The following is a 55,153-nucleotide window of genomic DNA, read 5'->3' as shown; positions in this document are numbered from 1 at the left end:
ATCCCGGTCTTCCTGAAAATCGCCCCCGATCTGAGCGCCGAGGAACTGGCCGAGATCGCCGAGGTCGCGCTGGAAAGCGGGATCGACGGGATCATCGCGACCAATACGACGCTTTCGCGCGAGGGGCTGACCTCGCCCAACCCCTCCGATCAGGGCGGCATGTCCGGCGCACCGTTGTTTGAAAGATCGACCCGCGTTCTGGCCCAGCTCTCGCGGCATACTGCGGGCGCCCTGCCGCTGATCGGTGTTGGCGGCGTGGGCTCTGCCGAGCAGGCCTACGAGAAAATCCGCGCGGGCGCCTCGGCGGTGCAGCTCTACACCGCGATGGTGTTCTCCGGCCTCTCGCTCGCTGCAGATATCGCACGCGGCCTCGACGCCCTTCTGGAACGCGACGGCTTCGCCAGCGTTTCCGAGGCGATCGGCACCGGGAGAGACAAATGGCTGTAACGATCTGGCACAATCCGCGCTGCTCGAAATCGCGCGAGACGCTGAAACTTCTCGAAGCGCGCGGGATCGCGCCTGCGGTGCGCGACTACCAGAAAGAGCCGCCGACCATGGTCGAACTGCAGGACGCGCTGATGAAGCTCGGCCAGCCCGCCTCCGCCCTGATCCGCTGGAAGGATACCAACCTCTCCAAGGAGGCCGGCGAAAACGAAATCCTCTCGGCGCTCACCGCCAACCCGAAGCTGATCGAGCGCCCCTTGGTGCTGACCGAGACTGCGGCCCGCATCGGCCGCCCGCCGGAAACGGTTCTCGAGATTCTCTGACATCAGGGGCGCGGCCGCACTTCGCCTTGGCCCAAATATCCGGGGGCTCTCCGGAGGAGGTGGGGGCAGAGCCCCCTGTCTAATCGATAGTTGCCTCGTAGAGCTGAAAATATTGCCGATGCTCGGCGTAGCGCCACCTGCGGAAAGCAAAGCGCCGAGATCGGTGAGGATCTCGGCGGCAAGGGCATCTGGTGCGTCTGGGTCGGGTCTCAACTCGACCCGCCTTATTAGTTCTCGGAGGTGCTCGTTGGCCTGGTGAACGAGCTCGGGATCGGCGAGCAAAGTCTCGAGTTCCTGAACGGCACGTGCAAAGAGCGCGGCACTGTCGCTCGGAAGCTGCGGTAGGACCGCGCGGGTTTCCTGATGCTGAGCCAGTTCAGCTTCAAGATCGGCGATCTCGCGTTCGAGGTCTTCCGCGCGCGCTTTGTAAGCGCTGTAGGGTGCGCCTTGCTCGATCGCATCAAAGATCCGTTGGCGGCTCGTACGCGCTTTCTTAAGACGTCGCTCAAGCCGCGTTACGGTGTCTACGCCCTGATCGTTCGCCAGCGCCGTGTACTCCGCCTTCAGCGCGGCGTCGAAGCTCGCGGCCAATTCCGGCGTCAGAAAGGTGCCACGGAGCTTCGCGAAGACACGCGCCTCGATCCGGTCACGGTGGATGGTCGTCTTGTTGCTGCACGCGCCTTTGCGGGCTTCGCGGCAGCCGAAATGGGTTCGTCCGACTTTCACATAAGTCGCGCCGCAGCAGCCGCAGACCAGCAGACCGCTCAGAAGATGCTTGCTGCGCCGGGCCCCGACGGGATTACCCTTGCTTTTGGTCTTCGCGGCTTGGGTCGCAAGCTGCGTCTCCACGCGATCCCAGAGATCTTGATCGACGATCCGTAGCGCCGGAATCTCGATCTCCGCGGCGGCGCTTGGGGTTTCGTAGACTTCCTTGCTGCCGGTTTCCGGATGGTAGCGGCGTGACGTCTTCGCGACGCTTGCAACGCCGATGTAGAGACGATTGCGGAGCATGCCTTCAAACCGTGCAGGATTCCCGCGGATCGTGCTGATATCCCATGTGCCACCGCGCGGGGCCGGAATGCCATCTCCGTTCAGCCGCTTGACGATCGCCTGCGTCGAATGCCCGTCAGCGAACTCGCGAAAGATGCGGCGCACGATGTCCGCCTCCTCGGGATTGATCTCGCGGTTGAGGCCTTCGTCGCCGTCACGCTTGCGGTAGCCGTATGCGCTCGTGTGAAGCCGTTTCCGGGTGAGCCCTTGAACCATGCCACGGCGCGTGTGTTCGCCGATCATCTGCGCATAAAGCTGCGCGCCGAGCGCATTGATCAGCACTTTGAAGAAGTCCTGTTGACCCTCGGCAACCGAATAGAGCTCGGCCTGCTGAAACTGGAACAGCTCGTAGTGATTGAGAGCGTCCGCGATCTTGCGAGTTAGACGATCCACGGCTTCGATGACGATCGCATCAACCCGCCGCGCGTTGACCGCAGCGCACAGCGCCTGGAGACCCTCGCGGCGGGTGTTGCGTCCAGATTTCTCATAGTCGGTGAAACGATGTGTCACCACCCATCCGCGCTCGGCTGCAAAACGCTCCGCCATCGCGACCTGATCGTCGATCGACGTTTGCTTCTGGAGACCGGAGCTGTAGCGAGCATAGATTGCGACGCGTTTCGTCATTGTGCTTCTTCCTTCTTAGGCGCGGCGGGGCTGTTGGCGGGGATCGCATTCGCGAGATCCCGGACAACAGCGCGCGCGAGCAACCGTGCGATCGCGCTGCAGGCTGGTGGCACGATCGTCGCTTCATCGAGTATATTGTTCGCGGCGGTGATGGGGGTGGATGGCATGGCAAGCTCCTTAGTAGAGTGGTCCTACTAAGGAAGCTGGGTTCATCGGTCAGAGCGCGGAAACGCGATCACGAAAAAACTGAAATTCGCGATGCGAAAAGGTCAGCATGAAGCTCGAGTTCATTGCGAACGAAACCGACCTTCGCGCTCGCCTCACGGGCGGACACGCGCTCAATAGGGCGGAAAGCGGTCGCTGGCTGCGATCGCGAAGCACCATGTTTTACTTTCGCTGAACGGACGTTGCCCTTTTCCCAACGCTTCCCCTCCAGCTACTTTTCGACGTAGGGTTGTGGCGAGCTAGCAAGAGTAATTTTTGATGTACGATCCCACATTTGGCAACGCGGCACTTTCAAGGCACCTGAACAAAAGTGATTTTCTAAAGCAGCCTGCACTGAAGAGCGAGGCCCACAAGGAAGCTTTGGTTAATCAGGCAGTCACCACAGCACGAAATGGTTTTTCCTCTCTGCCATTGACGCCCAATAACTTGGCTGGCCGGACCATCTATCAGGTGAATGATTTGGCGAGCGATCTGGTGCTGCGAAAGGCTGCTCAGAACATTCGCAGAATCACAGCATCAAAACAGGGAAGTCGGATCGAGATAGCGCGTCGCCTAAAGTTGCTCTGCGAAGAAGGATTGCCGTTTACTGTTGCAAAGATGGATATCAAGAATTTTTATCCATCCGTTGATCAGGATTTTCTGTCAAGCCAACTCAGCAAAAGGCTCATGACTGCTCCAAGCACGAGGACTGTTGTAAGGTCGCTGATTGAGCAATGTAAACTCAACTCGGTGAACGGCTTGCCTCCAGGCTTGGCAATAAGCGCGGAACTCAGTGAATTCTATTTGCAAGATTTTGACCAAAGAATGCGGGAACAACTAAACGCACACTACTTTGCCCGGTATGTTGATGACATAGTTTTAATCCTACCAGAATTGAAAAATCCGAACTTGCTTAAGGTGCAAATCGAGGAAGCTTTGCCTCTGGGGCTGAAATTGAATTTCTCCAAATCGAAAGTCTACGTCTTCGGAAACACGAAGAAAAAGCCGACATCCGTTGAGCACAGCTTTGATTACCTAGGCTTTAAGTTTAACGTCTTCGAAACCGGGAAAGACCGCCCCTTCGTTCGCAGAGTTGAGTTGGATATCGCTTCGTCAAAGGTCAAAAAGAATAAGACGAGAATCGTGAAATCCCTTCTCCAGTATTTGGCTGACGGAAGCTTTGAAGACCTCATAGGTCGCGTCCGTATTTTGACCTGTGGCTATCAGTTCTTTGACGAAAGACAGCAAAAGAAGCGAAGCGCGGGTCTGCAGCACACGTACAGTCTCATCAACAGTAACGCACCTGCACTCGTTGAGCTTGATAAGTTTTTCTCGGGAATGGTTCTGTGCCGCTCAGGGACGATTGGAGGGAGGCTCGCGTTGGCTCTGACAAACCGTCAAAGAAAAGAGCTTCTCAAGTATTCATTCGTCAGCGGGTTCGCCAATCGCGTTCACTTCCGTTTCAGTGCTGATCGGTTGGCCGACCTAATGGAGTGCTGGAAGTATGTCTAGAAGGAGAAAGTCACGGGTCAACTTAAACCGAGCCGACAAGTGGCGTGTGGTACTCACAGACACGTCACCTTTCGAGGTGCCGATAATCGTAAGCAACGATGGTTTCTACAAGAACCTGCATGGGGTAGCCAAGAAATCGGCGCACTTCCAAGAATTGGTAAACGCCCTTTTGTTGATGGACGACGGCAAGAGCTACACCGTTCCGCTACGGTACAATATCGTCAAAGATTCTCGAAGCGTCAGAACCTTGAGCCTCCTGCATCCGAGGGGCCAGGTCATATTGACTGATTTCTATCAAAAATACGATGAGTTGATCTGCGAGTACTCCGGGCGCGGACCGTTCTCCATTCGTGCGCCGAAGAAAGTTGGGAGTTCCTTTTTTGTACCATCCACAGTGCAAGATAAGAACCAGTACAAGAACGCTACCGTTGATACAGCGGAATTGGACAAACTGGTGCGTAACCCGGCAAGCTATTTCGCATATGCAGGATTTGAGCGCCTCTACAAATTCTTCGCTTCGAGCGACCACATCCGCTTAGAAAAGAAATTTCGTTACCTGTTGTCTTTGGACATTAGTAAGTGTTTTGACAGCATTTACACGCACTCCATGGCTTGGGCCACAAAGAGCAAGGAGGAGGCGAAAGAAAATACGTTTGCGCATAGTTTTGGAAATCGATTCGATAAGGTAATGCAGAGGCTCAACCACAACGAAACGAGTGGAATCTGCATTGGCCCGGAGGCCAGTCGCATCTTTGCGGAAATCATTCTCGCCAAGGTAGATCAAAACGCACGCCGAAACCTTGAAGATAAAAGCCCTCCCATACGTGATGGCGTCGACTATGAGTGCAGGCGGTACGTGGACAACTACTATGTCTTTTCCAATGACCCAGCGATTGCGGAGCAGGTGGAGCACGAGCTATCAATCGCGTTGCGAGAGTACAATCTGCATCTGAATACTGGGAAAAGAGAGTTCGACAAGCGGCCATTCTACTCAAAAAAATCTCTGGTGATCGACGAGATAAATAAATCCCTTGGCGCTCATTGGGAAAAGCTCTTTGAAACTGTTACCCTGCCTGCGAGCGGCAAGAGGGCGTTACTCCCGAAGTATATTTACAAGTATCGATCATTGTTTGGAAAGTTCACCAGAGAGGTTAAGGCAGCATGCTTTTCCTCTGAGCTTGGTTACGACGCGGTAGCAAACTATGTAATTGGCGCGGTTCGTCGGAAAGCAATCGATATAGCTGACGGGTACGGTGATCTTGTTGCGTTGGAAGACAGTCCTGTTGTTGGTCGGGACTATCGGCAAATGTTCTTTTTCCTGCTCGATGTTGGGTTTTACTTCTTTACGCTTCACCCTACCGTCGCGTCATCGCTTCGCCTGTCTCACGCCATCGTGCGCGCTGCGCAGCATTTGCAGGAACATGACCCTGAAGGTTTTGACATTCTCAAAGAAGCCTCCCTTCGTTGGGCGTCACAATTGGCGAGGGCACCTAGCTTCGAAGGCTTGTTCTCGAAAAATTCTGTGATCCCAATCGAGATACTCAACATTCTGGTTAGTCTTCAACAATTTGGGGGCGATGGGCAACTGGAGCACGAGCTGATCTCACTCGCTAAGCTGGACAGGAAGAACCAAGGTTACTTCGAGTTGGTCGTAAAGCTATTCATCTATGGTGATCGACCAGAGTTCGCTGACCAGAGGAACGAAATTTGGGATCTCATCTGTAAGCGAGTTTCGTCCGAGAAGCACCTGAATAGGGATTCTGAAGCAGTGCATCTGTTGCTGGATTCCCTTGCTTGTCCCTATCTAGATAGGGCCAAGAGAGCTAAGTTGCTTCGGGCTTCATGGAACAGGATTGGCGCGAACCCCGGAAACATCACTGTTGCCGAGGCTGAAGCGCTAATCGACGAAATCCAACAGCAGCATTGGTTTGTGCGCTGGGATGGTATCGACCTATTGAACATGATCGAAAAGAAAGAATTGAGCAGCGTCTACGCCTAGGATACCGTGTAGTTGGGTGCCAGCCACGTTTTGCCGTAACTCGTTTTGCGGTACAGACGGGCGATCAAACTGCAGTGTTCAAACACCTATTGATCACATGGATCGTACAATCCGAGTAAGAGGTCGTCTTGAGCAGAAATGCACACACTTACTGTGGCTGGCATCCAAAACGTCAATCCTGTCAATGCCTGGCAAGTGGGCTGCAACCGCAGCATCCCGTCTCACAGATAAACGGCCGCTCTGGGCCGCTAGGGCCTAATTCTATGAGCCACACGCGCTGAGCATCGTGCAAACCAACAGTCTTGAACACACCGCGTCGCTCGAATGGAAGGAAAGTCGGGCGCGCCGGTTCCGGTTGAGTTTGGAGCATATGCGGAAAGGATTTGTTGGCGCGCCCAGGCGGATTACCACCGCCATCTCTTCGACGCCGTTCGGCGTCATATCTTCATCATGCGGCTCGCTGGATGCTGCTCGCGTGCTCGACGCCGAAAGCAACAGCCGTACGGAAGGAACCGTTGATAGCGTCCCGAAGTCGACGCATCGCATTGTCGAGCTTGCGCACAATCGTCTCGTCCGGCTCGATCCGTGCGAGGTGCCGCAGAAGATCGGCGCCCGCTTCGCGAAATTCGTCACCGAGCACCTCGCCCTTGATCACAAGTCGTTCGCAAAGATCGCGATCGCACTCTGCGCCGCGAAGAGCGTCAACCGGCAGCGCAACGAGAGCGTCGATCGCCTCGCGCGCCATGGTGTTCACATCGCCAATCCGGTTCGGTCGTTGAAACATCGGACATCCTCTCATTGCTGAACTGCGGGCGCTGCGGCCCTCATCGAGGGGCCGCAGCGGTGACGGTTCAGCCGATCCCATCAGGATCATTTCCGACCATCAGGGAATCAGGCATCGCAGCGCATCTCGCCAAGCGCATCGAGCGCCTTCTGCGCCCAATATGCTTGTCCTTCGAGCTGCGTGCGGATCCCTCTCAGATCGGTCGCGACGGCACGCATCGCGAGATGCGGCGGGGCCTCTTCGACGGAGAAACGCGGTCCGAGGCGCATGTATCCGTCTTCGAGATAGACCCACTCGAGATCGTCATCGAGCGCGATAAGTGCCCTCGTGATCAGCGTTCGGGTCCGGCCGTTGGCTTCCGTCAGGCGACCAAAGAGTGAGATGTCTTCGAAGCCAGTGAAAAGCATCCAGTCTTCGAGAAGCGGCGCGTTCTCGAGATCTTTTTGGGACGGCTTCGCGGTCGCTCCGTGAACGACGTTTGCGAGCACATTGCGCTCTTTGCGGCGTTCTTCGGCGGTGAGCTCGGAGGGGTGTTTATCGTGGGTCATGGGTAATCTTTCGAAGAAATTGGGGGTCAGGAGACGAAGCAGGGCTGCAAGATCCGCCCGCCTCAATGAGAAGGCGGACGGACGCTGCAGCCCCGATCGGGGGCGCGCTTTAAGGTCGGATGAGAGGTTTCGGGCGGTAGATCGCGACACGCGGCCTCAGTCGCGACCGGACTTCGCGCGGTGCGGTTGCGAGCAGCGTTTCGACAGCCTCGAATTGTTCGCGCTGCGCAGGGCCGAGACGCCCGATACGAGCATTGCGCTCGAACAAGTCGGACCCGGTTGCAATGAAGAGCCGATGCGATGCGCGAAACATCGTCGGACGATAGAGCCCGCAAGCAGCCGCTTGCTCGTCATCTGCAATGACGATGTCATCTTCGCGCAGCAGCCGGCCTTCCGGGCTGACACCCGGCGCGACGATGTTCATCGGTGCATCACCGATCAGTCCGCGCGAGAGGAGCAAGCAAGGACGCGTGCCGGGCGGGATATCGAACTCGCCGTCGCGCCTGCGGTCGGAGCCGTAGGGGAAGCGCATGAGGAAGATATCGCCGGGCTTGAGTTGGCCGCCCGGAAGCAGCCGAAGGTATCGATCGTGGAGCATGAGTGCCTCGTGTCGTTGAGAAGGAAAACGACGCGCGAAACCTCACCAACGAACCCCGATACGCGGCCTCGGAGCTTGGCTTGATTGCGTGCGTCAAAGACGCTGCACGCAAGCAAGACATGCGCCGAGGCCTGCCCTCCCGCGCCCCATTGATCGCTCGCCTGCGGGCAGATCGCGCGGGTACTGGGGAGAGCGTCGAGAGGGGTGACATCCCTCTCGACCCGCCGGGGGCGCCGGAAGAGTTCGGAGAGGGTGGCGAGCGCCTCTTCGATCCGTCGGAAGGACGCCGAGAGGGTCCGGGGAGATTGGCGAAAGTCTCCCCCGGTCCGCCGGACGGGCGCCTTAGGGTGCAGGGAAAGTGGCGAACGATCCCTGCCCTGGGGGTTTGGGGGATGTGGAACTTCCCCCATGCGGCGCGCAGCGGCGCCGGGTCTGGGGCTGTGCCCCAGCGAACGCACGGGACGCGCTATTGGCCGAAGGACGATTGCGCGGGCCGTCTAGTGAGTAGATGGCCCTACGCACCCGTTGAGCGATGGCTTCCGGAATTAGGGAGTGTCTAGGCCAGCTGCGTTTGGAGAGCGGGTGTAAAGACCAGTCGTTGGGAAGGAAGGTCGACGGAGACTGTCATCTGCATGAGACTCCGGCAATCGAAGGGTCACAGCCCAAAGTTGCCACCGGCGAGGGGCGCAGCGTGATTCCCCGCGCCGCTTGGGCGATCGAAACGTGAGTTTCGATCACTAACTTCACGGCCTCAATCTTGAACTCGCGGCTATGCTTCCATCCGATCATATTGTGTCACCAGTTCCTTGGTTACGGACTGATATCCGTGTCCAAGAAACAGGCAGCAGGCCTCATGTGCGATCTTCTGGATGGAGACGATTTCTCATTTTCCCCACTCTTCATGCATCTTGGCGTTGATTAAACCTCACCCTATCGGCTTGGCCGAGTTGAATTCAAACCAAACCCAAAGGGGATAGATATGTCGACGAAAAGTGACATGGACAACCACTCCAACCAACTGAACCCGAACAATGATGCCTACTGGGAGAGCCGGGGCTACGAAGATGGTCGGCCGGACGATTGGGAGGCTCACTCTTGCGACCCGCGAGAATGCTACCTGTTCTGATCTGAAGCCCGCGCAGGCATCGACCTCGGTTCCAAGATAGCTTGCAGCGCCACAAAATAATTATGATATAGCTGGCAGACGTCGAAACTCGAGGCGCCTGCCAGTTCCTCAAGTTTCCGACTAGATCGAGCTATAAATTGGGCGACCATAGCAAACATTCTCCAAGCCCGCCTATCGTCAGGATCCATATCGATACCGACATCCAGCGCATTCATGGTTTGAGCGTGGGAAGGAATTTCAGCTCCTGACAAGAATTTCTTCGCCTCCCGGACTCTAGTGCCCGAAGTGCCGAACGCTTTATGGATGAATTCAATTCTAGTTTCGCATTTGGCTTCTTGGCGAGCATACTCCAAAATGTTAGCCACTGACATTCTCGGATTCGCTTGTCCATCGGCATGGACAAAAAGCAGTTCGATTGCATTCTTAACAAGGACTTTTTGCCCTTTTTCATCTAAGTCTTGATTCCGGGCGCCTTCGGCAACCCAAACCAGTGCAAGCCCCAATACGCCCATCACACCGAGAGCCAGACAAACTTCCTCGGGGATCGAATTTTGTCCATGCAACCGTCGGGCCAAATACTCGAACCATGGACGCCAAATTTGATCATCTGCCGCCTCACATCGCTCCGCAAGGCAACCTAGCCCGCCCTTTTCGATCTCTCTCAGCGTGGCCTGAGAGGCCGCAAGTAAGCTGTACAGACGCTGCTTCGTTTGGGGAGATCGTGCCTCCGGTATCGACAGATATAATTGATACCAGAGCTCCAAACTCACCACTTGCCGCGACACTTGTATTGACGGAGCGTTTGACGCAATTGCCTCAAGTGATTGCCTCAGCACGTCCTCGCGAAGCGCCTCGTCATCTCGAAGCAGATTTCCAATTATCGCACTGGAAAGTTTGGCCATCCGGTTTGCCGATATGGGCTTCCCGTCACAGAGATCCCTCAAAGCCTTGTGGAGAGCCCCGTTCCCCCCCTTCACGCGCACTTCGCTAGGCAGAAGCACCTCTCCAAGAGAAGTAACCCCACAAAGTTTCGTAAATAAATTGATATCTGGGAGTAACATGCTGCCCGAAGCGCGCTCGTAAAGTGAAGAACGGAAACGGCGCTTCAATGCCAAGCAGCAGTTTCCGCATCATTTCTGATGATACTATGTAAAGACAACGCCCTCAGGTAGCAATCCGCCACGAGATCCGCTTTTCCGCCCGCTTGCCGTGGACCGACTACATCAATCGCACAAGGCGCGTTTCCCTAAGCGCACTGTCCGCAACCTGCGTATTGCTGTCGCTCGTCGAGACAGTAGCGAAGGGCCGCTCTCTGCCCTCAAATGCCAGGTTGCTCACGCCGTGGTGCAACTTAACGAGACTTAACATTCGTCGTATTTTTGGCTCTTGTGCGGATCGTGAATGGGAGTGAGATTGATCACAAGATGATCAATGACCATACAACGGTAAGTTTTGAACAGATGAAAGGGGCTATCGGCTCGCTGATCTTCTTATGGTCGCAGATCGAAAGAGAATTGGCAGTGTCCTTGGATGCATTGCAGATTAAAGGTTCAGGTTCATCAAAGCCCGCGCACGGGATCGCTCGGAAGCTCGACCTCTGGTCTGGCCAAATCCAGCCTCTCGACGGACAGCGTGAGCTGGCTTCAAGACTGACGGATGTTCTTGCTGCTCATCTCAGGGAAGCTCTATCCGTCAGGAACCTCGTCTGTCACGGTCTCATTGGGATCACCGCGAAGATCCATCCAGAAGGCAATGAGGCTTACCTCACTGTGGAGCTGGGTGACATCAGCAAAAGCCTGACCTGGACGGAGTTGCAGATAATGTTCGGGTGGATGTCGAGGGCGCACTGGTTAATTCGAGATTTGACGACTGCCTCACTTGAGCCAGACCACTTGCGTGCCGAAAACTTGCTTCGTGGATGGCAAGGATTTCCAGACCTCAACTGACGGCCCATTCCGGACCTTGGGACTTGGTTACCACGCCACGGCGCAGCTGCACCGAAGCGGTCATTCGTGCGCCGCGCAGCATTTTCCGACAGCCAAGGTCCGCTGAGCGGACCTTTCTGCCATTGGCCTTGCTGCCCGGGCCGAGTGCGAGCGGCCCAATACAGACTTCCGACTCAGAGTCTCCAAGTTGCGGTGCGACGTGTTGAACTTGTCGTCGCAGTTTTGCCGGACGCGTCCGCCAACTGGCCCCGAATCAGGATCGGTTGCGTTCGCGGTCGCTCCTCGGGAATTTTCTACCTAGATCCTCGATGAATGGATATACTGAGACCGATGTTGTGGGTGCCGCGATACCGCGCCCAAGATGTGCGAGTTTGACAACCCTGCGCTGCAGTGCATGCGTGGGTGCCGACGGCTGATTCATAGTATGCTTGGCGGAGGTTTCGATGGTGGAGGTTCTTTATGAAGATCGAGATGGAAATTGATGATGAATTCTTTGACGGCATCAATGCCGATCTAAAGGAGCAGATATTTGATGATGAAGCGAAGCGCCAACTTCTAATCAAACTTGCCGTCAGAGAAGTATCTGGCTGGATAAGTGGAAGGAATGTCTACCTGTCCCTGACCGAGCAGTACACCGAATGGCTCATGGAGCTGCTTCAAATTTTCTATCCAGACGACCCTCCGAGCGCGGAGCGGATTTTCAACAGTTTTTCGGTTCCTTATGGACGCGCTGCATACATTTCGCGAGTTCTTTTGGAGACACAGCAGACAACCTGGCGCGAAAAGGGACGCGATAACCTCGCAAGAGGCCTGCGAAACAAGCAGGCGGAAGCGCAAGATCACATCGATAATGGCGACCCGACCCAGTATGTTCCGGTGTCTCTCGACAAGATTTCCTATCGCGAACTGAGCGTGATTATCGACGAGTTGCTGGCCGAGGACGATACGCTTCCTACACCGGTCAACAAGAGCACGTCTCCGGGCCGAAAGACTGTGGATATTCCCTCCCAGCTATTCGCACTAATCATCGATAAGATTGAGGGCTGACAATGGATCAAGCGACGCTCACCTCTCTCGTCGGCTCACTCTTGAGCTTGTTCGGTATACTGATCAGCCTTTTCTCCGTCCATCTCGGTAATTGGTTGGCCAAGCTCCAGGCTATTCGCGCCAAATGGCAGACAAATCGGGGATCAAGCGCTGAGGCCAAGGCCGCCAAACGGGAATGCCGGTATGATTTCGCAGAGATCTATAATTGGCAGCCCTTCGTTATGACGGTCATACTTCTTGGCTTCGCCGCTGCGGTTCTCTGGTTTTTTTACGACGTACAGAGTTCCGAGGCGATCACTTTTCCAAGTATATTCGATTATGTGTTCTACGGTTTCTTTGCCGTCCTGATCGCGCTTTCGCTGTTTTTGCTCTGCAGCGGTTATAACGTTGGAGAGTATCTCAGGAAGGAAATCGAAAAAGAATTCCCGGCACCAGCGAAGAGTTCCTAGTGCCTGATTTGAACAGAGCGGCGCTGTCAGTTCCCGCTTTCCTAAAGAGAGCTCTCCGGGCGGGACACCACATTCAGCCCTATGATGCCCGGGCCTATCAGATCACGGCCGCCCGAAAGTGCGCGTCGGCCCTGCTCGACGGCCGTCATTCGGTCCTCACCTTGCCGACGGGCACAGGAAAAACCCTGATCTGCGGGATGGCAGCAGCGGTCTACCTGAGAGAGAACCCGGGCGAGAGGGTTGTCGTCACCGCGCCCCGTCGCGCTCTCATCAGCCAGCTAGCCACGCGATCACGATGGCTGAACCCGACATCGCCCACACGGGCCATCGGGACCGATCCAAGAGAGAATGATCAGCATGTGCGGGCGGCATTTGCCCACGCCGAGGTCATATTCTCAATGCCGGAGTTTCTTACGCGCCGTATCCGCCAGGATGTGATCCGTGAGGATAGAGTTGCGGACATCGGGCTTCTGATCGTCGATGAGTTTGATGCCTTCCTGACGCAGAGATATCTCGCCTCGGGCGTGCGGGTAAGCTTCCACGAGGCTTTCCAAAGCCTTCTCGATGCCGTGCCGGAGAGCTGCCGGATACTCATGGTCAGCGCGACCACACCTGAGAAGCCGAAACCCGCGATAAGGTCCGAAAAAAGTAATGACTATGAAAAACAGATGGACAACAGCATCCAGGCTGCCTTCCGGGGCTTTCTGGATACAGAATTCGATCCGAAATACGTGGAGATACAGGAACGATACTATCGGGATTTCATACCGCATGCTGAAATCCATGCCGTTCCCGTAACGGATCGGGAAGTCATTAAATTTGATGCAGCCGTCCGGAGTGAATTCGGCCTTCTCGTGAACTGGATCTCCGGCGCGCTGCAGACGCATATCGATCCAAACTATGTGCTCCCGAGGCTCGATAAGATTCTATCCGGCGAAATGAGCATTGCGCCCTTTGGTCCCCGACTCCGCAAGGGATCGAAGTCGGTCGTGGCTGGCCTTCTGTCACGCCTCCAGATGATTAATCACATCCCGGATTTCCTTTTCGAGGACATGTTCAGGGACTTCGCATACTACTCGGACGAGACGAGTAAGTATGACAACAGTCTCACGAAAAGGCTTCCAGTTTCAGCACTTCGGATCGAAGAGCCCGGACGTAGCCGGGACGGTCGCGTCGAGATGTGGCCCAGCCTTCGCGGAAAACGCGACGTCCTACTCAAGATCGTTCGCCATCATAAGGGCCAGAAGGGGGTTCTGTTCTTTCGCAACATAAGGGTCTTGAATGCAGTGAAGGACGAGCTGATCGCACTCGGATACCGCGTTGCAATTGTACACGGCAAAAACCGGCCTGATCTCAATGATCGTCGGCTCAACTTGTTTCGCCGTGAAGAAAACATTCTGCTACTGATCACCCGTGATACAGGAAAGCGCGGCCTGGACCTTCCGGAAGCTGACTATGCCATCTTCTACAGCCCGAAGGCCCGAGAAGACGTTACGTGGCAGGAAGTCAGCCGAATCCGAAGCACCGTCACGTCAAAGAAAGCATCTTACTTTCTCTTTTATGAGAGTACTTCTGAACAGGATAAGATGGCGGCAATGTTGGAAGCCTTGGAGCGCACCACACATTCGAAGAACATAGGGCTGTTGAACCCTTCTGCAATCGATCGGGAACCGTTCACTACCTAAGGATAAGGCTTCCGCATCCAGATCGAGGCTGCGCCCCAGGTCCATATCCTAGTCTGGCTGTTTGGCCTGCGTCTCCCTTATCCTGTCAAGCGTGGCCTCGATCGTAGGCGCAGTTTCACGCCAATACATCGAAGTGGTAGACCGACCATAACGCGGCCCGCCGCAACGCGTGCCTTGGAGAAACTGCAGCCTGATCCTAAACTGACCAGACCATGAACAGAGCTGACCTATATGCGAGGACATATCGGGGGCAGGGTCAGCAGGCACGGCGAAAGTCGCCTTTCCGCCCTTTATGGCCGAGCCTCCTCTGGTCGCTTTGGCATCCCCGACACCCGTCTCGCAGGCACCTCCACGGATGGATACCGGGGAAAATTCACAGCGATTTTTGCGCCAGATGACATGAACCCACCTCGATCTCACAAACACGGAGATCGACCATGTCATCAGCAACGAAAACCCACTACCCAATCGTCATGCGCATGCAAGGGATGCACCCTCGCAATCTTGCTGGCTACGAGAAGCACCGGATGCGCAGTGGGGGCGATCACGGCCATTGTGACAGCAGCCTCATGGCGCAAAACCGGCGCCTCATTGGTTCGAAAACCTGGGCAGAAGATGCTTGGGACGAGATTCAAGACATGCGCCACGCCAACCATCTTCTCGAACTGGAGCAGCTGCGCCGCCGGCGTCGGAAGACGGAACTTAAGAATGCACTTTTCCGTGGGCCGCGCGATCCCTGGCGGGCAACCCGAAACGGTCCGCTGCGCGAAATCATTATGACGGTAAACAAAGAATGGTTCGACAAAGACCTCACCAAGTTTTTTGGGGAGAGCGGACCGACGCGAGAAATGCAATTCGAGACTCGGGCTAAGGAGTGGCTCTTGACCAACTTCGGCGACGACTGCGTTCACGCACGCGCTGATCTCGACGAAACAGCATATCATATCCACGCCGTGATCGTTCCTCGTGCCGTAACCAAGGATGGTCGGCGAATGCTGCAGCCGGCGGTCCATCCGCTGATCCGCAATTATGAAAAAGCTCAAGATAGCGTTGGTGAATGGTTCGCAGGGATCGGGCTCCAGCGCGGCGAGCGTCGCAAGCAAGCCCTGAGGGAGGCTCTCAAGCACAACAGGAAAGTCCGCGATGCGCGCGCGAAAGGGGTGACCGATCCTGGAACCGAGATCGCGTTGCCGAAGCATCGCGAACACGTCAGCCCACGGAAATGGCGCGAGAGCCAGGAGATTGAACTCGCCACTCGCGACAAGGCGGTGAAGCAGTCCGAGAAAACCCTCGCTGCTGAAAAATCGGCGCTCGCAGATCAAGAGCGTACCGTCACGCAGCGGCAGCGAGAGGCTCAGTCCGTGCTCGATGTCGCGGCTGCGGTGGCTAAAGGCCGCGTGGATATTGTCTCCGACATGGACGAGACCGTGCGACAGGACGCTCTCGTCGATACGACATCGCCGGTGCGGGCGCTTTTTGGACGCGCTTTGGAAGTTCTCCGCCAACAGGCACGCAAAGAAGCGCGCGCGGAGCTCACTGATGAGTTCACGCAGATCGAGGCGGCGGACGCTGCGCTTCGCGAGATCGCGAAAACGCTGCCAGACAAAGCCCGGCATCGTCTCGCACAAGCGCGCAGATCGCTGTCATTGCCACTGAATGCGCTTCGGCGTCGTTTGACGCGCGCCCATTCGGACAACACCGATCGGGGCCCGGATGAGAAAACGTGAAAAAGTTCGCGAATTCGATTTCCGCGCGCAGCGCGATGAACCCACCTCATCATCAGCAACCAAGAAGCCTCGCGACAGGCGCGCGGCAGACGCTGCAAAGACCGCCAGAAAAGGATTAGACTACATGGCACAGAAAAACCGGCATCCCGTCATCGACTGGAACCGCATGACCGACCGCCAGCGCCAAATGAAAGCGCGCGCGGAGAACCTCACGGCGCAGATCGCTCTCGACCAGCACCGGGAGCACGACCGCGCGAACAAAGCCCTTTTCGCAAGCCTCGAGAGCGTCTTGGCCCGACTTGCGGGCACGCCCAAAGCGGAAGAGTTCTTCCGCCTGTTCAGCGAAACCGCCACGCAGGCAAACGCCAAGCGGATCGCCAATCATCCTGACTGCCCGGACGTCGTGCGCGACGAGATCGCGCAGCGGATCGAAAAGACTGGCGCCACCAATGGCAAAGAAGGCGTTGCACGCGCTGCGCTCGGGAAGCCGGACAACGCCAGCGAAGGCTGACGAGGCTTAGATCACGCAAAACGAACAGGAAAAGGGCGCGGTGTATTCCGCGCCCTTTCTCGTTATCACCGGCTGCTCAGTGGCTCGGCAGCCACGGACGCGGTCTGGTACGATTAGCCAGCTAAGCACTGCAGAGGCACTCCGCTGACAACTATCGGTCGGGCTAGGCCCCCTACCCGTTCAGATCCTTGATCAGTCGCCCGTGTTTGCGCAGCTCGGCCACCAATTCGCCGAAGGTCCGCAAGCCCCGCGCCTGCAGCGCCGGGAGCATCTTCAGGAAGGCATCCGCCGTCGCGACCGTGTCGCCGATCGCGGTGTGACGCGCCTCCTCGGGGATGGTGATGCCGAGGCGATGGGTTAGCGCGTCGAGCGTGTGGCTCTCGGATTGCCCGAACACCACCGCCGACAGCAGCACCGTGTCGAGGATCGGATGGTCGAACCGTTCGCCGATCGCCACCTCCTTGCGATGCAGGAATTCCATGTCGAAGGGCGCGTTATGCGCGATCAGCACCGCGCCCTCGGCGAAACGATGGAAGTCGCGCCCCACCTTGGCAATGTCGGGCGCGCCTTCGACCATCGCATTCGAGATGCCATGCACCTCGGTCGAGCCGGGCGGAATCGGGCGTTTGGGATCGACGAGCGTGTCGAAGACCTCGGTATCGATCCGCCGCCCGTTGACGATGCGCACAGCGGCGATCTGGACGATCTCATCGCCCTCGGTGGGCAGCAGGCCGGTCGTCTCGGTGTCGAACACGACATAGGTCAGATCGGTCAGTGGCGTGTCGGCGATCTCGGCGACGCGCTCGCGCGCAAGCAGGTCGAAATCGTAGACCACCGCGCGCGGCACCGGCTTCGGGCGTTTGGTGACATGGCGCGCCTCGCGGAGCGGGATACACAGGCGCGCACGCGTGTCGCCCAGCTTCTCGGGCCAGATTTCGGCGGCATGGGTGGTGAGCACCCGGTGCCCGGTCACATCTCCCAGCCCGGTGTCGAGCGGTTCGGCAAGCCAGCGCTCCAGCTCTCCGATCGGAAGCGGAGCGCCTTCCCATTCCAGCGCGATCAGCGCGCCGGGGCCGTCCTCTGTAATCTCCAGCCGGAAGTCGCGCCGGTCGGTCAGGCGACGCACCAGACCCGCCAGAAGCGCGACCATCTCGAAACCCTCGCAGCGCAGCATCAGCGCGGCCGTGACCGGGAGAATCGCTCCCCCTTCGGCGGCTACCCGCGCGGCCACCGCCTGCCCCAGATCGGAGGCGCGGATCATCGCGAGCGGCCACCAATCGGCGCGGTTCGCCTCGTGGCGCTCGAAAAATTCGTGGATCGCGGCGGAGAGGTGATGCGCCTCGGAATTGGCGGCCTCGCGAACCCGGTCCCGCTCCGGACCCGGGGCGGGCCCGTCGTCGGCGGTCAGGACCCCGATCAGCGATTGCAGCGCGGCGGCCGGGCGGCGGATGCGGTCGAACAGCTCATCCATCAACTGCTCGCGCTGCGCATGAGCGGCCATGTCGCCCGAGACGTCGCGCAGCGTCAGCACGTAGCCCGGGCGCGTCGAGACGTAGTGATCCTCACCCTCCGACAGCAGCCGCATCCGGGCGGCGAGCACGCGCCCCTCCGCCTTGGTCGAACACAGCAGATCCGAGGCCGCATCGGGGTCTTCCGTCGCCAGAAGACGCTCATAGGCATGGGCGATGGGCGGCTGGTTGAGGTAATCGAAAACGCGCCGATCGAGCCCCGGCGCATGGGCCGAGCCCAAGAGCTCCACCGCCTGCCCGTTATAGAAGGCCAGCTGATGATCGGCCGTGCAGAGCAACACGCCCACCGGCACATCCGACAGCAGCGTCTCGAGCCGCTCCTTCTCCTGCGCGAGCCGCGTCGTCTCGCGCTGCACGGCTTCGGTCAGGGCGTTGCGGGTCTCCGACAGATGACGCGTGACGGAGGCCGCGGCGGGAGCCAGATCGCCCAGATGGCGCGCGATATCGACATCCATCTCGCCCTCGATCTCGGCGGTGGTGCGGGCGCGCAGCATCCCCGAGAGCCGCTCGATCGGTTTGGCCACGTTCTCGTCGAACAGAAACCAGATCCAGGCGATCAGCCCAAGGATCGCGAAGCCCGCGACCGTGCCGCCGATCACCATAGCGTTCAGCAAATCGGGACCGCCAAGCCGGGTGAAGCCGAACCACAACCCCGCCACCAGCGCCGCGAGATTGCCGAGCGCGAGCGCGGCGAAGAACAGGAACACCCGGGTGCGCAGGGAGAGCCGGGTGAGATCCATCAGGCCGTCTCCCCGTCGAGAATACGGTGGACCTCCTCGCGCAATTCGCGCAGTTCGAAGGGTTTGGCGATGAACCCGTCAGCTCCGAGCGCGAGCCCCTTGCGGCGCTCCATCGCGGAGCCGCGCGCGGTCATCATCAGGATTTTCACATCGCCGAGGCCCTTGTCGGCGCGCACGCCTTCACAGATCTCGTAGCCCGACACTTCGGGCAGCATCACGTCGAGAAGGACCAGATCGGGGCGGGTCTCGCGGATCTTCTCCAGCGCGCCGCGCCCGGTGTCGATCCGGTCATGCTCGTAGCCCTCGCGACTCATCAGGTAGTCGAGCGCGATCGCGATATTGTCCTCGTCCTCCACGATCAGGACGCGATGTTTCCTCCCCCCCGGCATGGTTTCATCCTCCTGCGCATACCGCTTTCAGCCCCGGGTCGTCGGGCGTGAGCTTCAGCCAACCGCCGCCCGACAGCTCTCCGTCTTTCGACAGCGTGGCTCCGTTCACCAGATCGGCGCGGCTGTCGGTCTTGCAGTCATAGACCGTCGGCACGGTCTGCAAATTCTGCCAGCGTCCGATCAGCAGCAGATCGGTCTCGACGAGTTCCGGCTTGCCCACGACAGGATGTTCCACCTTGCCGCCATCAACCGCCATGAAACGCGTGACCATCGGCACAAGGTAGGTCCAGGGCCGCCACGGCACGCTTTCGTCGATCTTCTGCAGCACGACGACCGTGTCGGGCATCTCGGAGCGCATTTCGGGAAACCACGAATATTCGCTCCAGATCGTATAGCCGATCAGCGCCGCGCCAATTGCTGCCGGCATCACCCATTTCGGCAGCTTCTCGCCGCGGATCCGCTTGCTCAGATGCGACAGCAGAAAGACCACGAGGGCGGCCAGCAGGCCCGCGGCAATGGTCGAGATGAAATCGTTCGTCATTAGCTCTCCTCAGCTCATCGCGCCTTTGCCGTGACCGGCGGCCGATTGCATCGTTCGCACCACAACGAAAGCGTCGCGCAGATGCGAGCGTTCGAAATCGGACAGGTCCGAGGGTGCAAGATAATTGTCGGGCTTGCGCCCCGAGCGCGCGAGATGCGCCTGGTTCTCCAGTCGCATCGACGCGATCAGATCATAGGCCTCGACCAGATCGCGCGCGCCGGAATGGCTCAGCACGCCTGCATGTTCCGCCTCGATCAGGCGCGCGCGGGTGTTCACCTCCGGCAGGCGGCCCTGCAGCGCGTAGATGCGCGCCAGATCGGTCACTGGCACCACGCCGTTATGCTTCATGTCGATATGATTGCGATGCTCGCCCGAGCGGATCGTGGCGAAACCCCGGATCAGGCCCAGCGGCGGGTGATGCTTGAGGCTGTTGGCGATCATGTGCGCCACGAAGATCGAGTTCTTCGCCGCCTTCGCCAAGGTTTCTTCCTGCAGCTGCTGGAACAGCGTCGCCCCGTTGCCGCCGATCGCGCGCAGGTCGAACATCACCGAGGCGAGCATCTGCGCTTCGGGGTTGGGCTTGGCGATCCAGCCGTTGAAATAGTCGCGCCAGACGCGGACCGGCTGACACCAGCGCGGGTTCGTCGCCATCATGTCGCCCGGGCAATAGACGTAACCGCAGGCGTCCAGACCATCCGAGACGATCTTCGCGAACTGGCGGAAATACTCCATATCCGCTTCGGTCACGGCGTCGTCGAGGATCAGGCAGTTGTCCTGATCGGAGACGCCGGTCTGCTCCTGTCGGCCCTGCGATCCGCAGGCCATCCAGAGATAGGGCACAGGCGGCGGCCCCAGCGTCTCTTCGGCCATCTTCAGCAGCCGGCGCGTGACTGCATCGGCGATATCGGTGATCAGCCGCGTGATGACCTCATGGGCGTGATGCCCGCCCACGAGCTGCACCAGAAGCTGCGGGATGCGCGCGGTGACGGCGGCCATTTCGGCCACCGTTTCGGCGCCCGCCACATCGCGGATCAGCACGGCCGAACTTACGGCCTGAAAGCGGGTCAGATCGGTCTGGGTGATCATGCCCACGAAGCGCCCGCGATCGGTAATCGGCAGGTGCCCGACGCGCTTTTCCAGCATGACATGCAGAAGGTCCGTCCCCAGCCCGTCGGGCGTCAGCGTCACCGGATCGGGCGTCATCACCTCGCCTACCGGCGTGTCGGGTGCGCGCCCCTCGGCCAGAACCTTGTTCGACAGGTCGCGCACGGTGACGATCCCAACCAGCGCGCCATTCGCATCGGTTACGCCCAAAGAGGAGATATGTGCGTCGCGCATCTGCCGCGCGGCCTCGGTCACGGTGGTCTCCGGCGCGCAGCCCATCGGCTCCTGCGCCAGCAGATCAGCGATCTTCATCGTCGCGATGGAGTTGGTGCGGCTCTCGCCGCCGCGCACCCGGTTGAAGAACCGCGCGAAGGCGGGGGTGTTCTGCGACAGCTCCCGGAATTCGTCGACAGGCAGTTCCAGCAGCACGGTCTCGGCGGTCGTGCGCGCGGTGGTCGCGGCGAGCCCGTCGCGCATCAGTCCGCGCTCACCGAATGTGTTGCGCGCACCGAGGATCGAGACCAGTGCTCCGTTCTGGTCGGTCACTTCGACCGATCCGCGCTTGATCAGATAGATGCCCTTGAGCGGCTCGCGATAGGAATAGACGGTCTGCCCGGCGGGCAATTCCCTGCGACGGAAGGAACTGGCGACACGCTCCAGCTCGTTGCGCGGCAGATTGTCGTAAGGGTGGACGCCTTCGAGAAATGCGAGGATCGGGGTCAGATCGGCGGCCATGATCTTTTCCTTCGGGAAGTGGCGGCGCCCCCCCGGGGCGCCTGCCGGATTTTCGAGGGGCGGGACGAGGGTTCCCCCGTCCCGCGCCGCTGTCTCAGTGGTCGACTGCCGCACCGGCGCCTTTCGGCACGCGGATCGACTCGACGAGCTCCTGGATGTCTTCCGGGGTCTCTTTCGTCGCGTTCGAGACGAAGTAGGCGACGATGAAGTTCAGGACCGCACCGATCACGCCGAAGGACGTCGACTTGATCGAGAGGATCATCGGGTTCGCATCCGAGAACATGTTGGTGTCGGGGATGAAGAACCAGCCCTTGTGCAGGAAGATGTAGACCAGCGTGGTGATCAGGCCGGTCAGCATGCCCGCGACGGCACCGGTGTTGTTGATGCGCTTCGTGAAGATGCCCATCATCAGTGCCGGGAAGATCGACGACGCCGCCAGACCGAAGGCCAGAGCCACCGTCTGCGCCGCGAAGCCGGGCGGGTTCAGACCCAGATAGGTCGCGATCGCGATCGCAACGGCCATCGAGATACGGGCGGCCAGAAGCTCGCCTTTTTCCGAGATGCCCGGGTTGATCTGCGACTTGATCAGGTCATGCGAGACCGCCGACGAGATCGCCATCAGAAGGCCCGCAGCGGTCGACAGAGCCGCAGCCAGACCACCGGCCGCCACCAGCGCGATCACCCAACCCGGCAGGTTGGCGATCTCGGGGTTGGCGAGGGTGATGATGTCGCGGTTCACGGTCAGTTCGTTGGTGTCGCCCGCATTGTACTCGATGCGACCGTCGCCGTTCTTGTCGTCGAAGGACAGAAGACCGGTCGCGGCCCAGTTGCGCACCCACGACAGGTTCTGATCGTTCTCGATCGCGGTCATCTCCACCGCCGGCTCGTTCACGCCATTGGGGTAGAAGGTCGAGATCAGGTTCAGACGCGCCATCGCACCCACAGCCGGAGCGGTGAGATAGAGCAGCGCGATGAACACCAGCGCCCAACCCGCCGAGGAGCGCGCGTCGGCGACCTTCGGAACGGTGAAGAAGCGCACGATGACGTGGGGCAGACCGGCGGTGCCGACCATCAGCGTCATGGTGAACAGGAACATGTTGAGCATCGTGTCATGCTGGCCGGTATAGGACGCGAAGCCCAGATCGGAGACCAGACCGTTCAGCGTCGACAGGATCGGCTCGCCGGTGTTCACGTCGTTCGAGAACAGGCCCAGGCCCGGGATCGGGTTGCCGGTCAGCTGCAGCGAGATGAAGATCGCCGGGATCGTGTAGGCGATGATCAGCACGACGTACTGAGCCACCTGCGTGTAGGTGATGCCCTTCATGCCGCCCAGAACCGCGTAGAGGAACACGATCGCCGCGCCGATGAAGAGGCCGGTGGTGTTGTCGACTTCGAGGAAGCGCGAGAACGCGACGCCCACGCCGGTCATCTGACCGATAACGTAGGTGATCGACGCCACGATAAGGCAGACCACGGCCACGGTGCGCGCGGTTTGCGAGTAGAAACGGTCGCCGATGAATTCCGGCACGGTGAACTTGCCGAACTTGCGCAGGTAAGGCGCAAGCAGCATGGCCAGCAGCACGTAGCCGCCAGTCCAGCCCATCAGGTAGGCCGAGGTGTCGTAGCCGCCAAAGGCGATGATGCCCGCCATCGAGATGAACGACGCGGCCGACATCCAGTCAGCGCCCGTAGCCATGCCGTTGACGACCGGGTGAACGCCGCGACCGGCGGCGTAGAATTCCGACGTGGAACCCGCACGGGCCCAGATCGCGATGCCGATGTAGAGCACGAACGTCGCGCCAACCACCAGCAGGTTGAGGGTAAACTGATCCATATCCCTCTCTCCTCCCTGAGATTACTCTTCGACGCCGTGCTCGCGGTCCAGTTTGTTCATCCGCCACGCATAGGTGAAGATGAGCACCAGGAACACGAGGATCGAGCCTTGCTGGGCGAACCAGAAGCCGAGATCAGTGCCGCCGATCTTGATGCCTGCCAGCATCGGGCGCAGCAGGATGCCGAAGCCGAAGGACACGATGAACCAGATCACCAGAGATATCTGGATGGTCCGGATATTCGCCTTCCAATAGGCGTTGGACGAGGATTTGTCCGCCATGAGACTAACTCCCTTTAGTTTCTCTCCAGACGGGCCCCTCATGGGCCCGCCCCTCCCCAAAAATCAGGCCGAGACGCGCTCTACGATCGACCCAAGGCCCGAGGCGATCTCGTCGATGGAGCCCATCGCGTCGATTTCCTCGAGAACACCGAGCGCCTTGTAATGGGCGATCAGCGGTGCCGTTTGCGCGTGATAGGCCTCCAACCTGGCGCGCGCCGTCTCGGCATTGTCGTCGGCCCGGCGCTTGAATTCCGTGCCGCCGCATTTGTCGCAAACGCCCGCGACCGCGGGCTGTTTGAACTCGTCGTGATACCCCTCGCCGCATTTGGCGCAGGTGTAGCGGCCGGCGACGCGGGCGATCATCGCCTCGTCGTCGACCTCCAGGCTGATCGCCGCGGTCACCGACTGGCCGTTCTCCTCCAGAAGCCTGTCGAGCGCCGCAGCCTGCCCGGCGGTGCGCGGGAACCCGTCGAGGATCACCCCTTTAGCAACGTCCGGTTCCGCCATGCGATCTTGCAGGATCGCCAGAACGATCTCGTCCGAGACGAGACCGCCCTCCTCCATCACCGCTTTCGCGGCGAGGCCCGCCTCGGTGCCCTGCGACACCGCGGCCCGCAGAAGATCGCCCGTCGAGAGCTGCACGAGGCCGAACCTCTCTTCGAGCATCCGCGCTTGCGTGCCCTTGCCCGCGCCCGGCGGGCCGAGAAGGATCAGAACCGCAGGCTTGGTCCGCGTCATGGTCGTGCTGTCGGCCATCACTTGTTCCCGCGATTTTCGATCAACTCGTCGACGACCGACGGGTCGGCCAGCGTCGAGGTGTCACCCAGGCTGCCGAAATCGTTCTCGGCGATCTTGCGCAGGATGCGGCGCATGATCTTGCCCGAACGGGTCTTCGGCAGGCCCGGCGCCCATTGGATGATGTCCGGTTTCGCGATCGGGCCGATCTCGGTGCGGACCCACTTCTCGAGCTCCTTGCGCAGCTCGTCGGAAGGTTCGACATCGTTCATCAGCGTGACATAGGCGTAGATGCCCTGCCCTTTCAGCTCGTGCGGGTAGCCCACCACGGCAGCCTCGGCCACGGCCTGGTGCGCGACCAGCGCGGACTCGACTTCCGCCGTGCCCATGCGGTGGCCCGAGACGTTGATCACGTCGTCGACGCGGCCGGTGATCCAGTAGTAACCGTCGCTGTCGCGGCGGCAGCCGTCACCTGTGAAGTAATAGCCCTTGTACTGGCTGAAATAGGTTTCCTGGAAGCGCTCGTGATCGCCCCAGATGGTGCGCATCTGGCCCGGCCAGCTGTCCGAGATGCAGAGCACGCCTTCGGTCTCGGTCTCGTCCTGCTTCACCGCAGACTGCGGGTCGAGCACGACCGGCTTCACGCCGAAGAACGGACGGGTCGCCGAGCCGGGCTTGGTGGGCGTCGCGCCCGGAAGCGGGGTCAGCATGTGACCGCCGGTCTCGGTCTGCCAGAACGTGTCGACGATCGGGCATTTGCCCTTTCCGACATACTTGTCGTACCAGGCCCAGGCCTCGGGGTTGATCGGCTCGCCGACCGAGCCCAGCACCTTGAGCGCGGACAGATCGTATTTCTCGACCCATTCCGGCCCCTGCCCCATCAGCGAGCGGATCGCGGTGGGCGCGGTGTAGAACTGGTTGACCTTGTGTTTCTCGCACACGGCCCAGAAACGGCCCGCGTCCGGATAGGTCGGCACGCCTTCGAACATGACGGTCGTCGCACCATTCGCGAGCGGCCCGTAGACAATGTAGCTGTGACCGGTGACCCAGCCGACATCCGCGGTGCACCAGAATACGTCGCCGTCGTGATAGTCGAACGTGTATTGATGCGTCATCGCGGCATAGACCATGTAGCCGCCGGTCGTGTGCACGACGCCCTTCGGCTTGCCGGTCGAGCCCGAGGTGTAGAGGATGAAAAGCGGATCTTCCGCGTTCATCGGACGCGCCGGACAATCGGGCGAGACGTTCTCCATCATCGCCTTCACGTCGACATCGCGCCCGTCGATCCAGGTGGTCTGGTCGCCGGTATGCTTCACCACGAGGCAGCGCACCTTGTCCGAGCAGTGCAGCAGCGCGGCGTCGGCATTGGCCTTGAGCGGCGTGCGGCGACCACCGCGCGGCGCGGTGTCGGCGGTGATCACGACTTTCGCGCCCGAGTCATTGATGCGGTTCGCCAGCGCGTCGGGCGAGAAGCCCGCGAAGACGATCGAGTGGATCGCGCCGATGCGCGCGCAGGCGAGCATCGCGTAAGCCGCTTCGGGGATCATCGGCAGGTAGATCACGACGCGGTCGCCGCGCATCACGCCCTGGCTCGAAAGCACATTGGCGAAGCGGTTCACCTTCTCGCAAAGCTCCTTGTAGGTGATGTGCTGCGCCGGGGTTTCCGGATCGTCAGGCTCGAAGATGATCGCGGTCTGGTCGCCGCGCGTCGCAAGGTGGCGGTCGATGCAGTTCACGCTGGCGTTCAACACGCCGTCCTCGAACCACTTGATATCGACATGGCCGAAGGTGAAATCGGTGTTCTTCACCTTGGTATACGGCGTGATCCAGTCGAGGCGCTTGCCCTCGCGGCCCCAGAACTTCTCCGGGTCGGTGATCGATTCCTTGTACATCTCGCGATATTTCGCAGCGTCGGCATGGGCGTTCTCGAAGCCCGGCGGGACCTCTTTGACCTCTGGAACCTGAGTCACCTTGTCTTGCGCAGTCATGAGTTTCCTCCCAGCAATTTCGCCTTGCGGCACGGCGTGTCCGCATGTCGCCCGCGTCATGGTGCAGGCCCTCTACCCCGCGCCACTGTAACTCAAAGGTTAAGATTCATGTAACCCCCTTTATACGCTGAATTTTTTTGTAAACTTTTTGACACCGATTGCGCTAACGCTGTAAATGCACGGAAATGAGGCAGAAAATAGTCACGCTTAATCAAGCGCTTGCCTGTAGCGTTTCATGCGCGCGGAGCCCGCATCTGAAAATCGACCTCATGGTTAAAAGCGGGCGGCAACCAAGAAGAGGGAACATGGCACCACGGGGTGATTCGGCACGCAATCTGTCGTTACGTCATCCTAAAGCCGACGACGTCGATTGCGGACGGCGTGGCTGAGTCCTAGCATTAGGACGTCCGCGAGGAGTCGCCCATGCCGCAACCAACTCCAACGACCGACCCAATTCGCCCGACGGATGACGAGGCCCGCGCCTTGGCGCAACGCCTGATCCGCGAGGCCTGGTTCGGGGCGCTCGGCACGCTCGACCCGGATACGGGCGCGCCGGTCGTGACCCGCGTCGCCCTCGGGCCCGGCCCTCAGGGGGAACTGTTAATCTTCGTATCCAGCCTCGCGGCGCATACGACAGCCCTTCTGCGGGATCGCCGCGCGGGTCTGCTGTTGGGAGAGCCCGGCCCAAAAGGCGATCCGCTCACCCATCCGCGCCTCTCGCTGCAGGTCGAAGCCCATGCCGTCGAACGCAACAACCCCGCCTTCCCGACGATGCGCGACCGCTGGCTCGCCGATCATCCGAAATCGAAGCTTTATATCGACCTGCCCGATTTCTTTTTCTTCGATCTCCGCCCGACCTCGGCCAGCCTCAATGGCGGCTTCGGCCGCGCTTTTCGCCTGATGCCTGCGGACTTGACATGAAAACGGCGCGCAAGACTTTCATCCCACGCGCCGCATCGCCAATCCGTCCGCCCGGCCCGGATCGGCACAGCCCAAGCACCCCGTCAGATCGGGTTATCCATCCGCAGCGTGACTTGCAGCCGCCCCTTCGCCGCCTCCGGCCAGTTCACCGTGATCTGGTTCTTGGCCGCGCCCTGCTCCACCGCGACATAGGGCATTGCATCGATCCGCGCGCCCGAGCTATCTCGCACCATCCCCTCGGCGATCAGGCCTTGAACATTGCGCGCCCAGCCCGCGAAGGGCAGGTACTCGCTCGCATCCGCCGTCCAGACCGTTTGCGCAGCCGACTGGTTCACCTCGACCATCACCGGGTTCTGCGATATCTCTTTGATCCCGTTGAACATATTCCCTTCGAACACCACATTACGCACCCGCGAGCGGTCGATATCGGCAAAGCTCGTATCGATTTTCTCGATCCGGTCGACACTGCCGTTGAGCGACTTGAACACGTTGTTCGTCACGCTCAGCCCTTGGATGAAATGCCCCGGCCCATAGGGCTTTATCGAGAGCCACGTGAACCAAGGCGCGACGTTGATGCACACGCAGGTATTGCCCGTCACGGTCAGCCCGCCAAAGCTGTACTCGCTCGCGAAATCCGGCTCGGCATCGTGTTCATTCGTCCATTCGATGACCGAGTTATCGATGTAATTTCCGGTCACCGCCGATTGCACATTGGTCTGCGTGAAAACGAGCCCCGCAACGCGCACGCCGCTGGTTTCCTCGTCGCCCTGAAACCAGTGATTACCGACGATCAAATGCCCAGAGCCATTCAGCACGAAACTCGTTCCGAAGCGCACGAAGCGTGAGTCGCGGATCTTGCTGTCATTTGCGTTGACGTTCAGCACCATCGACTTGCGATCCTGCGCGGGCACCAGCATCTCGTCCGACAGGAACTGACAGCCATCGATCAGCAGGTCCTGGCACCCGCGCCCGATTGAGGTGATCGCGCGATCCTTGGGTCGCACCACATAGCTGTCGCGGATCTGGAACATCTGCCCGTCGGGCGCCAGCATGATGCAGCTCGCCGCGCCGTTGCAGAGGAATTCCACATTGGCGATGTTGAATCGGTCGAGCTTCTCCATCCCCGAGAAATCCAGCACATATTGGTGACGTTTGAAGGTATAGGTCCGCGTCCCAGACCCGCCATAAAGCGGCTGCGAGAGATACAGCGTCTGCGCGCCGTTATTCTTCGACCTCACATAGACTTCGCGCCCGACGCCGGTGCCGGTGATCCGCGCGCCAACGGGAATATTGGCGATATTGGCGACCGAGGTCAGCTGCATCGACTGGCTCACCGAATAGGTCGCCTGCGACGTCACCACATCATCGTCCCAACCAGATCCCGCGATCACGTTGATCTGCCCATTCTGCAGAACCCGACGGTTCGAAAAGCTCGACAGGTCCGGCGCGATCTCCTCGATGCGGATCGGTTCGGTCACCTCGACGCGACGCCCTTTCAGATCCAGCACGTTATGATCGGTATATCCGAACAGCGCCTGCAGCGCCTTCTTGAACCCAGCCAGCTCATCGCCGAACGCCGCCGCATAGGTCGGGAAGTCGAAAGACGACATCAGCGCCAGCTTCGCCGCCACCGGCATTACCAGCGTGCCCACGAACTCTACCGGCGACGAGATCGAGATCGAGCTGCCCAGATAATAATTCCCCGCCGAGACGAGAACCTTGCGCCCGTTCGCCGCCTGATCGGCCGCATTGAAGGCCGCGAAGTTGTCCGTGACGCCATCCCCGACCGCGCCGTAATCCTTCACATCGACCCAGCCCATCAGGTCACGCAGAAAGGCCTCGGTCACATCCTCGATCTCGATATCGTCGATGCGCACGACCCCGTCAGTCGCGCCCGTCAGGTCCAGCCCGAAATGCCCGTAAATCGCATCCAGCCCCCACGACATATCGACACCGTCGCGCGAGCCGGTGCCCACGATCGCAGAAACCTCGACCACCTCACCATAGCTTTGCAGCGCCACCGTCGGCCCCACCTCGACCACGCCGCTCACGTGGCTACCCGATCCCGTCACCGCATAGCCTGCAATCCTCACCTCAGGCAGGTTGCCGCTCACCGCCTTCACCCGCGCCCGGATGCGCAGATAGGCGCCCGGCAGGATCGGCGTGTCGCCCATGTAGCGCAGTTTCTGCACCGTCTGCATCTTGAGCATTTCCAGACAACCGCCGAAATCCGCATCCGCCGGAACCAGCACGGCATTGCCCGAGCTCTCATAGGTCGTGGAGCCCGGCGTGCCATCTTCACTCGACCATTGATCCAGCCCTTCGGCGAATGCGGGCGGGGTCAGCACCAGCCCTTCGGTAATCGCGACGTTCATCTGCAATCCTCTCGTCCATTTTCCACCCGCGCGCGCCCCGCGCATCGCTCCATGCGCCTTGGAACCCGCCGAAAGCGCCCGCGCTTCGGCCCGAAAAGAGCTAGAAGGAAAGATTAAAGAAGACCTGATACCTCCGCGCGCCGCGCCGCCTCTCCCGCTTCGCAGATGACAGCGTCATGCGCCTGTCATATCCTCGCGCCACATCGGGAGTGCAGCCGAGAGGAGCGCAGATGGTCTACGCCATATCCCCCGACGACAAGACCCCAACGAAAGCCCTTCGCCGCATCGCGCGCAGCGAGCTTGGGACGGCCATGAAACTGGCTGGGAAACCCGATCCTTCGGTTCACGCCCTGCGCAAGGCGATCAAGAAGACCCGCGGCCTGATCCGTCTTCTAGCGCCGCACTTCGCCGATTTTCACAAGGAAAACGAGGCCTTGTCCGAGGCTGCCCGCGGCATATCCGGCCTGCGAGACGACGAGGTGATGCGCGCCTCGTTGATCCGGCTGGGGCGCGAAGGGCCCGATCTTGATGGCGCCTCGGCGGCCCGCACCATGCTCGAAGCACTCCCCGCAACCCCGCCCCCGAAGGAAGGCGATATTTCGACATTCGTCAAACGCGTCACGGAAATCCGCAAACGCGCAAAGGATTGGGAGGTCAGCGCAAAGGGCTGGCCCGCCTATGAGACCGGATTGCACGAGACCCTGAAAGATTGCCGCAAGCGTCTGAAAACCGCCCAGAAATCACACGCTGGCGCAGACCTCCACCATTGGCGGACGCGGGTGAAGCAGCACTGGTATCACACCCGCCTGCTCGCCCCAATCTGGCCCGAGATGCTGCACCCACGCGAAGACGCGCTCGACACTCTGGGCGAGTTGATCGGAGATCATCACGACCTGCATGTGCTCGAGATGAGGGTGCCCGAGCATCTCGATCCCGAAAGGGCCGAGGCGTTGCTTGCATTGATCCGCACCGAATCTGCCCGGCTCGAGGCCGAAGCCTTCACTCTCGGCGCCAAGATATTCGCCGAGCCCCCCGAGCCGCTCTGCGACCGCTGGGGGGCTTGGTTCGAACTCTGGAAAGCCTAGGCGACCAGTTCGCCCGCCAGCGCCCGCTCGATCAGCGCGACGGTCTCATCGACACCGTAAAGCGCGATGAACCCGCCGAAGCGCGGCCCTTGGCTCTGACCCAGGAGTACCTCGTAGAGCGCCTTGAACCAATCGCGCAGGTTGGCGAATTCGTGGTTCTTGCCGACCGCGAAGACAACCGACTGCAGGAACTCGTCACTGTGGAAATCGGCCTCCGGCAGCGGCTCGTCGTTGCCTGCCGCCGCGTTCTTGCGCGCGATCTGATCGAGCGCCGCCTCTTCCGATTTCAGCGCCTTGGCCAGATCTTCCAGCGCCGCCCGCTCTTGCTCGGAGGGCGCGCGGAAGACCAGCGTGGGCTTCACGAAGTCCTCGAAATACTTCAGCGCGAAGCCTGCCGCCTGATCGAGGTCCGGATTGCCTTCCGGGCTCGCCTCGGGCGCATAGCGCTTGATGAAACCCCACAGCCCTTCCTTCTCGGTCGCGCCTGCGACGCTTGCGAGATTGAGCAACATCGCGAAAGGCACCACCATCCGGCTCTCGGGCGGATTGCCGCCATGGATGTGCCAGACCGGGTTGTTCACCTGCTGCTCGATCGGCTGATCGGGATAGGCCCGCAGCTGCTGGTGATATTCGTCCACCGCCTTCGGGATCACGTCGAAATGCATCCGCTTCGCGGTCTTCGGCTTGAGATACATGAAGTAGCTCAAGGACTCCGTCGCTGCATAGGTCAGCCACTCGTCGATCGAAAGGCCGTTGCCCTTCGACTTCGAGATTTTCTCGCCATTCGCGTCGAGGAACAGCTCGTAGGTGAAGTGCTCGGGCGCACGTCCGCCGAGGACGCGGCAGATACCGTCATAGATCGGCGTGTTGGTCGAGTGATCCTTGCCATACATCTCGAAATCGACCCCGAGCGCGGCCCAACGCATCCCGAAATCGGGTTTCCACTGCAGCTTCACGTTGCCACCGGTGACCGGCAGCGTCCATTCGCGCCCTTCCTCGTCGTCGAAGGTCACGGTGCCGTCGCGCGCGTTGACCTCCTTCATCGGAACATACAGCACACGGCCCGTCTCGGGATGGATCGGCAGGAAGCACGAATAGGTCTGCTGACGCTCTTCGCGAAGCGACTTCAGCATGATTTCCATGATCTGATCGTATTCGTGGGCCGATTTCATCAGCATCTCGTCGAACCGGCCCGACTTGTAGTAGTCGGTCGCGCTCGCGAATTCGTACTCGAAGCCGAACGTGTCGAGGAAACGGCGCAGCATCGCGTTGTTGTGGTTGCCGAAGCTGTCGAAATCGCCGAACGGATCGGGCACCGAGGTCAGCGGCTTCTGCTCGTGCTGGCGCAGCATGTCCTGATTGGGCACGTTGCTGGGCACCTTGCGCATCCCGTCCATATCGTCCGAGAAGCACAGAAGCTTCGTCGGGATATCCGAGATCACCTCGAAAGCGCGACGGATCATCGTCGTGCGCGCAACCTCCCCGAACGTGCCGATATGCGGCAGCCCCGACGGCCCGTAGCCCGTTTCGAACAGGACGTAGCCCTTCTCCGGATCGCGTTTCTCGTAACGCTTGAGCACCCGGCGGGCTTCCTCGAAGGGCCAGGCCTTGGATTTCATCGCAGCGTCACGCAAGCTCGTCATTGCATACCTCATGAAGGCGCCCCGTGCGCCCGGTCGCGCCTGACCTATTGAAGCGAAGGGGGACAGTCAATAATTAGCACTCGAACACCATCAAGGAGCTCCGACTTGCCAGACGTTCTCTCCTCGCTTTCGCCCCAAGACGCGCTCGTCGCCGTGATGGTCGCGGTGTCCGCCGCCGATGAGGACGTGCCGACCTCGGAACTCGTCGCCATCGAGCGGATCGTGAACCACATGCCGATCTTCGCGGGCTACGATTTCGACCGCGTCTCCCGGGTCTCGCGCTCTGTGTTCACACTGTTCGAAGAGGAAGACGGGCTCGAAGCGCTGTTCGGCCTGGTCCGCGATGCGCTGCCCGAGCATATCTTCGAGACCGCCTATGCGCTGGCCTGCGACGTAGCTGCGGCCGATGGCACGATCCGACAGGCCGAGTTGCGTCTGCTGGAGGAGATCCGCGGCGAGCTGGCGATCGACCGGCTGCACGCCGTCGCCATCGAATGGGGCGCGAAAGTGCGTCACGTCACGCTCTGATCCTCGGCGGCACTTCGGGCGGGAACGCGGCATGTTCACCGCCCGGATCGCGCCTCACCCGTAAATCCCGGCCCAACGTTCCAGTAGCTGGCTCTGCAGTATTTTCGACGCACGCACCCATTGCACCTGCCCCGGCGGGCGCGGTGCGGAGCCCGCGCGCCGGCGACGGTCGAGATCGGCGGTGAAGATCGCAAACACAAGCTCGGTGCCATCCGGCGCGGTCATGTAGCCCGCCAAGGTCGAGACGAAATTCAGCGTCCCGGTCTTGGCATCGACGCTGAACGGCTGCGATTTCGAGGCCCTACCCGTCGCATCGCGCAGCTTGAAAGGTTTCATCAAGCTGCGCAGCCCCATCGGTGCGCCAAGATTGCGCAGCGCCGCGACCATGTCCTGCGGCGAAATCTCGGCATCGGCGCGCAACCCGGAATGGTCGGTGAACCGGGCCGAGCGTGCGCCCGTGCGCTGCTGCAGCCATTGGGTCATGGCCTGCCCCGATTGCATCAGGGAACTACCCGCGCCCAGCCGTTTGCTGACCGTCATGCCCACCGCCTCGGCGGTGATATTGGTCGAGTATTTCATCATCGCGCGCAGCACTGGCACAAGCGGATCGCTGTCATGGCTTACCAGAACCGTGCCGCCGGGCAGATTGCGCGCCTCTTCCGGCGCGGGCAGCGGCGTGCCTTGTGCGCGGGCCAGCGTCTGGAACACGTCGCCCGCATAGGCCGCGGGATGGCGCACCGGCAACCAACGGCTTCCGCCACGCCCCAAAGCCGCCGAGGCGACCGTCCAATGCTCTACCCCGCCGCGATCCGAATAGGTGAACGTGGGTGAGGACCGCTTCGCGATCGAGGCTTTCGCTGTATAGGCCTGAGGCTGCACGTCGCGCCCACGCGCGTCCATGCTCAGCGCCCAGCCGCCCCCGGAGCGACGCCATTGGAAATGCACGCGATTGAAATTCAGCATCAGCCCGGAGATCGACGGGTTGTAGCCTGCGAAAATCGGCTGATCATTTGCGATCTCGCTTTTGTACGGAAGCGCGCCGGCCCAGGTCAGGAACCGCCCCGTGACGCCCTGCACCCCCTTGGCTGCGAGCGACTTCGCCATCGCATTGAGATCGTCGGTCGTCAGCGTGGGATCGCCACCGCCCGCGAGGATCAGATCGCCCTGAATCCGCCCGCCAGAAACTGGCCCCGTCGCGATCAACTGCGTACCGAAGCGGAAATCCCCGCCCAGTTGCTCCATCGCGTAAATCGAAGTGATCGATTTGAGCGCGGAGGCGGGCGGCATCGCTTGGCCGGGATTGCGCTGTTCAAGGATCTGGCCCGTTTTCAGATCTGCCACGACATAGCCGACATCGCCGCTCAGCCCCGCCATCCGAACCAGTTCGGCGGCTGCGGGCGCCTGACCCAAAACCGTTTTCGGAGTGACGAAAAGCGCGGCGCCACCCAGCAATGCAAAGCGACGCGATATCGTTAGCGGCATGGCGATTCCCCCCCGGCGTTAGCCCGAGCGTAGCGCGCCCTGCGCCGTCTTCAAGCAGGCGTCGATGCCCCCCAGCCGCCTTTCTCCCGAATTTCCGTGGAGGAAATCGACGACATCGGGATGTTTACGAAACACCAGCGTGGCGCTGGCCCGTCGAGCAGGCGCTGCGAGGCAACCGCGGGCAATTCGGCCTGCGCATAGATGCGCGCCGCGCGCGCCCAACGGCCCGGCATCCGCCAGCCCGGACGCGCCAGAACGCCGATCGACACGCTTTCTATGATCGTCCGCCAATGGTCCCAGCGATCGAGCTGTACGAGGTTATCCGCTCCCATCAGCCATGCGAAATTCACACCGGGATAGAGCGCACGCAGCGCGGTGATCGTGTCGGCGGTGTAGCGGGTACCGAGCCGCGCTTCTACATCTGTCACCACGACCCGAGGGTCTCCCCCGAGGATGGCCCGTGCACTCGCGATCCGCTGATCTAGCGGTGCAGGCCCATGCACCTTGAGCGGGTTGCCGGGGCTCACGACCCACCAGACCCGGTCGAGGTTGAAACGGCGCAGCGCCTCGCGCGTGATCAGCACGTGGCCTTCATGCGCAGGATCGAACGACCCGCCCAGAAGACCGATGCGCTGTCCGGCGCGGGCAAATGGGAAACCTTGTCTCATGCGCTGCCCTTACCCGAAGGCGACCGGTCAGGAAAAGAGCGTTTTATGTGTATCAGACGCCGAGTTAGGCGGTCGCGGGCGCCTGCGATCAACCTTTTCGGACGATCGCGACCCGAAACGAAGGCATCCGCGCCCTGCTGCCTTCGCCGCATAGGTTGCCCGGTCGACATCGCTCTGCAGCGCCCCGATCACAAGCTTCTCGTAGTCGCGTGACGAAACCGCGCCGACCGATCCGGACACCAGGCACTCCTGGCCCTGATACCATTTCGGTATCTCGATCTGTTCGATAATCCGCGCCGCAAGAGCCCTGACCTCCGCGTGACTCGGAGCGCCCCGCAACAGCACGAGAAATTCGTCGCCGCCCATGCGCGCAACAAGATCGTCCCCGCGAACGCTTTCGCACAGGTTGCGGGCCACAAGTTGCAACACGTAATCCCCTGCCGCATGGCCCCGACTGTCGTTGATCGCCTTGAAGTGGTCGAGGTCGATCTGCAGCAAAGCGAAATGCGCCGCGTCATTCGTCGCGTGATCGACTGCCTGCGCAAGCGCCTGCGCCATTGCGCGGCGGTTGGCGAGTTTCGTCAGCGGATCGCTCAGCGCCTGTTTCTCTGCAGCTTTGCGGGCCTGATCGAGCCGCCCGGTCAAGGCTCGCAATTCTTCCATCACGAGCGATTTGGCTTCTTCCAGGTAAAGCATTTCCATCGCGAGATCCGCGGCGGAGAAGTCGCGTTCTGTCAGGTCGAACTCCGCCACGAATTCACGCAGGTGAATACCGAAGCTGAAATTGAGGAGCATATCGCCCGCAGTCGCGCCTGCAGATGTCTGCGCAGATAGCCCCACGTGGCTGACGACCGCGCCACGCAGGCTCACCTTAGGATGCATGCGCAGGGTGACATGCAGTACCTCCTCCGCCATCAGCGCACCAAGCGAACGCCCGCAGCGACCGGCCTGACCATCGCAATCGCGTATCTCGCAATTCCTGCACAAGGTATCCGTGCAAAGACGACCTGTCGCCCCTCGTCGCGCGACCGCGAAAAATCGTGCGAACGGCGCGCCGAGGATCTGCGCCTCGGGCACACCGAGCACCTTGCGCAACGTGCGACCGACGCCAAGGATGCGCGCCCGCTCATCTATCCAGAGAAACATCGGCAAAAGCCCGGTCAGGAGGGGCAGCCAATAGGCCTGGCCGCCCCGGTCAGGCGGCGGCACAGTCGGTGCAGCCCTCGGGGCAACAGTGGTTTTGGCCGGTGCGCCCATCACACCTCTCCAGTCATGTGCGCTAGGGCGAATTGACGCGCCTCGGCATGGGCGGCGTCGAGCAGTTGGATTGTCACCACCTCTTCCGCCGGCTCGAATATCCGCGGGTCGCGGCCTGCCCTGCGCTGCGGCATTTCAATAAGCGCGAGGCTGCCATAGTCATCCGCCATCGCGCGCAGAATACCCGCCAGCACCGCCCCCCAGCCCGGCACGTCCCCGATGACGCGAAGACGAAACTGGCCCGACTCGGTCGCAACAAGATGAAGATGCGGGAGCTCGAGATCGGGTAACGCCATTCGCGCGCGGTCGTGCAACTCGTTCAGCGAATTCAGGAACCCGCGATAATCGCACCCGCCATAGCGCAACAGGCGCCGCACGGCTTCGCGCGTGCACAGATGCGCACCAAGGTCCTCGAGCAACTCGGACCGTTCACGCCCCAACGCGTCGCAAGCGGTATCAATCAGCCGCAAGGTTTGCGCATCGGCATATTGCAGCAGCGGTTCATAGCCTTCACTCGGCAGCTCCGCGCACCGCCTAACACGCGCGCAGAGCGCCGCCCCGTAGGTGTCGGTCAGGAAGTTTTCGATAGAGCGGTTAATCAAGCCGAGCATGTGCCCTCCTTCCCGCCACGCTAGCGACCAGAAGTTAACAAAGCTCCAAAATCGCTCGGCTCAGCGCGAGAGCGGCAACAGGCGCAGCCCACCGGCCTCGAGCGACATGATCCCGCTTGGGACGACTTTCATCTCGCCGCGCTTGATGGCGGCGATGACAGGTGCCAGATCGACGCGGAAGCGCGGTTCGCCCTGCGCGTCGACCACGCTACCCCACCCGATCGAATCCCAAGCGCCATCCGACTGGCGCAGAACGTAGATCGCATCGCGATCGGGCAGATGCAGCAGGACCATCGCCTCGTCGCCGGGTACATCTTTCAGGAAATCGGCCTCGATCAGGGCGCAGTTCGCCGCCGCGCCCTCGCCAGAGGCGCAAAGCCCCGACGCGACTTCCGGAGCCCGCGCGCGGATCGCATCGAGCAACGCATCCTCGGGCGGCGTTGCTCCGGGCGGCAGCACGAGATCCCGGCGCAACTGGGCGCGCGCCGCACTATCCCCTTCGCCCCCATCCGCCGACGGGCGCAGACGCGCCAAGGCGGTCGCGAGCGCTCGATCATCACCGGCTTGGGCCTCCAGCTCCGAGTAGGCCGACTGCCCGGCAAGCCCCCATTGGTTTTTCAAGGCGTAGAGCGGCAGGGCCCCCGCAGTGATCCGCCCGTCGCGATAGAGCGCCAGTTGCGAGCGCGCGGCGATGGCATTCGCATCCAGCACTGGCGTCAGCCACGCCAGAGCCGCGAGAAACAGCACGCCCGCCATCGCGATATTGATCCGCCGCAGGCGCGCCATCCAGCCGCGCCCCAGCAGGACAGAGCCGGCATATCCCAGTGCATATCCCGCGAGCAGCACGATCAGCACTGCCTGCGCCACGCGCCCTGGCGTCCAGCCCTGCGCCGTCACGCTTTGCCAGCCGGTCCAGGCCGCTGCGCCGACCAGCACGGGCAGCGCTAGCGCCAGCCCCTGAGCCGACAGCCGCAAAACCCGGGCCCGCACTGCGCTGTGATCGTCGCGCTCCACGCCGATCGAGATCAGCGTCACAGCGGCCACGGCCATCGCCAGCAGCGTCTCGATTTGCGAGAACCCGATCAGCGAGACCTGCCCGCGGCGCGCAATGAACCCGGCCACGAAGATCACGGCGACCAGCAGGACGGGCGGCAGCAACAGCCTGAGAAGCCGCAGTATGAGGGTAGGAGAGATCATCTCCTCCAACTCGGTCACCACCGCCAGCCCGAGCCCGAGAATGCCGCCCGACACGGAGAAGGCGAATAGTTTCTGGCGCAGAAGCTGACGCAGGAAATCGAGGTCCACGCTTTCGAGCAGGCGCGCCGAGAGATAGAGGACGAGCCAGACCATCCCGAGGAAAATACACGCGGCGGCATAGCGCACGACGATATTCCATGCATGAAGAAACAGCGCTGGATAGTCGTTCCAAGCGAGTCCGCCACCCCGCGCCACGGCCATCGCGAAGGGCATCGGCAGCGTCGCGAGAACCGCGAGCGCGAGCATCTCGAACGGCATGAATCCCGCCAGCGACTCGGTCGGAGAATAGCCGAGCGATGCCCACCAGCCGAGCAGCGCGACCGGAATCGCAATCAGCGCCGCCGCACCAAAGGCCTTGCGCCAGCCGATCTCGCCCAGCATCGCCAGCGCGGTCGCGAAGAACACCGTTCCCAGAACCGAGACGCCGAATTGCCCGTGGGCGTCGAGCGGCAGCGCCGTCTGCAACTCGCTATCGAGAGCCCAGAAGAACACGCCCGCCAGCAGCCCGAGCAGAATATGTTGCAAACGTAGTTGCATGCGTCCCTCTCCTGTCCTTGCGCGAGGCTCTCGCGCGCATCCGACGCGTCTCGTCAGCCCGCGCGCTGTGCGAGCCAGTCGGGAAGCCCCCCGATATGATCGAGCACGGCATCGGCCAGCGGAGCAAGATCGTCCCGCATCGCTGGCCCGCTCAATACGCCGATCGCGATCATCCCCGCCGCGCGCGCCGCGTGCAGATCATGCTGGCTGTCTCCGACCATCACCACCTCCGCCGGGTCCAGACCGAGCGAGTCCGCAAAGGCCAGAAGCGGGCTCGGCGTGGGTTTCGCGCCATGCCCGCTGTCATAGCCGATGATCAGGTCGAAAAGATCGGTGATGCCCGCCTGCGCCGCATGCGCGCGCGCCGAGGACTCGGCGTCGTTCGTGCAAATACCCAAATGCAACCCGCGCGCGCGCAGATCAGACAGAAGCTTGCTCAGCGGCACCGGCTCCACCAGCGGCACATCATGCGCTGCGCGCTCCAGCTCGATTACCAGGTCGTCGAGCGTGCGCCCCGGCAGATGCGGCAGCAACAATTCTGCCGCCTCCCGGACCGTGCCCGCGATCACCGGCGAGTGCGGCTCGAACTCCACCCGCTCGAGGTCGAACCCGATCGCCTCGGCAAGCCGCGCGGCCTGACTGGTGTCTTCGGCCAACGCCTCGATCTGCAGCTTCGCCCAAGCGCCCCATGTCGCGTCGAAATCGAAAAGCGTGCCATCCTTGTCGAACAGCACCGCCCGTATCTTGCCGCCTGCCATCTGCGATCCGCCCTCCCTTTGCGGGCAGATTGCCCAAAGCGGGGCGTCAGGTCCAGTGGCGCAGATCGCCGCGCCCGAGAACCGCGCGGGCCTGCATCAGCGCCTCGGGCTGCACGCCGAGGTCCTGCGCGCAATCCAGAACCACCTGATCGTCCTGCAGGACATGGTCGAGAACCCCTGCGAGGAAGTCCGGATCGCTCGCCTGCGCACGCAAATCATCCGCGCTCGCCCCGGAATTGGCGAGGAATGCACCGATCAACTCTTCACGGCTGACGAGCCAACCGAGGGTCTGCAATGCGAGCGTGTGAGCGTTTTCTTGCCGCATGGCGGATCCTTCTCTGTCAGGGGAAACGCTTTGTTAACCTATAGATCGCTAAGGTCAAGAAAAGGCGCGTCCAGAAGCTCGCGCATTCGCGATCGCCCTGCCGCAAACCGGAGGACGCAAGAGGTTGTAAGGAGTAGCCTGGAATGCCGGGAACGATCCTCATCGTTGATGACGTGGCGACCAATCGCATCGTGCTGAAGGCGAAGCTGACCGGTGCGCGCTACAACACGCTGCAAGCTGCGAGCGCAGCAGAGGCGCTCGCCCTCGCCACAACGGAACGGCCCCGCCTGATCCTGCTCGACATCACCCTGCCCGACATGACAGGGGAGGCTGTCATCAAACGGCTGCGGAACGATCCACAGACACGGCGCATCCCGATCATCGCGATGACGCAGCGCGACATTCCGGAGCTGCGCGTGGCGCTGCTGGCGGCCGGGGCGAACGATGTCCTCGTCAAACCTTTCGACGAACTCGTGCTGCTCGCACGTCTGCGCAGCCTGATCCGCGCCCATGCCGGTGACGAGGATTCGGCCCTGCGCGAACAAACCTGCCGGGCACTCGGTTTCGCCGAGGCCGCGAATGAATTCGCACCTCCCGCCCGGATCGCGATGATCGCCCCCGACCCGACCGAGGGGATGCGCTGGAAAGCCGCGCTCGCACCGCGGCTCGAGGCCAGTCGGATCCTGTTGACCAGTTACGAACAGCCCTGCGGCGGCGACCCCGCGCGCCGCCCCCCCGATCTCTTCGTGATCGGCGCGGATCTCGTGCATCGCGGGGACGGGCTGCGGCTGATGTCGGAATTGCGCTCGCATCCAGAAACGCGCCACGCAGCGATCCTGATCGCGTGCATGCCCGAAGCCTCGGAGACGCAAGCGAGCGCGCTCGATCTAGGGGCGGACGACCTTCTGCCCTCGGATATCTCCACGCCACTCGCAGCACAGGAAACGGCACTCCGGATCGGCGCGCAGCTGCGCCGCAAGCAGCTCTCCGATCAACTTCGCCTCTCGGTCGATGAAGGCTTGCGTCTCGCGCTGGTCGATCCGCTGACCGGGCTTCACAATCGCCGCTACGTCAATGCGCATCTGGCTCGCATGTCCGAACGCGCGCGCAGCACCGGTCGCGGCTACGCGGTGATGCTGCTCGATCTCGATCGCTTCAAATCGGTGAACGACACCTATGGCCACGGCGCGGGGGACGAGGTGCTGACCAATATCGCCCGCCATCTGCGCCGCAGCCTCCGCGACGTCGCCCTGATCGGTCGCATCGGCGGCGAGGAGTTTCTCGTGGCGCTGCCGGACAGCTCGCTCGATGAGAGCTATCGGATCGCGGAACGCCTCCGACGTGATATCGAGGAGACGACAATCACGCTTCCGGACGGAAGCAAAATGCAGGCCACGATCTCGATCGGCCTCGCATTCGGAGGCACCCGTCGCGACGACCCACAGCATCTTATCGACGAGGCCGATGCGGCCCTTCTCTGCGCCAAGGGAAGCGGCCGGAACCAGGTCTCACTCGCCCCTCACACGAACGCAGCGTGACGCCGGGAAACAGCATCACGCCACGCATGATGATGAGACGAGCCGAAAGTCTTCACTATTTCAGATAGCGGCCAACTCCGACGCGCCGGCCATCGCACCGGCCTCAAGGCTTGTCCTGACGATCCCTGTCGCGGTCTTTCTTGTGCCGGTCGAACCGCGCCGCACCCTCGCGCAGACGCTCGGCGAAGCTGTGACGGGCCGCCGGGCTCATTGCGTCGAGCCTGTCGAGGATCAGCCGCTCGCCGATATCGACCCGCTGCACGGTCCGCGCCTTGTGCCGCTCGAGCAGCTTGGCCACCTGATCGCGATCCCACGGCTCCGTGTCGATCGCGCTGATCAGCGCCGCCATATCGCTGCGCGCCTGCCGCCGCATGTCGCGGAATTCAGAGCCACGCGCCTGCGCCGCCTTGCGCAGCGCGTCGCGGTCTTCGGGGCTCAGAGCTCCGGTGAAGGCGCCAAGGCTGACATCGCCCACGACCGGGCGCGGCGGATGCCGCTCATGGCCAAGCCAGCCGCCGATGAAAAATCCCAGCAGCAGCAGGTTCAGCACCGCGGACGCTATCAGCGCCCAACGCAACCCCCGGCCGTTTCGCGTCTCGGCAATCGCCATCAGAACCCTCCTTCATCGACGAAGGCGAAGGTATCGCCTTCGGGTAGCAGGTTGACCGTGCCGAGGCTTTCGGTCGTGCTGCTGGCGTAAAACGGGCTGAGCGCGCCGATCTCGTCTGCGCCCACAAAGCCGATCCAGACCCCGGCCAGCGCCGCCGTGACGAGGCCGCCCACCGGGGCCCAGCCGGCGAACGCGCCGCGAAGCGCGTCCCAGATACCGGCTAGAACATCGGGTGCTTCGGACCCATCCGCTGGGGCCTGGCGCGCAAAGGCTGCTTGCTCCGCCTCGGCATCGGCCAAAACCCGGGCAAAGAAGCCCTCGCCTGGCTCGGCCCCGCCCGCCGCGCGCGCTTCGCTGAAAAGCTGCTCCAGCGCCGCGTCGTCGAATGCGTCCGTCTCGCGATCCATGCGTTTGTCAGTCATCGCCAAACCCCAATTTCTCTCGCTGCCCCCGAAGCAGCTTGCTCAAAGCGCGCTTTCCCCGCGCTGTCAGACTTTCTACGGCTTCGACGCCGGTTTCCATCGCGGCAGCGATCTCGGGATTGGACAAACCGTCGATATGTCGCAGTGTCACCGCGATCCGCTGTCGTTCCGGCAATTGCTCCAGCGCGGCTTCCAGCGCCGCCACGCGGTCGCGCGCGATCAACTCGTCCAGAGCGCTCGCCCGGTCATCGGCCACCTCGGGCGCCTCGTCCAACCCCACGCCGCGGCGCTTGCGCAGCCGGTCCGTCGCGAGATTGGCAACCACCCGGTAAAGCCATGTCGAGACCTTGGCCTCGCCGGCCCGCCATTCCGGCGCGATCTTCCAGAGCCGCAAAAGCCCCTCTTGCGCGACATCCTCGGCCTCGGCCGCGTCGCGAAGATAGCGATAAGCGAGCCGGTAGGCCAACGGCCCGAAGCGCAACGTCAAAGCCCGCGCTGCCGCCGGGTCGCCCTGCGCGTATAGCTCCAGCAGAGCCTCGTCCGAAGCCTCGTTCATCGCATCCAGTGCCATCGTCATTCCGTCAAAGGCCTAGCCTGCTTTCCCTACGCATGCAATTTGACATGCGACCGGGGCGCACTGCTGCGCCCCGGCTCTTTGTACTGCTCGAAACTCAGTTCGCGGATCGGCCCGAGCCGTCAGCCGGACCGTTGCCCGGCCCCTGACCTTGCCCTTGGCCAGCACCGCTGCCCGGTTGCATCGGCGGCGTGCCCTGAGGGCCTTGACCGTTCGGGCCCTGCCCCATCGGACCATCCCCTAGCATCATCCGGCCATAGCCGGGGCCATATTCGTCGCGGTCGTCGTCCCAGCCCATGCGGTCATGGCCGTAGCGATCCCCTTTGCCCATGCGGTCGTACCCATGGTGATCGCCCTTGCCCTTCCGGCCATGCTCGTAGCGGTCGTGCATCCGCTGCATGAACCTCTTGGCCATCTGCATCTCGTCGGCGCTGACCGCCCCGTCGCCGTTACGGTCCATACGCTCGAACATGCGCGTCGGCATCGGGTGGGCCATCAGTTCGGCGGCCGACAACTCGCCATCGCCATTGCTGTCCTGCGCAGCGAAACGCGCCTTCACGCGGGCCTCGATGCGGGTCTTGACCTTCGCCATCTCGAAATTGACGAGTTCTTCTTGCGAGACCATGCCGTCGCCATTCGCGTCGAGCGCCTGCGCGTCGGCGGCGCGCTTGGCTTGAATCTCGTCCATCGTCACCTGACCGTCGCCATTGCTGTCGAAACGGCTTATGTCGAAGCCGAAGCCGCGTCCGCCCCGACTATCCATCGCACCGGGCTGCATGGTCTGCCCCATACCGTTGACCGGGCCATTCCCTTGGCCAGCGCCGGGACCGTTACCCGGTCCGTTAGCTGGCCCCTTCCCCGGCATCGCCTGTTGCCCCTGCATCTGGTTGCCGGTCTGGTTCTGCGCCACCACCGGCATTGCGAGGGTGATCGCGCTCCCTGCGAGGATCGCCGCGACGAGGGTCTGCCTGTTCATGACTTTCATAAGAAACTCCTGTTCTCGCTCCCACGGCACGTCTCGCGCCGTCGATGTCTGTCCCAACGCGGCAGGCGCAGCATTCCGTCGCGAATCTCACACACCCGTGATAGACCCGCCGGACTTTCCATCCGCTCCGGCTGCCGCCATACTGCCCGGCAAACGGGCGGAGAGAGACCGCCACAAGGGAGAGCGCAATGCAGTCGCATGACGAATATCACGATGACCGCCCGCTGGGCCGCTCGATCGGGCGAGGCCTGCGCTGTCTCTGTCCGGCCTGCGGCAAGGGGCGGATCTTGCACAGCTATCTCAAGGTGCGCGACACTTGCCCGTCCTGCGGCGAGGACCTCTCGCACCAGCGCGCTGATGACGGCCCGGCCTATCTGACGATCCTGATCGTGGGCCATCTCGCGATCCCGATGATGGCGGCCTATTTCATCGCTTTCCGTCCCGGCCCGTGGGAGATGATCTGGATTTTCGGCATCGGGTCGATGGTGCTCTCGGCGATCCTGTTGCCGCTGATGAAAGGGATGCTGGTAGGCATCCAATGGTCGCGCCGGATGCATGGTTTCGGCGAGGGCGAGATCGTTCATGACTGACACCAAGCCCCCGGAGGACAAAACTGCGCTGCGCGATGCGGCGAGCGTGATCGTCCTGCGCCGTGACGGGACGACAGCTCCTCGTGTGCTAATGGGTCAGCGCGGCGCTGGGGCCGCGTTCATGCCTTCGAAATACGTCTTTCCGGGCGGTGCGCTCGACGCTACCGATTGGGAGGTGCCCTTCGCGTCTCCGCTGCCCGCGCCCGATCATACGCGGCTCGAGGCCGATGCGCCCAGGGGCATCGGTGCGGCCCTCGCCGCCGCCGCCCTCCGCGAGTTGTGGGAAGAGACCGGGCTCGTGCTGGGCGAGAAAAACGCCTGGCCCGGCGCGGTGCCCGCCGATTGGCAGGGCTTTGCCGATCTGGGCTTTCTGCCCTCGGCGGCCGATCTGCGTTTCGTGTTCCGCGCGATCACGCCGCCAGGCCGTCCGCGCCGCTTCGATGCACGTTTTTTCCTCATCGACGCGGACGCAATCCAAGGCGATCTCGACGATTTCTCGCGGGCCTGCGACGAGCTCTCGCATCTGCATTGGGTGCCCCTGCCGGAGGCGCGCGCGCTGAACCTACCGTTCATCACCGAAGTCGTGCTGGCCGAGATCGCGGCGCTGATCACCACCGATCACGCGCTTGGCGCGCCGCATTCGGTGCCGTTCTTCGATAATCGTGGACCGCGATCGGAGTTCCGGCGGATCGGGCTCTAACGCCCCGCCAGCACAATCACGATCAGCGACACCACGACGAGCGCGATGCCCGTTCCTTCGCGCTTGTGCAGCCGCTCGTGGAAGACCAGCGCCGAGGCAAGCAGCGTGAAGACGATCTCCACCTGTCCCAGCGCGCGCACGAAAGCCGCGTTTTGCAGCGAGAAGGCAGTGAACCAGCCCGCCGAGCCCAGAACGCCGGTGATCCCCACGAGCACCGTGCGCCGCCACGCGCCGAACACGCGGGTCAATTCGCCCGGCTCGCGCAACCGCAGATACAGCCCCATGCCGAGCGATTGCGCGAAGGTCGCGCAGGCCAGCGCGACGATGGCGCGGCCGAAAAAGTCGAGCGGCTCAAGCTCCAGCGTCGCGCCGCGATAGAAGATCGAGGACAGGCCGAAGAGCGCCCCTGCCCCCACGCCGTAAAGCGCCGCACGCGGGTTGAAGCCGCCTTCGGGCGGCTTGGTCAGGAACAGCACCCCCGCCAGCCCGATCGCAATTCCGATCCAGCCGATGGGTCCGACGAACTCGCCAAGGATGATCGCGGAGAACAGGGCGACCTGCACCGTTTCGGTCTTGGTGAAGGCCACGCCCACCGCGAAGTTGCGCAAGCCGAACAGCGCGACCGTCAGGAAGGTCGCCGCCACCTGCGCCGCGCCGCCCGCGATGACGAAGCCCCAGAAAGGGCCACTTAGATGCGGCCATGGCGTGGCGGTCGCCGCCAGAAAGCCCAGCGCCGTCACCGCCGCGAGCGGGAAGCCGAACAGGAAGCGTGAAAACGTCGCGCCGCCGACCGAGAGTTGCGCTCCCGCCAACAGCTTTTGCAGCATGAAGCGGATGGTCTGCACGGCGGCTGCGAACAGGGTCACCCAAACCCAGAGATGCGCCGGCGCGTCGGTCACTTGCCGACCCGCGTCATCTCATAGCCGTTGAAGTCCATGACGTCGCGCGCCGCCTTGATCAGATCGGGCCGGGGCGGGGTCTGCCGCGACAGGATCATCCCCCAACGGCCCGACGGCGTGCCGAGCACAGCCACCCGATAATCGAAATCGACCCAGAGCACCCAGATCGGCTCACCGCCGAACGCGTCCTTCGCCAGAAGCCGCCCGCCCGGCCCGGTCAGCGTGACCGTCTCGTCGACGGCAGCCGGTGTAATCGCGCAATTCGTGCCGCGCAGGCGATAGGCGCTCTTGCCGTCCCAAGCCCAGTTCTGCGTGCCAGTGCAACCCGGAACCCCGCTTTCGACCACATGCCATTCGCCGCCGAACCGCTCCGGATCGAACAGCGAGGCCGAAGAGATCAGCGCCCCCGGCTTGCGGAGCGAGGCGGTCTCCGGCTGAGGCCCACAGCCCGCGAGGGTCAGCGCGAGCATGCCGCCCAGCGCGGCGATCTTCGCCCAGCTCATTGCACGCATAGTTGCATCGGGTAGCCCGCCTCGCTCATCACGTCGTTACAGCCCAGAAGCGGTGTTACCGGAGCGCAGGTCTTGGAGCGCGCGAGGCATTCGCCCTCGCATTCGCTGCCCGCCTGGCAGCTCTTGCCGCTATCGGAGGTCATCTTCACGCAGATGAACGCCCCGTCGCGCGCGACCCAGTTGCCGCCGCGCGCGACGCATTCGAATTTACCGGCATCGATCTTTTCCTGCCCGACCAGCGGCAGTTGCTCTGCCGTATCGCCCCCGTCCGTGGTGCCGAAAGGCTTGCAGGCCGCGAGGGCGAGTGCAGCACCCAGAAGGATCGACGCCGCCCGCATCAATAGGGCATCGGGTAGTGCTTATGGAGCTCCGCGATCTTGTCGAGCAGCTCCTTCGGCAGTTCCACCCCTTCCGCGTCGAGGTTAGTTTTGAGCTGGTCGACCGAAGTCGCGCCGACGATCGGGATCACCGGGAAGGGACGGCTCATCACCCAGGCGATCGCCATCGTGACCGGGTGCAGGTCGAACTCCTTGGCGAGCGCCACATAGCGGTCCGCGATCTCGAAAGCGCGCGGATTGGCCCGCCCGCCGAGATTGTTGACCAGCGACCGACGAGTATTCTCGGGGATCACGTCGCCGGAATATTTGCCCGTCAGGATACCGGCCGCGAGCGGCGAATAGGCCAGCAGCGTCACCTTCTCCTGTTGGCCGAGCTCGCCGAGATCGAGATCATAATAGCGGCACATCAGCGAATACTCGTTCTGGATCGACTCGACGCGCGGCCCCTTACCCGCCGCGGCCAGTGCCAGCCATTGCGCGGTGCCCCAAGCGCTCTCGTTCGACAGACCGAATTCGCGGATCTTGCCTTCCTGGCGCAGCGCCTCGAGCGTCTCCAGACAGGCGCTCATATCGTCGAGCACCTCCTGCTTCGAGGGCTGCTTCGACGGATCGAAGCGCCACGTCTTGCGGAAGTGATAGGAGCCGCGGTTGGGCCAGTGGAACTGGTAGAGGTCGATGTAATCCGTCTGCAGCCGGGTCAGCGAGTCCGTCACAGCCTGCCGGATCCGTGTCGGGCTGATTACCGGGCCTCCCTCGATCGCGTGCGAGCCTTCGCCGGTGATCTTCGTCGCCACCACGAGATCGTCGCGCTTGCCGCGCTTGGCCAGATAAGTGCCCACGATCTGCTCGGTCCGGCCCAAAGTCTCGGCCTTGACCGGGTTCACCGGATACATTTCCGCAGTGTCGAGGAAATTGATCCCGCGGTCGAGCGCGAAGTCGATCTGATCGTGGCCCTCGGCCTCGGTGTTCTGGCTGCCCCAAGTCATCGTTCCGAGGCATATCTCGGACACCATGATCCCGCTTTGACCAAGTTCCAGCTTGCGCATTCCCGCGCCCCCTTTGTCATTTGATGTTGCGCGGACCCTGCCACCGGGCCGCGGGAAGGTAAAGACCCCTGACCCGGTGCTTATTCGACCCGGTCCATATACTCGCCGTAGCCCTCGGCCTCCATGTCTTCATAGGGCACGAAGCGCAGCGAGGCGGAGTTGATGCAATAGCGCAGACCGCCCTGATCGCGCGGGCCGTCGGGGAACACATGGCCCAAATGGCTATCGCCATGTTTCGAGCGCACCTCGACGCGCGTCATCCCGTGGCTGGTATCGGTCAGCTCCACGACATGATCGTCGATCAAGGGCTTGGTGAAGGACGGCCAGCCGCAGCCCGCGTTGTATTTGGTCGAGGAGGCGAAAAGCGGCTCGCCCGAGACCACGTCGACATAGATGCCCTTGGCGGAGTGGTCGTCATATTCGCCCGTGAAGGGGCGCTCGGTGCCATTTTGTTGCGTGACGCGGTATTGCTCGGGGGTGAGTTTCGCGATCGCGTCGTCGGATTTCTGCCATTTGCTCATGATGGGTCTCCCTTTCGCGCCTGATCTAGGCGGCGCAGGCGGCGAGAAAAGCCCTGCCGCCGCGTTTCACTCGCATGTTTTACGGCGCGCGCCTACCATCCGGATCAGGAGGAGTTTGCCATGACCACGCCCGATCCCCGCGCCGATCTGCCCACCCATCACGTCGAGAACCAGCCGCCCGCGCGCGGCGACGTCGATTTGTTCGGCGCGGATGCGCCTCTGCGCGAGGCCGTCGCGCGGGCGGGCGGTCAGACAGATACGCTGTCGGATTACGGCCGGACCCTCGGCACGATCGAGATGCGCGAGGCCGGGCGCGACGCGAACCGCTACCTGCCGGAGCTGCGCCTCTTCGATATGGGTGGACGACGGCTTGACGAAGTGCGCTTCCACCCCGCCTATCATCGCTTCATGGAGGCGGGAATCGGCGCGGGCTACGCCGCGCTGCCATGGGAGGGCGGCAAGGACGGCCACGCAACCCATGCCGCGATGGTCTATCTCGCAAGCCAGATCGAGCCCGGCAGCTGCTGTCCGATGACGATGACCTATGCCGCCGTGCCCGCGCTCGAGGCCACGCCCGAGATCGCCGCGATCTGGCGCCCGAAACTGACCGCGCGCAGCTACGATCCGCGCGTGCTGCCGGTGGGCGAGAAGACCGGAGCGACGCTCGGCATGGCGATGACCGAGAAGCAGGGCGGCTCGGACGTGCGCGCGAACACCACCCGCGCCGAGCGCGCGGACGGGCATTGGCGGCTGACCGGCCACAAGTGGTTCTGCTCCGCGCCGATGTCGGACGGGTTCCTGACGCTGGCGCAGACAGACGAGGGGCTGAGCTGTTTCCTCGTCCCGCGCTGGCTGGAAGGCGAGCGCAACGCGATCCGAATCCAGCGGCTGAAGGACAAGCTGGGCAATCGCTCCAACGCGTCCTCCGAGATCGAATATGAGGGCGCGTTGGCCCATCTTCTGGGCGAGGAAGGCAGGGGCGTCGCCACGATCATCGAGATGGTGCATCACACCCGACTCGACACCGCGCTCGCGCCTGCGGGGCTGATGCGCGCGGCGATCTCCGAGGCGCATCACTGGGCGACGCATCGCGCCGCCTTCCAGCGCCGACTGATCGACCAGCCGCTGATGCGCGCGGTGCTGGCCGATCTGACGCTGGATTGGGAAGGCGCGCTGACGCTGGGAATGCGGGTGGCGGAGGCCTTCGACAGCGCCCGCCCCGAGGATCGCGCCTTCGCCCGGATCGGCGTGGCGCTGGCGAAATACTACGGCAACAAACGCTGCCCCATGGTGACCTACGAGGCGATGGAGGTGCTGGGCGGCATCGGCTACGTCGAGGACACGCCGATGCCGATGCTCTACCGCGAGGCCCCGCTGAACGGCATCTGGGAAGGCTCGGGCAACGTGATCTGTCTCGACATCCTGCGAACCCTCGCGAAAGAGCCGCTGGCGGCGGAGATGCTGAGCGCGGAGCTGGACGCGGCGCGCGGCACCGATCCGCGCTATGACGCGGCGCTGGCCGATCACCTCGCCCGCTGGCCTGCGCTCCCACCCGAGGCCGAGGCGCGCTGGTTCGCGGAACGGCTCGCGCTGCTCCTGACCGCGTCGCTGCTGATCCGAAATGCACCTGCTGCGGTGAGTGACGCCTTCGTCGCGACGCGGCTTGCGGGCGAGGCGGGCCGGACCACCGGCGCGATGGCGGACAGCGATGTCTCTGCTATTCTGGACCGGATCGCTGGCTGAGACTGCGGAAGCCTCCGGCGGGGATATTTGGATCAAGGAGAAGGAGGGGCGCGATGAGCGAAGACCGATATCTGATCCGGGCCGATGAGATCGCGGCGATGGAGGGGCTGGCCAAGACGCATTTCCTCAACCCGAATGCTCGGCGGATCAACAAGAGCCTTGGCGATGCGACGGGGCTGACCGGGATCGGGGTGCATATCATCGAAGTGGAGCCCGGCTGCGAGACCACCGAGTTTCACCGCCACCACCACGAGGACGAGGCGATCTTCGTGCTCAGCGGCGAGGCGACCGCGCGGATCGGCGAAGAGCGTCACGCGATCGGGCCGGGCGATTTCATCGGCTACCGCGCGGGCGGCGCGGCCCATACGATCGAGAATACCGGATCGGAAATGTTGCGGCTGCTCGTGATGGGTCAGCGCCTACCCCATGACGTGGGCGACTATCCCGACAAGGCCAAGCGGCTCTACCGCAATGCGGGGATGCCGTGGCAGATCGTGGATGTCGACGCGATCACGGAGGTCAAGGCGGGGGCGAAGAAGTGACGCCCCCCGCCGAGGTTCACGCGTTGAACAGGAAGTGCAGGACGTCGCCGTCTTTGACTTCGTAGGTCTTGCCCTCGACGCGGAACTTGCCGGCCTCTTTCGCGCCCGCCTCGCCCTTGTTGGCGACGTAGTCGTCGTAGGAGACCGTCTCGGCGCGGATGAAGCCGCGTTCGAAATCGCCGTGGATGACGCCCGCCGCCGCCGGGGCCAGCGTGCCCTTGCGGATCGTCCAGGCGCGGGCCTCTTTCGGGCCGACGGTGAAATAGGTCTGCAGGCCCAGCAGGTCGTAGCCCGCACGGATCAGACGGTCGAGACCGGCCTCTTCCAGGCCCATCTCTTCGAGGAACATCTCGGCTTCCTCGGCGTCGAGCTGCGAGATTTCCTCTTCGATCTTGGCCGAGATCACCACGGTGCCCGCGCCCTGCTCTGCGGCCATCTTGGCGACCGCTTCGGATTTCGAGTTGCCGGTCGCGGCGGAGCCTTCCTCGACATTGCAGACATAGAGAACCGGCTTGGCGGTCAGCAGCTGCAGCATGTTCCACGCCTTGCGGTCGTCCTCGGAGACTTCGACGGTGCGCGCGGGGCGGCCAGCTTCCAGCGCCTCTTTCGCCTGCTCCAGAAGGCGCATCGCCTCCTTGGCTTCCTTGTCGCCGGATTTCACCTTGCGGGCGAGGTTCGCGATACGCTTCTCGAGGCTTTCGAGATCGGCGATCATCAGTTCTGTCTCGATGGTCTCGGCATCGGCCACCGGATCGACGCGGCCCTCCACATGAGTCACATCGCCATCTTCAAAGCAGCGCAGCACATGGGCGATGGCATCGACTTCGCGGATATTGGCGAGGAACTGGTTGCCCAGCCCCTCCCCTTTCGAGGCGCCTTTCACGAGGCCGGCGATATCGACGAAGGTCATACGGGTCGGGATGACCTCTTTCGAGCCTGCAATCTGGGCCAGCGTGTCGATCCGCTCATCGGGAACGGCCACTTCGCCGACATTCGGTTCGATCGTGCAGAAGGGAAAATTCGCCGCCTGCGCGGCCGCCGTCTTGGTCAGCGCGTTGAAGAGGGTGGATTTGCCCACGTTCGGCAGACCCACGATACCCATCTTGAAACCCATTTCGCCCTCCTGTTTGTGGCTGCGCGCTTCTTATTCATTGGCCGCCCCCGGTGCAAGCGCGCGCGAGGGCCGGAATCGTGATAGGCTGGCCTTCGTATTCAGGGAGGTGACGGCGATGAGTTTCGAACCCTACATCCACTTTCAAGGAAACTGCGAAGAGGCGATGCGTTTCTATGCCGACCTCTTCGGCACCGAGCCCCCCTTCCTCATGCGTTATGGCGACATGCCCGAGGCCAGCGAAGGCATGAGCGATAGCGGCAAGGTGCGGATCATGCATGCGCTGATCAAGCTCGGAGATGGCGCGCTGATGGCCTCGGATTGGCCCGAGGGGCGCGATCGTCCGCAAAGCTCGGTTTCGATCTCGCATGTCTCGGACAGCCGGGAGGCCGCGAAGGCGATCTTCGAGCGGCTGATGGATGGGGCCGAGGAGGTCATGATGCCTTTCGACGACACGTTCTGGGCCGACGGGTTCGGAATGCTGCGTGACCGCTTCGGAACGGCGTGGATGATCAACGGCCCCTCGAAGATGTAGGCGCGGTCCGTCGTGGCATTCGATCACGCGCGCGAGGCATTGATTTTCCCGCCCTCTTCGCGCAAACCGCTTCGGGACCAGCCGGAGGGACGCCATGACTCGCATCGACGCCAAATTCGCCAGCCTCAAGGAAGAGGGCAAGAAAGCCTTCGTCTCTTATATCATGGCGGGCGACCCGGATCTGGCAACCTCGCTCGAGGTGATGAAAGGCCTGCCGGCGGCAGGCGTCGACATCATCGAGCTGGGCGTACCCTTCACCGATCCGATGGCCGACGGTCCGACGATCCAGCTGGCGGGGCAACGCGCGCTCGACGGCGGGCAAACGCTCCAGAAGACGCTCGACATGGCGGCGGAATTCCGCAAGACCGACGACACCACGCCGATCGTGCTGATGGGCTATTACAACCCGATCTATTCGCGCGGCGTGGATCGCTTCCTCGAAGATGCGAAGGCCGCGGGCATCGACGGGCTGATCGTGGTCGACCTGCCGCCGGAAGAGGATGAGGAGCTTTGCATCCCCGCGCAGGCTGCCCGGATCAACTTCATCCGCCTAGCGACGCCGACGACCGACGACAAGCGCCTGCCCAAGGTTCTGCAGAACACGTCCGGTTTCGTCTATTACGTCTCGGTGACGGGGATTACCGGCTCTCAGGCCGCGCAGGCGACCGAGGTCGGCCCGGAAGTCGCACGGATCAAGGCCAAGACCGATCTGCCGGTGATCGTTGGTTTCGGCATCACGACGCCCGAGGCGGCCAAGACCATCGCGGGCGTGGCCGATGGCTGCGTCGTGGGCTCGGCCATCGTGAAAGAGATCGCCGAGGGCAAGCCGGTGGCCGAGGTTCTGGACTTCGTGAAAGGCCTCGCGGGCGGCGCGCACTCGGCGTAAGTCGCCGCGCCGCGACTGGCTCAGGGCTTCATGCGATAGCCAATGCGCAGCCAGTACCAGCCGAGTCCCAGAACCACGATCAGCGCCACGCCGATCACCGCCAGACCGTGCCACGGTGACGCATCGGACACACCGAGGAAGCCGAAGCGGGCCATGTCGATCAGGTAAAAGACCGGATTGTAATGGGTCAGGATCTGGAAGGCCGGCGGCAACGCCTTGGCCGAGTAGAAGGTTCCTGACAGGAACGACAGCGGCGTGATGATGAAGTTGGTGATCGCCGCCATCTGGTCGAACTTGTCGGCAAACACCGCCGCCAGAATGCCCAGCCCGCCAAGGAAGGCCGCGCCGAAGACGACTGCGGCCAGCGCCCAGAGCGGATGTGCGACACCCTGCCCCAGCACGACAAACAGCCCGATCCAGATCACGACCGCCACGATCAGCGCGCGCGCTACCGCCCCGGTCAGATACCCCACGAGGATTTCCCACGGCGCAAGCGGCGGCATCAGCGTGTCGACGATATTGCCCTGCACCTTCGCGATCACGATCGAGCTGGACGTATTGGCAAAGGCGTTTTGGATCACCGTCATCATCAGGATGCCCGGCGCAATGAAATGCAGAAAATCGACGCCGAGCACGTCGGCCCGATTGCGCCCGAAGGCCAGCGCGAAGACGGTCAGGAACAGCCCGGCGGTGATCAGCGGCGCCAACACCGTCTGCTGCCAGACCGCGAGAAAGCGGCGAATCTCGCGCCAGCCCAACATCCGCAGGCCCATCCAGTTTACCGCGCCAAAACGGCGCACACCGATCTCGTACATCCTGATACTCCCGTTGTTGACCGCTCCCTACACGCTCGCGGCCCGCAGCTCAACGCAGCGAGCGCACAGCCGGTTTCCCGCTTGCGCACGCGCCCGAACCGCCTCGTAGCCCTTGAAAAGCGGGCCCCGCGATTGTATCTCTGCGCTCTCCCGCTAAAATAGGGATTGAAACTGGAATGGCCTGCAAGACGGACTTGCAGGAAACCAAGGAAGGATGCCCATGTCCTGGACCGATGAACGCGTCGAATTGCTCAAGAAGATGTGGACCGAAGGCCAATCGGCCAGCCAGATCGCGAAAGAGCTGGGCGGTGTGACGCGCAACGCGGTGATCGGCAAGGTGCATCGCCTCGGCCTGTCGAACCGCACCGGCGGCGCAGCAGAGCCCGCGAAACCCGAGCCGAAAGCCAAGCCCGAGAAGGTCGAGGCGAAACCCGAGAAGCCCGCCGCGCAGCCCGCGGCCGAGGCGCCGGACCCCAAACCTGCCGCGAAACCGGCGAGCCCCGCGCCCGCTCAGGCCGCAGCCCCGTCGGCCGCGCCCGCACGCAAGGCGATCATCCCCGCCGGCCAGCCGCTGCCGCCGCAGCCGTCGGCCAACGAGATCGACCCCGCCGCGCTGGCCAAGGTCGGCGAGGTCGAGAAACACGCCAAGAAGCTTGGCCTGATGGAGCTGACCGAGCGCACATGCAAATGGCCGATCGGCGACCCTGCGACCGAGGAATTCTGGTTCTGCGGCCTGCCGAGCCAATCCGGTAAACCTTATTGCGAGGCCCATGTCGGCGTCGCCTTCCAGCCGATGAGCTCGCGCCGCGACCGTCGCCGCTGAGGCCGCTTCCCCCGAGATATCGAAGGGCGCCCCGCGAGGCGCCCTTTTCTTTTGAACCGGTCACA

54 protein-coding genes and 1 pseudogene (1 of these 55 only partly in view) are annotated in these 55,153 nt (G+C 62.2%); 21 read left to right on the top strand and 34 right to left on the bottom strand.

Annotation, left to right across the window (positions count from 1 at the left end):
• Together B6V75_RS10125 and arsC are read left to right on the top strand one after the other, a co-directional pair.
• Positions 1–447, top strand: partial view of a quinone-dependent dihydroorotate dehydrogenase gene (locus B6V75_RS10125; RefSeq protein WP_088719766.1) — the 3' portion only. 606 nt of this gene lie to the left of the window's left edge; the window shows 447 of its 1,053 coding nt (coding positions 607–1,053); its start codon lies off the left edge, out of view; it ends in the stop codon at positions 445–447.
• Positions 438–767 (top strand): arsenate reductase (glutaredoxin), encoded by a 330-nt coding sequence (arsC, locus tag B6V75_RS18685; protein ID WP_168174471.1) that lies wholly within the window; start codon positions 438–440, stop codon positions 765–767. Before B6V75_RS10125 ends, arsC begins: the two co-directional genes overlap by 10 nt.
• A 624-nt stretch (positions 768–1,391) precedes the next feature.
• Here arsC and B6V75_RS18860 read toward each other — a convergent pair.
• Positions 1,392–2,441: pseudogene (locus B6V75_RS18860) on the bottom strand (recombinase family protein); the annotation flags it as partial.
• Positions 2,438–2,608, bottom strand: a complete 171-nt coding sequence (locus B6V75_RS18670; RefSeq protein WP_168174469.1) for a hypothetical protein — start codon at positions 2,606–2,608, stop codon at positions 2,438–2,440. The gene B6V75_RS18670 and the pseudogene B6V75_RS18860, both read right to left, overlap by 4 nt.
• A gap of 316 nt (positions 2,609–2,924) precedes the next feature.
• On the opposite strand from B6V75_RS18670, the gene drt3a reads away from it, so the two are divergent.
• Together drt3a and drt3b are read left to right on the top strand one after the other, a co-directional pair.
• Positions 2,925–4,157, top strand: a complete 1,233-nt coding sequence (drt3a, locus tag B6V75_RS10115) for an antiviral reverse transcriptase Drt3a (RefSeq protein WP_088719610.1) — start codon at positions 2,925–2,927, stop codon at positions 4,155–4,157.
• 46 nt (positions 4,158–4,203) lie between these two features.
• The gene (drt3b, locus tag B6V75_RS10110) at positions 4,204–6,156 is read left to right on the top strand and encodes an antiviral reverse transcriptase Drt3b (RefSeq protein ID WP_168174468.1); all 1,953 of its coding nucleotides are present in this window, start codon (positions 4,204–4,206) and stop codon (positions 6,154–6,156) included.
• A gap of 448 nt (positions 6,157–6,604) precedes the next feature.
• Here drt3b and B6V75_RS10105 read toward each other — a convergent pair whose 3' ends face one another.
• The 4 genes from B6V75_RS10105 to B6V75_RS10090 form a co-directional block, all read right to left on the bottom strand.
• Entirely contained in the window at positions 6,605–6,940 is a 336-nt protein-coding gene (locus tag B6V75_RS10105) for a hypothetical protein (RefSeq protein WP_088719608.1), read from the bottom strand.
• 107 nt (positions 6,941–7,047) lie between these two features.
• Entirely contained in the window at positions 7,048–7,488 is a 441-nt protein-coding gene (locus B6V75_RS10100; protein WP_088719607.1) for a hypothetical protein, read from the bottom strand.
• A 109-nt stretch (positions 7,489–7,597) separates the two neighbouring features.
• A complete protein-coding gene (locus B6V75_RS10095; protein WP_088719606.1) occupies positions 7,598–8,086 on the bottom strand; it encodes a hypothetical protein in 489 nt (162 codons plus the stop codon).
• A gap of 1,113 nt (positions 8,087–9,199) precedes the next feature.
• Positions 9,200–10,114, bottom strand: coding sequence for a hypothetical protein (locus B6V75_RS10090; RefSeq protein ID WP_146735131.1), 915 nt, complete (start codon positions 10,112–10,114; stop codon positions 9,200–9,202).
• Positions 10,115–10,636: 522 nt separating this feature from the next.
• Here B6V75_RS10090 and B6V75_RS10085 point away from each other — a divergent pair.
• The 6 genes from B6V75_RS10085 (at position 10,637) to B6V75_RS10060 (ending at position 16,577) form a co-directional block, all read left to right on the top strand.
• Positions 10,637–11,158 carry a hypothetical protein gene (locus B6V75_RS10085; RefSeq protein WP_146735130.1) on the top strand — a complete coding sequence of 174 codons (522 nt, stop codon included), beginning with the start codon at positions 10,637–10,639 and terminating at the stop codon, positions 11,156–11,158.
• Positions 11,159–11,617: 459 nt separating this feature from the next.
• Positions 11,618–12,205: a hypothetical protein gene (locus B6V75_RS10080; protein WP_088719603.1), complete on the top strand. Its 588-nt coding sequence runs from the start codon at positions 11,618–11,620 to the stop codon at positions 12,203–12,205.
• A gap of 2 nt (positions 12,206–12,207) precedes the next feature.
• A complete protein-coding gene (locus B6V75_RS10075) occupies positions 12,208–12,654 on the top strand; it encodes a hypothetical protein (protein ID WP_088719602.1) in 447 nt (148 codons plus the stop codon).
• Positions 12,654–14,339 (top strand): DEAD/DEAH box helicase, encoded by a 1,686-nt coding sequence (locus B6V75_RS10070; protein WP_088719601.1) that lies wholly within the window; start codon positions 12,654–12,656, stop codon positions 14,337–14,339. The genes B6V75_RS10075 and B6V75_RS10070 overlap by 1 nt, the downstream gene beginning before the upstream one ends.
• Positions 14,340–14,776: 437 nt before the next feature.
• Positions 14,777–16,066, top strand: coding sequence for a plasmid recombination protein (locus tag B6V75_RS10065; protein WP_146735129.1), 1,290 nt, complete (start codon positions 14,777–14,779; stop codon positions 16,064–16,066).
• Positions 16,053–16,577 (top strand): hypothetical protein, encoded by a 525-nt coding sequence (locus B6V75_RS10060; protein WP_146735128.1) that lies wholly within the window; start codon positions 16,053–16,055, stop codon positions 16,575–16,577. Before B6V75_RS10065 ends, B6V75_RS10060 begins: the two co-directional genes overlap by 14 nt.
• Positions 16,578–16,749: 172 nt before the next feature.
• On the opposite strand, the gene B6V75_RS10055 is transcribed toward B6V75_RS10060, so the two are convergent.
• From B6V75_RS10055 to acs, 8 genes are all read right to left on the bottom strand, one after another.
• Positions 16,750–18,846, bottom strand: a complete 2,097-nt coding sequence (locus B6V75_RS10055) for an exonuclease domain-containing protein (protein ID WP_088719598.1) — start codon at positions 18,844–18,846, stop codon at positions 16,750–16,752.
• Positions 18,846–19,235, bottom strand: coding sequence for a response regulator (locus B6V75_RS10050; protein WP_075774064.1), 390 nt, complete (start codon positions 19,233–19,235; stop codon positions 18,846–18,848). Before B6V75_RS10050 ends, B6V75_RS10055 begins: the two co-directional genes overlap by 1 nt.
• Before the next feature lie 4 nt (positions 19,236–19,239).
• Positions 19,240–19,776, bottom strand: coding sequence for a hypothetical protein (locus tag B6V75_RS10045; RefSeq protein WP_075774063.1), 537 nt, complete (start codon positions 19,774–19,776; stop codon positions 19,240–19,242).
• A 9-nt stretch (positions 19,777–19,785) separates the two neighbouring features.
• A complete protein-coding gene (locus B6V75_RS10040) occupies positions 19,786–21,615 on the bottom strand; it encodes a DUF294 nucleotidyltransferase-like domain-containing protein (RefSeq protein WP_088719597.1) in 1,830 nt (609 codons plus the stop codon).
• A gap of 94 nt (positions 21,616–21,709) precedes the next feature.
• Positions 21,710–23,449 (bottom strand): sodium:solute symporter family protein, encoded by a 1,740-nt coding sequence (locus B6V75_RS10035; RefSeq protein WP_075774061.1) that lies wholly within the window; start codon positions 23,447–23,449, stop codon positions 21,710–21,712.
• Positions 23,450–23,470: 21 nt separating this feature from the next.
• Complete coding sequence (locus B6V75_RS10030) at positions 23,471–23,728, bottom strand: DUF4212 domain-containing protein (RefSeq protein ID WP_075774060.1); 258 nt, start codon at positions 23,726–23,728, stop codon at positions 23,471–23,473.
• A 63-nt stretch (positions 23,729–23,791) separates the two neighbouring features.
• Entirely contained in the window at positions 23,792–24,484 is a 693-nt protein-coding gene (locus tag B6V75_RS10025; RefSeq protein WP_075774059.1) for an adenylate kinase, read from the bottom strand.
• Positions 24,484–26,451, bottom strand: coding sequence for an acetate--CoA ligase (gene acs, locus B6V75_RS10020; protein WP_088719596.1), 1,968 nt, complete (start codon positions 26,449–26,451; stop codon positions 24,484–24,486). The genes B6V75_RS10025 and acs overlap by 1 nt, the downstream gene beginning before the upstream one ends.
• A 423-nt stretch (positions 26,452–26,874) precedes the next feature.
• On the opposite strand from acs, the gene B6V75_RS10015 reads away from it, so the two are divergent.
• Positions 26,875–27,372 carry a pyridoxamine 5'-phosphate oxidase family protein gene (locus tag B6V75_RS10015; RefSeq protein WP_088719595.1) on the top strand — a complete coding sequence of 166 codons (498 nt, stop codon included), beginning with the start codon at positions 26,875–26,877 and terminating at the stop codon, positions 27,370–27,372.
• A gap of 83 nt (positions 27,373–27,455) precedes the next feature.
• Here B6V75_RS10015 and B6V75_RS10010 read toward each other — a convergent pair whose 3' ends face one another.
• Positions 27,456–29,747 (bottom strand): glycosyl hydrolase family 28-related protein, encoded by a 2,292-nt coding sequence (locus B6V75_RS10010; protein WP_088719594.1) that lies wholly within the window; start codon positions 29,745–29,747, stop codon positions 27,456–27,458.
• Between the two features lie 230 nt (positions 29,748–29,977).
• On the opposite strand from B6V75_RS10010, the gene B6V75_RS10005 reads away from it, so the two are divergent.
• Positions 29,978–30,832 carry a CHAD domain-containing protein gene (locus tag B6V75_RS10005; RefSeq protein ID WP_168174467.1) on the top strand — a complete coding sequence of 285 codons (855 nt, stop codon included), beginning with the start codon at positions 29,978–29,980 and terminating at the stop codon, positions 30,830–30,832.
• On the opposite strand, the gene B6V75_RS10000 is transcribed toward B6V75_RS10005, so the two are convergent.
• Positions 30,829–32,475 carry a lysine--tRNA ligase gene (locus B6V75_RS10000; RefSeq protein ID WP_088719592.1) on the bottom strand — a complete coding sequence of 549 codons (1,647 nt, stop codon included), beginning with the start codon at positions 32,473–32,475 and terminating at the stop codon, positions 30,829–30,831. The two genes, B6V75_RS10005 and B6V75_RS10000, sit on opposite strands and share 4 nt — an antisense overlap.
• A 105-nt stretch (positions 32,476–32,580) precedes the next feature.
• Here B6V75_RS10000 and B6V75_RS09995 point away from each other — a divergent pair, with 105 nt between their 5' ends.
• Positions 32,581–33,003: a tellurite resistance TerB family protein gene (locus B6V75_RS09995; RefSeq protein WP_075774054.1), complete on the top strand. Its 423-nt coding sequence runs from the start codon at positions 32,581–32,583 to the stop codon at positions 33,001–33,003.
• A 54-nt stretch (positions 33,004–33,057) separates the two neighbouring features.
• Here the strand turns inward: B6V75_RS09995 and dacB are convergent, their stop codons facing one another.
• From dacB to B6V75_RS09960, 7 genes are read right to left on the bottom strand one after another with little or no spacing between them, the layout of a single operon-like run.
• Positions 33,058–34,485, bottom strand: a complete 1,428-nt coding sequence (gene dacB, locus B6V75_RS09990) for a D-alanyl-D-alanine carboxypeptidase/D-alanyl-D-alanine-endopeptidase (protein WP_088719591.1) — start codon at positions 34,483–34,485, stop codon at positions 33,058–33,060.
• A gap of 50 nt (positions 34,486–34,535) precedes the next feature.
• Positions 34,536–35,153: a nicotinate-nucleotide adenylyltransferase gene (locus B6V75_RS09985; protein WP_088719590.1), complete on the bottom strand. Its 618-nt coding sequence runs from the start codon at positions 35,151–35,153 to the stop codon at positions 34,536–34,538.
• Positions 35,154–35,180: 27 nt separating this feature from the next.
• Positions 35,181–36,410 carry a GGDEF domain-containing protein gene (locus tag B6V75_RS09980; protein WP_088719589.1) on the bottom strand — a complete coding sequence of 410 codons (1,230 nt, stop codon included), beginning with the start codon at positions 36,408–36,410 and terminating at the stop codon, positions 35,181–35,183.
• Complete coding sequence (locus B6V75_RS09975; protein ID WP_088719588.1) at positions 36,410–37,021, bottom strand: heme NO-binding domain-containing protein; 612 nt, start codon at positions 37,019–37,021, stop codon at positions 36,410–36,412. Before B6V75_RS09975 ends, B6V75_RS09980 begins: the two co-directional genes overlap by 1 nt.
• 60 nt (positions 37,022–37,081) lie before the next feature.
• Positions 37,082–38,815 carry a DUF4153 domain-containing protein gene (locus tag B6V75_RS09970; protein ID WP_075774049.1) on the bottom strand — a complete coding sequence of 578 codons (1,734 nt, stop codon included), beginning with the start codon at positions 38,813–38,815 and terminating at the stop codon, positions 37,082–37,084.
• Positions 38,816–38,868: 53 nt separating this feature from the next.
• Complete coding sequence (locus B6V75_RS09965; protein ID WP_075774048.1) at positions 38,869–39,573, bottom strand: HAD family hydrolase; 705 nt, start codon at positions 39,571–39,573, stop codon at positions 38,869–38,871.
• Between the two features lie 46 nt (positions 39,574–39,619).
• Positions 39,620–39,898 carry a DUF3572 domain-containing protein gene (locus B6V75_RS09960; RefSeq protein ID WP_075774047.1) on the bottom strand — a complete coding sequence of 93 codons (279 nt, stop codon included), beginning with the start codon at positions 39,896–39,898 and terminating at the stop codon, positions 39,620–39,622.
• A 143-nt stretch (positions 39,899–40,041) separates the two neighbouring features.
• On the opposite strand from B6V75_RS09960, the gene B6V75_RS09955 reads away from it, so the two are divergent.
• Positions 40,042–41,436, top strand: a complete 1,395-nt coding sequence (locus tag B6V75_RS09955) for a diguanylate cyclase (RefSeq protein ID WP_075774046.1) — start codon at positions 40,042–40,044, stop codon at positions 41,434–41,436.
• A 103-nt stretch (positions 41,437–41,539) separates the two neighbouring features.
• Here B6V75_RS09955 and B6V75_RS09950 read toward each other — a convergent pair whose 3' ends face one another.
• The 4 genes from B6V75_RS09950 to B6V75_RS09935 form a co-directional block, all read right to left on the bottom strand.
• Positions 41,540–42,046 carry a periplasmic heavy metal sensor gene (locus B6V75_RS09950; RefSeq protein WP_088719587.1) on the bottom strand — a complete coding sequence of 169 codons (507 nt, stop codon included), beginning with the start codon at positions 42,044–42,046 and terminating at the stop codon, positions 41,540–41,542.
• A complete protein-coding gene (locus tag B6V75_RS09945; RefSeq protein ID WP_168174466.1) occupies positions 42,046–42,474 on the bottom strand; it encodes a hypothetical protein in 429 nt (142 codons plus the stop codon). The genes B6V75_RS09950 and B6V75_RS09945 overlap by 1 nt, the downstream gene beginning before the upstream one ends.
• The gene (locus B6V75_RS09940) at positions 42,461–43,045 is read right to left on the bottom strand and encodes an RNA polymerase sigma factor (RefSeq protein ID WP_075774043.1); all 585 of its coding nucleotides are present in this window, start codon (positions 43,043–43,045) and stop codon (positions 42,461–42,463) included. Before B6V75_RS09940 ends, B6V75_RS09945 begins: the two co-directional genes overlap by 14 nt.
• 94 nt (positions 43,046–43,139) lie before the next feature.
• A complete protein-coding gene (locus tag B6V75_RS09935; protein WP_088719585.1) occupies positions 43,140–44,027 on the bottom strand; it encodes a hypothetical protein in 888 nt (295 codons plus the stop codon).
• Positions 44,028–44,215: 188 nt separating this feature from the next.
• Here B6V75_RS09935 and B6V75_RS09930 point away from each other — a divergent pair, with 188 nt between their 5' ends.
• The gene (locus tag B6V75_RS09930) at positions 44,216–44,617 is read left to right on the top strand and encodes a DUF983 domain-containing protein (RefSeq protein ID WP_075774041.1); all 402 of its coding nucleotides are present in this window, start codon (positions 44,216–44,218) and stop codon (positions 44,615–44,617) included.
• On the top strand, positions 44,610–45,317 hold the full coding sequence (locus B6V75_RS09925; RefSeq protein ID WP_088719584.1) for an NUDIX hydrolase: 708 nt from the start codon (positions 44,610–44,612) through the stop codon (positions 45,315–45,317). The genes B6V75_RS09930 and B6V75_RS09925 overlap by 8 nt, the downstream gene beginning before the upstream one ends.
• On the opposite strand, the gene B6V75_RS09920 is transcribed toward B6V75_RS09925, so the two are convergent.
• The 5 genes from B6V75_RS09920 to msrB form a co-directional block, all read right to left on the bottom strand.
• Positions 45,314–46,216 (bottom strand): DMT family transporter, encoded by a 903-nt coding sequence (locus tag B6V75_RS09920; protein ID WP_240496945.1) that lies wholly within the window; start codon positions 46,214–46,216, stop codon positions 45,314–45,316. The genes B6V75_RS09925 and B6V75_RS09920 overlap by 4 nt on opposite strands.
• Positions 46,213–46,728 carry a lipocalin family protein gene (locus tag B6V75_RS18665; protein ID WP_168174465.1) on the bottom strand — a complete coding sequence of 172 codons (516 nt, stop codon included), beginning with the start codon at positions 46,726–46,728 and terminating at the stop codon, positions 46,213–46,215. Before B6V75_RS18665 ends, B6V75_RS09920 begins: the two co-directional genes overlap by 4 nt.
• Positions 46,716–47,066 carry a hypothetical protein gene (locus B6V75_RS09910; RefSeq protein ID WP_075774039.1) on the bottom strand — a complete coding sequence of 117 codons (351 nt, stop codon included), beginning with the start codon at positions 47,064–47,066 and terminating at the stop codon, positions 46,716–46,718. Before B6V75_RS09910 ends, B6V75_RS18665 begins: the two co-directional genes overlap by 13 nt.
• Positions 47,066–48,112: an aldo/keto reductase gene (locus tag B6V75_RS09905; RefSeq protein ID WP_088719582.1), complete on the bottom strand. Its 1,047-nt coding sequence runs from the start codon at positions 48,110–48,112 to the stop codon at positions 47,066–47,068. Before B6V75_RS09905 ends, B6V75_RS09910 begins: the two co-directional genes overlap by 1 nt.
• 80 nt (positions 48,113–48,192) lie before the next feature.
• A complete protein-coding gene (gene msrB, locus B6V75_RS09900; RefSeq protein ID WP_088719581.1) occupies positions 48,193–48,633 on the bottom strand; it encodes a peptide-methionine (R)-S-oxide reductase MsrB in 441 nt (146 codons plus the stop codon).
• 120 nt (positions 48,634–48,753) lie between these two features.
• Between msrB and B6V75_RS09895 the strand changes: the two genes are divergently transcribed.
• Positions 48,754–50,376 (top strand): acyl-CoA dehydrogenase family protein, encoded by a 1,623-nt coding sequence (locus tag B6V75_RS09895; protein ID WP_088719580.1) that lies wholly within the window; start codon positions 48,754–48,756, stop codon positions 50,374–50,376.
• A 53-nt stretch (positions 50,377–50,429) separates the two neighbouring features.
• Positions 50,430–50,918 carry a cupin domain-containing protein gene (locus tag B6V75_RS09890; RefSeq protein WP_088719579.1) on the top strand — a complete coding sequence of 163 codons (489 nt, stop codon included), beginning with the start codon at positions 50,430–50,432 and terminating at the stop codon, positions 50,916–50,918.
• Positions 50,919–50,934: 16 nt separating this feature from the next.
• On the opposite strand, the gene ychF is transcribed toward B6V75_RS09890, so the two are convergent.
• A complete protein-coding gene (gene ychF, locus B6V75_RS09885) occupies positions 50,935–52,032 on the bottom strand; it encodes a redox-regulated ATPase YchF (protein ID WP_078600446.1) in 1,098 nt (365 codons plus the stop codon).
• Positions 52,033–52,147: 115 nt separating this feature from the next.
• On the opposite strand from ychF, the gene B6V75_RS09880 reads away from it, so the two are divergent.
• Together B6V75_RS09880 and trpA are read left to right on the top strand one after the other, a co-directional pair.
• Complete coding sequence (locus B6V75_RS09880; protein WP_088719578.1) at positions 52,148–52,564, top strand: VOC family protein; 417 nt, start codon at positions 52,148–52,150, stop codon at positions 52,562–52,564.
• 94 nt (positions 52,565–52,658) lie between these two features.
• On the top strand, positions 52,659–53,450 hold the full coding sequence (gene trpA, locus B6V75_RS09875; RefSeq protein ID WP_088719577.1) for a tryptophan synthase subunit alpha: 792 nt from the start codon (positions 52,659–52,661) through the stop codon (positions 53,448–53,450).
• 20 nt (positions 53,451–53,470) lie between these two features.
• On the opposite strand, the gene B6V75_RS09870 is transcribed toward trpA, so the two are convergent.
• Entirely contained in the window at positions 53,471–54,265 is a 795-nt protein-coding gene (locus B6V75_RS09870; protein WP_075774031.1) for an ABC transporter permease, read from the bottom strand.
• A gap of 220 nt (positions 54,266–54,485) precedes the next feature.
• On the opposite strand from B6V75_RS09870, the gene B6V75_RS09865 reads away from it, so the two are divergent.
• Positions 54,486–55,088, top strand: coding sequence for a GcrA family cell cycle regulator (locus B6V75_RS09865; protein WP_075774030.1), 603 nt, complete (start codon positions 54,486–54,488; stop codon positions 55,086–55,088).
• The last annotated feature ends 65 nt before the right edge of the window (positions 55,089–55,153 follow it).

It is taken from the genome of Thioclava sp. F1Mire-8, assembly GCF_002213165.1.
GTDB lineage: Bacteria > Pseudomonadota > Alphaproteobacteria > Rhodobacterales > Rhodobacteraceae > Thioclava > Thioclava nitratireducens.
Note: the sequence above shows the minus strand (reverse complement) of the source record. Positions and strands in the feature narration are given on the sequence as shown.

What these genes read in the sequence shown, in the direction of transcription:
- arsC (WP_168174471.1), top strand. Translation starts at nt 438, where the DNA reads ATGGCTGTAACGATCTGGCACAATCCGCGCTGCTCGAAATCGCGCGAG.
- B6V75_RS18670 (WP_168174469.1), bottom strand. Translation starts at nt 2,608, where the DNA reads ATGCCATCCACCCCCATCACCGCCGCGAACAATATACTCGATGAAGCG.
- drt3a (WP_088719610.1), top strand. Translation starts at nt 2,925, where the DNA reads ATGTACGATCCCACATTTGGCAACGCGGCACTTTCAAGGCACCTGAAC.
- B6V75_RS10105 (WP_088719608.1), bottom strand. Translation starts at nt 6,940, where the DNA reads ATGTTTCAACGACCGAACCGGATTGGCGATGTGAACACCATGGCGCGC.
- B6V75_RS10100 (WP_088719607.1), bottom strand. Translation starts at nt 7,488, where the DNA reads ATGACCCACGATAAACACCCCTCCGAGCTCACCGCCGAAGAACGCCGC.
- B6V75_RS10095 (WP_088719606.1), bottom strand. Translation starts at nt 8,086, where the DNA reads ATGCTCCACGATCGATACCTTCGGCTGCTTCCGGGCGGCCAACTCAAG.
- B6V75_RS10090 (WP_146735131.1), bottom strand. Translation starts at nt 10,114, where the DNA reads ATGGCCAAACTTTCCAGTGCGATAATTGGAAATCTGCTTCGAGATGAC.
- B6V75_RS10085 (WP_146735130.1), top strand. Translation starts at nt 10,637, where the DNA reads ATGATCAATGACCATACAACGGTAAGTTTTGAACAGATGAAAGGGGCT.
- B6V75_RS10080 (WP_088719603.1), top strand. Translation starts at nt 11,618, where the DNA reads ATGAAGATCGAGATGGAAATTGATGATGAATTCTTTGACGGCATCAAT.
- B6V75_RS10075 (WP_088719602.1), top strand. Translation starts at nt 12,208, where the DNA reads ATGGATCAAGCGACGCTCACCTCTCTCGTCGGCTCACTCTTGAGCTTG.
- B6V75_RS10065 (WP_146735129.1), top strand. Translation starts at nt 14,777, where the DNA reads ATGTCATCAGCAACGAAAACCCACTACCCAATCGTCATGCGCATGCAA.
- B6V75_RS10060 (WP_146735128.1), top strand. Translation starts at nt 16,053, where the DNA reads ATGAGAAAACGTGAAAAAGTTCGCGAATTCGATTTCCGCGCGCAGCGC.
- B6V75_RS10055 (WP_088719598.1), bottom strand. Translation starts at nt 18,846, where the DNA reads ATGGATCTCACCCGGCTCTCCCTGCGCACCCGGGTGTTCCTGTTCTTC.
- B6V75_RS10050 (WP_075774064.1), bottom strand. Translation starts at nt 19,235, where the DNA reads ATGCCGGGGGGGAGGAAACATCGCGTCCTGATCGTGGAGGACGAGGAC.
- B6V75_RS10045 (WP_075774063.1), bottom strand. Translation starts at nt 19,776, where the DNA reads ATGACGAACGATTTCATCTCGACCATTGCCGCGGGCCTGCTGGCCGCC.
- B6V75_RS10040 (WP_088719597.1), bottom strand. Translation starts at nt 21,615, where the DNA reads ATGGCCGCCGATCTGACCCCGATCCTCGCATTTCTCGAAGGCGTCCAC.
- B6V75_RS10035 (WP_075774061.1), bottom strand. Translation starts at nt 23,449, where the DNA reads ATGGATCAGTTTACCCTCAACCTGCTGGTGGTTGGCGCGACGTTCGTG.
- B6V75_RS10030 (WP_075774060.1), bottom strand. Translation starts at nt 23,728, where the DNA reads ATGGCGGACAAATCCTCGTCCAACGCCTATTGGAAGGCGAATATCCGG.
- B6V75_RS10025 (WP_075774059.1), bottom strand. Translation starts at nt 24,484, where the DNA reads ATGGCCGACAGCACGACCATGACGCGGACCAAGCCTGCGGTTCTGATC.
- acs (WP_088719596.1), bottom strand. Translation starts at nt 26,451, where the DNA reads ATGACTGCGCAAGACAAGGTGACTCAGGTTCCAGAGGTCAAAGAGGTC.
- B6V75_RS10015 (WP_088719595.1), top strand. Translation starts at nt 26,875, where the DNA reads ATGCCGCAACCAACTCCAACGACCGACCCAATTCGCCCGACGGATGAC.
- B6V75_RS10010 (WP_088719594.1), bottom strand. Translation starts at nt 29,747, where the DNA reads ATGAACGTCGCGATTACCGAAGGGCTGGTGCTGACCCCGCCCGCATTC.
- B6V75_RS10005 (WP_168174467.1), top strand. Translation starts at nt 29,978, where the DNA reads ATGGTCTACGCCATATCCCCCGACGACAAGACCCCAACGAAAGCCCTT.
- B6V75_RS10000 (WP_088719592.1), bottom strand. Translation starts at nt 32,475, where the DNA reads ATGACGAGCTTGCGTGACGCTGCGATGAAATCCAAGGCCTGGCCCTTC.
- dacB (WP_088719591.1), bottom strand. Translation starts at nt 34,485, where the DNA reads ATGCCGCTAACGATATCGCGTCGCTTTGCATTGCTGGGTGGCGCCGCG.
- B6V75_RS09985 (WP_088719590.1), bottom strand. Translation starts at nt 35,153, where the DNA reads ATGAGACAAGGTTTCCCATTTGCCCGCGCCGGACAGCGCATCGGTCTT.
- B6V75_RS09980 (WP_088719589.1), bottom strand. Translation starts at nt 36,410, where the DNA reads ATGGGCGCACCGGCCAAAACCACTGTTGCCCCGAGGGCTGCACCGACT.
- B6V75_RS09975 (WP_088719588.1), bottom strand. Translation starts at nt 37,021, where the DNA reads ATGCTCGGCTTGATTAACCGCTCTATCGAAAACTTCCTGACCGACACC.
- B6V75_RS09970 (WP_075774049.1), bottom strand. Translation starts at nt 38,815, where the DNA reads ATGCAACTACGTTTGCAACATATTCTGCTCGGGCTGCTGGCGGGCGTG.
- B6V75_RS09965 (WP_075774048.1), bottom strand. Translation starts at nt 39,573, where the DNA reads ATGGCAGGCGGCAAGATACGGGCGGTGCTGTTCGACAAGGATGGCACG.
- B6V75_RS09960 (WP_075774047.1), bottom strand. Translation starts at nt 39,898, where the DNA reads ATGCGGCAAGAAAACGCTCACACGCTCGCATTGCAGACCCTCGGTTGG.
- B6V75_RS09955 (WP_075774046.1), top strand. Translation starts at nt 40,042, where the DNA reads ATGCCGGGAACGATCCTCATCGTTGATGACGTGGCGACCAATCGCATC.
- B6V75_RS09950 (WP_088719587.1), bottom strand. Translation starts at nt 42,046, where the DNA reads ATGGCGATTGCCGAGACGCGAAACGGCCGGGGGTTGCGTTGGGCGCTG.
- B6V75_RS09940 (WP_075774043.1), bottom strand. Translation starts at nt 43,045, where the DNA reads ATGACGATGGCACTGGATGCGATGAACGAGGCTTCGGACGAGGCTCTG.
- B6V75_RS09935 (WP_088719585.1), bottom strand. Translation starts at nt 44,027, where the DNA reads ATGAAAGTCATGAACAGGCAGACCCTCGTCGCGGCGATCCTCGCAGGG.
- B6V75_RS09930 (WP_075774041.1), top strand. Translation starts at nt 44,216, where the DNA reads ATGCAGTCGCATGACGAATATCACGATGACCGCCCGCTGGGCCGCTCG.
- B6V75_RS09925 (WP_088719584.1), top strand. Translation starts at nt 44,610, where the DNA reads ATGACTGACACCAAGCCCCCGGAGGACAAAACTGCGCTGCGCGATGCG.
- B6V75_RS18665 (WP_168174465.1), bottom strand. Translation starts at nt 46,728, where the DNA reads ATGCGTGCAATGAGCTGGGCGAAGATCGCCGCGCTGGGCGGCATGCTC.
- B6V75_RS09910 (WP_075774039.1), bottom strand. Translation starts at nt 47,066, where the DNA reads ATGCGGGCGGCGTCGATCCTTCTGGGTGCTGCACTCGCCCTCGCGGCC.
- B6V75_RS09905 (WP_088719582.1), bottom strand. Translation starts at nt 48,112, where the DNA reads ATGCGCAAGCTGGAACTTGGTCAAAGCGGGATCATGGTGTCCGAGATA.
- msrB (WP_088719581.1), bottom strand. Translation starts at nt 48,633, where the DNA reads ATGAGCAAATGGCAGAAATCCGACGACGCGATCGCGAAACTCACCCCC.
- B6V75_RS09895 (WP_088719580.1), top strand. Translation starts at nt 48,754, where the DNA reads ATGACCACGCCCGATCCCCGCGCCGATCTGCCCACCCATCACGTCGAG.
- B6V75_RS09890 (WP_088719579.1), top strand. Translation starts at nt 50,430, where the DNA reads ATGAGCGAAGACCGATATCTGATCCGGGCCGATGAGATCGCGGCGATG.
- ychF (WP_078600446.1), bottom strand. Translation starts at nt 52,032, where the DNA reads ATGGGTTTCAAGATGGGTATCGTGGGTCTGCCGAACGTGGGCAAATCC.
- B6V75_RS09880 (WP_088719578.1), top strand. Translation starts at nt 52,148, where the DNA reads ATGAGTTTCGAACCCTACATCCACTTTCAAGGAAACTGCGAAGAGGCG.
- trpA (WP_088719577.1), top strand. Translation starts at nt 52,659, where the DNA reads ATGACTCGCATCGACGCCAAATTCGCCAGCCTCAAGGAAGAGGGCAAG.
- B6V75_RS09870 (WP_075774031.1), bottom strand. Translation starts at nt 54,265, where the DNA reads ATGTACGAGATCGGTGTGCGCCGTTTTGGCGCGGTAAACTGGATGGGC.
- B6V75_RS09865 (WP_075774030.1), top strand. Translation starts at nt 54,486, where the DNA reads ATGTCCTGGACCGATGAACGCGTCGAATTGCTCAAGAAGATGTGGACC.